Source organism: Pseudomonas sp. BIGb0381, from assembly GCF_024809815.1.
GTDB lineage: Bacteria > Pseudomonadota > Gammaproteobacteria > Pseudomonadales > Pseudomonadaceae > Aquipseudomonas.
The window spans coordinates 1-55,355 of record NZ_JANUEN010000012.1; the positions used below are offsets into that span (position 1 = coordinate 1).

The 55,355-nt window shown below is 60.8% G+C and carries 58 protein-coding genes (1 of these 58 running past the window's edge); 33 read left to right on the forward strand and 25 right to left on the reverse strand.

The genetic code is table 11. The annotated features are described in order from the left end of the window. Nucleotides 1-1,298 (reverse strand): DUF6531 domain-containing protein (locus tag M2397_RS25560; protein ID WP_259244707.1); only part of this gene is annotated, 1,298 nt, incomplete at its 3' end. Nucleotides 1,299-1,549: 251 nt separating this feature from the next. Then, nucleotides 1,550-2,182 carry an isochorismate family cysteine hydrolase YcaC gene (gene ycaC / locus M2397_RS25565; protein WP_027605204.1) on the reverse strand — a complete coding sequence of 211 codons (633 nt, stop codon included), beginning with the start codon at nt 2,180-2,182 and terminating at the stop codon, nt 1,550-1,552. A gap of 369 nt (nt 2,183-2,551) precedes the next feature. Between ycaC and M2397_RS25570 the strand changes: the two genes are divergently transcribed. The 10 genes from M2397_RS25570 to M2397_RS25615 all read left to right on the forward strand — a co-directional run bounded on the left by M2397_RS25570 (nt 2,552) and on the right by M2397_RS25615 (nt 10,486). Beyond that, the gene (locus M2397_RS25570) at nt 2,552-3,133 is read left to right on the forward strand and encodes a YjfI family protein (protein ID WP_131700307.1); all 582 of its coding nucleotides are present in this window, start codon (nt 2,552-2,554) and stop codon (nt 3,131-3,133) included. Between the two features lie 17 nt (nt 3,134-3,150). Continuing rightward, the gene (locus tag M2397_RS25575; protein ID WP_131700306.1) at nt 3,151-3,849 is read left to right on the forward strand and encodes a PspA/IM30 family protein; all 699 of its coding nucleotides are present in this window, start codon (nt 3,151-3,153) and stop codon (nt 3,847-3,849) included. Between the two features lie 57 nt (nt 3,850-3,906). Beyond that, the gene (locus M2397_RS25580) at nt 3,907-4,467 is read left to right on the forward strand and encodes a rhomboid family intramembrane serine protease (RefSeq protein WP_145336769.1); all 561 of its coding nucleotides are present in this window, start codon (nt 3,907-3,909) and stop codon (nt 4,465-4,467) included. A 72-nt stretch (nt 4,468-4,539) separates the two neighbouring features. Next, the gene (locus tag M2397_RS25585; protein WP_259244708.1) at nt 4,540-5,574 is read left to right on the forward strand and encodes an ion channel; all 1,035 of its coding nucleotides are present in this window, start codon (nt 4,540-4,542) and stop codon (nt 5,572-5,574) included. Further along, the gene (locus M2397_RS25590) at nt 5,561-6,235 is read left to right on the forward strand and encodes a YjfK family protein (RefSeq protein ID WP_259244709.1); all 675 of its coding nucleotides are present in this window, start codon (nt 5,561-5,563) and stop codon (nt 6,233-6,235) included. The genes M2397_RS25585 and M2397_RS25590 overlap by 14 nt, the downstream gene beginning before the upstream one ends. A gap of 15 nt (nt 6,236-6,250) precedes the next feature. Further along, nucleotides 6,251-6,679, forward strand: a complete 429-nt coding sequence (locus M2397_RS25595; RefSeq protein WP_024077626.1) for a DUF350 domain-containing protein — start codon at nt 6,251-6,253, stop codon at nt 6,677-6,679. 18 nt (nt 6,680-6,697) lie between these two features. Next, nucleotides 6,698-7,408, forward strand: coding sequence for a DUF1190 domain-containing protein (locus M2397_RS25600; RefSeq protein ID WP_131700302.1), 711 nt, complete (start codon nt 6,698-6,700; stop codon nt 7,406-7,408). Nucleotides 7,409-7,420: 12 nt separating this feature from the next. Beyond that, a complete protein-coding gene (locus M2397_RS25605) occupies nt 7,421-8,578 on the forward strand; it encodes a glutathionylspermidine synthase family protein (protein ID WP_145336765.1) in 1,158 nt (385 codons plus the stop codon). Nucleotides 8,579-8,910: 332 nt separating this feature from the next. Continuing rightward, on the forward strand, nt 8,911-9,147 hold the full coding sequence (locus M2397_RS25610) for a hypothetical protein (protein WP_259244710.1): 237 nt from the start codon (nt 8,911-8,913) through the stop codon (nt 9,145-9,147). Nucleotides 9,148-9,382: 235 nt separating this feature from the next. Continuing rightward, nucleotides 9,383-10,486, forward strand: a complete 1,104-nt coding sequence (locus M2397_RS25615) for a nuclease (protein WP_259244711.1) — start codon at nt 9,383-9,385, stop codon at nt 10,484-10,486. A gap of 242 nt (nt 10,487-10,728) precedes the next feature. On the opposite strand, the gene M2397_RS25620 is transcribed toward M2397_RS25615, so the two are convergent. The 9 genes from M2397_RS25620 to M2397_RS25660 form a co-directional block, all read right to left on the reverse strand. Then, nucleotides 10,729-11,502 carry a helix-turn-helix transcriptional regulator gene (locus M2397_RS25620; protein ID WP_131700077.1) on the reverse strand — a complete coding sequence of 258 codons (774 nt, stop codon included), beginning with the start codon at nt 11,500-11,502 and terminating at the stop codon, nt 10,729-10,731. Nucleotides 11,503-11,715: 213 nt separating this feature from the next. Then, nucleotides 11,716-12,243: an inorganic diphosphatase gene (gene ppa, locus M2397_RS25625; RefSeq protein WP_003176323.1), complete on the reverse strand. Its 528-nt coding sequence runs from the start codon at nt 12,241-12,243 to the stop codon at nt 11,716-11,718. A gap of 108 nt (nt 12,244-12,351) precedes the next feature. Beyond that, a complete protein-coding gene (locus M2397_RS25630) occupies nt 12,352-13,167 on the reverse strand; it encodes a zinc-dependent peptidase (protein ID WP_131700078.1) in 816 nt (271 codons plus the stop codon). A gap of 6 nt (nt 13,168-13,173) precedes the next feature. Further along, on the reverse strand, nt 13,174-13,830 hold the full coding sequence (locus tag M2397_RS25635; RefSeq protein WP_167656540.1) for a DedA family protein: 657 nt from the start codon (nt 13,828-13,830) through the stop codon (nt 13,174-13,176). 299 nt (nt 13,831-14,129) lie between these two features. Then, the gene (locus M2397_RS25640; protein ID WP_131700080.1) at nt 14,130-14,588 is read right to left on the reverse strand and encodes an N-acetyltransferase; all 459 of its coding nucleotides are present in this window, start codon (nt 14,586-14,588) and stop codon (nt 14,130-14,132) included. Between the two features lie 92 nt (nt 14,589-14,680). Then, a complete protein-coding gene (gene eutC, locus M2397_RS25645) occupies nt 14,681-15,514 on the reverse strand; it encodes an ethanolamine ammonia-lyase subunit EutC (protein ID WP_053138150.1) in 834 nt (277 codons plus the stop codon). Next, nucleotides 15,511-16,905, reverse strand: coding sequence for an ethanolamine ammonia-lyase subunit EutB (locus M2397_RS25650; protein ID WP_131700081.1), 1,395 nt, complete (start codon nt 16,903-16,905; stop codon nt 15,511-15,513). The genes eutC and M2397_RS25650 overlap by 4 nt, the downstream gene beginning before the upstream one ends. Before the next feature lie 57 nt (nt 16,906-16,962). Next, a complete protein-coding gene (eat, locus tag M2397_RS25655; protein WP_259244712.1) occupies nt 16,963-18,396 on the reverse strand; it encodes an ethanolamine permease in 1,434 nt (477 codons plus the stop codon). A gap of 147 nt (nt 18,397-18,543) precedes the next feature. After that, nucleotides 18,544-20,064, reverse strand: a complete 1,521-nt coding sequence (locus tag M2397_RS25660; protein WP_131700082.1) for an aldehyde dehydrogenase family protein — start codon at nt 20,062-20,064, stop codon at nt 18,544-18,546. Between the two features lie 272 nt (nt 20,065-20,336). On the opposite strand from M2397_RS25660, the gene M2397_RS25665 reads away from it, so the two are divergent. The 4 genes from M2397_RS25665 to M2397_RS25680 all read left to right on the forward strand — a co-directional run bounded on the left by M2397_RS25665 (nt 20,337) and on the right by M2397_RS25680 (nt 24,558). Then, nucleotides 20,337-22,232, forward strand: coding sequence for a sigma-54-dependent Fis family transcriptional regulator (locus tag M2397_RS25665; protein WP_131700083.1), 1,896 nt, complete (start codon nt 20,337-20,339; stop codon nt 22,230-22,232). A gap of 73 nt (nt 22,233-22,305) precedes the next feature. Continuing rightward, on the forward strand, nt 22,306-23,655 hold the full coding sequence (gene mpl / locus M2397_RS25670; RefSeq protein WP_184746289.1) for a UDP-N-acetylmuramate:L-alanyl-gamma-D-glutamyl-meso-diaminopimelate ligase: 1,350 nt from the start codon (nt 22,306-22,308) through the stop codon (nt 23,653-23,655). Next, nucleotides 23,652-24,281 (forward strand): flavin prenyltransferase UbiX, encoded by a 630-nt coding sequence (ubiX, locus tag M2397_RS25675; RefSeq protein WP_131700085.1) that lies wholly within the window; start codon nt 23,652-23,654, stop codon nt 24,279-24,281. The genes mpl and ubiX overlap by 4 nt, the downstream gene beginning before the upstream one ends. Then, nucleotides 24,274-24,558, forward strand: coding sequence for a YceK/YidQ family lipoprotein (locus tag M2397_RS25680; RefSeq protein ID WP_131700086.1), 285 nt, complete (start codon nt 24,274-24,276; stop codon nt 24,556-24,558). The genes ubiX and M2397_RS25680 overlap by 8 nt, the downstream gene beginning before the upstream one ends. Before the next feature lie 76 nt (nt 24,559-24,634). Here M2397_RS25680 and M2397_RS25685 read toward each other — a convergent pair whose 3' ends face one another. From M2397_RS25685 to M2397_RS25695, 3 genes are all read right to left on the reverse strand, one after another. Continuing rightward, entirely contained in the window at nt 24,635-25,276 is a 642-nt protein-coding gene (locus tag M2397_RS25685) for an oxidoreductase (RefSeq protein WP_027605224.1), read from the reverse strand. A 29-nt stretch (nt 25,277-25,305) separates the two neighbouring features. After that, nucleotides 25,306-27,024 (reverse strand): C13 family peptidase, encoded by a 1,719-nt coding sequence (locus M2397_RS25690; RefSeq protein WP_131700087.1) that lies wholly within the window; start codon nt 27,022-27,024, stop codon nt 25,306-25,308. Nucleotides 27,025-27,129: 105 nt separating this feature from the next. Next, a complete protein-coding gene (locus tag M2397_RS25695; RefSeq protein ID WP_027605226.1) occupies nt 27,130-27,585 on the reverse strand; it encodes a MaoC family dehydratase in 456 nt (151 codons plus the stop codon). A gap of 164 nt (nt 27,586-27,749) precedes the next feature. Here M2397_RS25695 and M2397_RS25700 point away from each other — a divergent pair, with 164 nt between their 5' ends. The 4 genes from M2397_RS25700 (at nt 27,750) to M2397_RS25715 (ending at nt 29,744) form a co-directional block, all read left to right on the forward strand. Next, complete coding sequence (locus M2397_RS25700; protein WP_131700088.1) at nt 27,750-28,103, forward strand: CidA/LrgA family protein; 354 nt, start codon at nt 27,750-27,752, stop codon at nt 28,101-28,103. Continuing rightward, the gene (locus tag M2397_RS25705) at nt 28,100-28,816 is read left to right on the forward strand and encodes an LrgB family protein (protein WP_184746293.1); all 717 of its coding nucleotides are present in this window, start codon (nt 28,100-28,102) and stop codon (nt 28,814-28,816) included. Before M2397_RS25700 ends, M2397_RS25705 begins: the two co-directional genes overlap by 4 nt. Nucleotides 28,817-28,837: 21 nt before the next feature. Beyond that, entirely contained in the window at nt 28,838-29,428 is a 591-nt protein-coding gene (locus M2397_RS25710) for an LON peptidase substrate-binding domain-containing protein (protein WP_259244713.1), read from the forward strand. Nucleotides 29,429-29,528: 100 nt separating this feature from the next. Beyond that, entirely contained in the window at nt 29,529-29,744 is a 216-nt protein-coding gene (locus M2397_RS25715; protein WP_131700091.1) for a hypothetical protein, read from the forward strand. On the opposite strand, the gene M2397_RS25720 is transcribed toward M2397_RS25715, so the two are convergent. Both M2397_RS25720 and M2397_RS25725 read right to left on the reverse strand, forming a co-directional pair. Further along, nucleotides 29,738-31,054, reverse strand: a complete 1,317-nt coding sequence (locus tag M2397_RS25720) for a bifunctional DedA family/phosphatase PAP2 family protein (protein WP_131700092.1) — start codon at nt 31,052-31,054, stop codon at nt 29,738-29,740. The genes M2397_RS25715 and M2397_RS25720 overlap by 7 nt on opposite strands. A gap of 25 nt (nt 31,055-31,079) precedes the next feature. Next, nucleotides 31,080-31,763 carry a DNA-3-methyladenine glycosylase gene (locus M2397_RS25725; RefSeq protein WP_131700093.1) on the reverse strand — a complete coding sequence of 228 codons (684 nt, stop codon included), beginning with the start codon at nt 31,761-31,763 and terminating at the stop codon, nt 31,080-31,082. 175 nt (nt 31,764-31,938) lie between these two features. On the opposite strand from M2397_RS25725, the gene M2397_RS25730 reads away from it, so the two are divergent. The 13 genes from M2397_RS25730 to M2397_RS25790 all read left to right on the forward strand — a co-directional run bounded on the left by M2397_RS25730 (nt 31,939) and on the right by M2397_RS25790 (nt 44,397). Then, a complete protein-coding gene (locus M2397_RS25730) occupies nt 31,939-33,204 on the forward strand; it encodes a glutamate-5-semialdehyde dehydrogenase (protein WP_131700094.1) in 1,266 nt (421 codons plus the stop codon). Next, nucleotides 33,204-33,848 carry a nicotinate-nucleotide adenylyltransferase gene (gene nadD / locus M2397_RS25735; RefSeq protein WP_065910068.1) on the forward strand — a complete coding sequence of 215 codons (645 nt, stop codon included), beginning with the start codon at nt 33,204-33,206 and terminating at the stop codon, nt 33,846-33,848. The genes M2397_RS25730 and nadD overlap by 1 nt, the downstream gene beginning before the upstream one ends. Nucleotides 33,849-33,917: 69 nt before the next feature. After that, nucleotides 33,918-34,412, forward strand: a complete 495-nt coding sequence (gene rsfS, locus M2397_RS25740) for a ribosome silencing factor (protein WP_003176298.1) — start codon at nt 33,918-33,920, stop codon at nt 34,410-34,412. Between the two features lie 9 nt (nt 34,413-34,421). Beyond that, on the forward strand, nt 34,422-34,889 hold the full coding sequence (gene rlmH, locus M2397_RS25745; RefSeq protein ID WP_003176297.1) for a 23S rRNA (pseudouridine(1915)-N(3))-methyltransferase RlmH: 468 nt from the start codon (nt 34,422-34,424) through the stop codon (nt 34,887-34,889). Nucleotides 34,890-34,904: 15 nt separating this feature from the next. Continuing rightward, nucleotides 34,905-36,803: a penicillin-binding protein 2 gene (gene mrdA, locus M2397_RS25750; RefSeq protein ID WP_145336738.1), complete on the forward strand. Its 1,899-nt coding sequence runs from the start codon at nt 34,905-34,907 to the stop codon at nt 36,801-36,803. A 31-nt stretch (nt 36,804-36,834) separates the two neighbouring features. Beyond that, nucleotides 36,835-37,938, forward strand: a complete 1,104-nt coding sequence (rodA, locus tag M2397_RS25755; RefSeq protein ID WP_050442794.1) for a rod shape-determining protein RodA — start codon at nt 36,835-36,837, stop codon at nt 37,936-37,938. Nucleotides 37,939-37,955: 17 nt separating this feature from the next. After that, nucleotides 37,956-38,966 carry a lytic murein transglycosylase B gene (mltB, locus tag M2397_RS25760; RefSeq protein ID WP_131700096.1) on the forward strand — a complete coding sequence of 337 codons (1,011 nt, stop codon included), beginning with the start codon at nt 37,956-37,958 and terminating at the stop codon, nt 38,964-38,966. Next, on the forward strand, nt 38,966-39,964 hold the full coding sequence (locus M2397_RS25765; protein WP_092488466.1) for a septal ring lytic transglycosylase RlpA family protein: 999 nt from the start codon (nt 38,966-38,968) through the stop codon (nt 39,962-39,964). Before mltB ends, M2397_RS25765 begins: the two co-directional genes overlap by 1 nt. Before the next feature lie 180 nt (nt 39,965-40,144). After that, complete coding sequence (locus M2397_RS25770) at nt 40,145-41,302, forward strand: D-alanyl-D-alanine carboxypeptidase family protein (RefSeq protein WP_131700097.1); 1,158 nt, start codon at nt 40,145-40,147, stop codon at nt 41,300-41,302. A gap of 84 nt (nt 41,303-41,386) precedes the next feature. Then, complete coding sequence (locus M2397_RS25775) at nt 41,387-41,662, forward strand: DUF493 domain-containing protein (RefSeq protein WP_017848340.1); 276 nt, start codon at nt 41,387-41,389, stop codon at nt 41,660-41,662. After that, nucleotides 41,662-42,309: a lipoyl(octanoyl) transferase LipB gene (lipB, locus tag M2397_RS25780; protein WP_027605241.1), complete on the forward strand. Its 648-nt coding sequence runs from the start codon at nt 41,662-41,664 to the stop codon at nt 42,307-42,309. Before M2397_RS25775 ends, lipB begins: the two co-directional genes overlap by 1 nt. Before the next feature lie 26 nt (nt 42,310-42,335). Beyond that, nucleotides 42,336-43,337, forward strand: coding sequence for a lipoyl synthase (gene lipA / locus M2397_RS25785; RefSeq protein ID WP_057444888.1), 1,002 nt, complete (start codon nt 42,336-42,338; stop codon nt 43,335-43,337). Nucleotides 43,338-43,476: 139 nt separating this feature from the next. Then, nucleotides 43,477-44,397, forward strand: coding sequence for an LD-carboxypeptidase (locus M2397_RS25790; RefSeq protein WP_259244714.1), 921 nt, complete (start codon nt 43,477-43,479; stop codon nt 44,395-44,397). Nucleotides 44,398-44,465: 68 nt separating this feature from the next. Here M2397_RS25790 and M2397_RS25795 read toward each other — a convergent pair whose 3' ends face one another. The 5 genes from M2397_RS25795 to leuS form a co-directional block, all read right to left on the reverse strand. After that, the gene (locus tag M2397_RS25795) at nt 44,466-45,791 is read right to left on the reverse strand and encodes a lytic murein transglycosylase (protein WP_167656550.1); all 1,326 of its coding nucleotides are present in this window, start codon (nt 45,789-45,791) and stop codon (nt 44,466-44,468) included. Between the two features lie 61 nt (nt 45,792-45,852). Continuing rightward, complete coding sequence (gene arfA, locus M2397_RS25800) at nt 45,853-46,017, reverse strand: alternative ribosome rescue factor ArfA (protein WP_145336732.1); 165 nt, start codon at nt 46,015-46,017, stop codon at nt 45,853-45,855. Between the two features lie 209 nt (nt 46,018-46,226). Further along, a complete protein-coding gene (gene holA / locus M2397_RS25805) occupies nt 46,227-47,264 on the reverse strand; it encodes a DNA polymerase III subunit delta (RefSeq protein WP_131700100.1) in 1,038 nt (345 codons plus the stop codon). 39 nt (nt 47,265-47,303) lie between these two features. Continuing rightward, nucleotides 47,304-47,909 carry an LPS assembly lipoprotein LptE gene (gene lptE / locus M2397_RS25810; protein ID WP_259244715.1) on the reverse strand — a complete coding sequence of 202 codons (606 nt, stop codon included), beginning with the start codon at nt 47,907-47,909 and terminating at the stop codon, nt 47,304-47,306. Nucleotides 47,910-47,997: 88 nt separating this feature from the next. Continuing rightward, nucleotides 47,998-50,604, reverse strand: coding sequence for a leucine--tRNA ligase (gene leuS / locus M2397_RS25815; protein WP_259244716.1), 2,607 nt, complete (start codon nt 50,602-50,604; stop codon nt 47,998-48,000). A gap of 261 nt (nt 50,605-50,865) precedes the next feature. On the opposite strand from leuS, the gene M2397_RS25820 reads away from it, so the two are divergent. Beyond that, nucleotides 50,866-51,183 (forward strand): hypothetical protein, encoded by a 318-nt coding sequence (locus M2397_RS25820; protein WP_131700103.1) that lies wholly within the window; start codon nt 50,866-50,868, stop codon nt 51,181-51,183. A 97-nt stretch (nt 51,184-51,280) separates the two neighbouring features. Further along, entirely contained in the window at nt 51,281-52,042 is a 762-nt protein-coding gene (locus tag M2397_RS25825) for a YdcF family protein (RefSeq protein WP_167656552.1), read from the forward strand. Between the two features lie 35 nt (nt 52,043-52,077). On the opposite strand, the gene lnt is transcribed toward M2397_RS25825, so the two are convergent. The 4 genes in view from lnt to M2397_RS25845 are tightly spaced (at most 42 nt apart) and all read right to left on the reverse strand, a layout consistent with a single transcriptional unit that may run on beyond the window. Continuing rightward, nucleotides 52,078-53,601 carry an apolipoprotein N-acyltransferase gene (gene lnt / locus M2397_RS25830; RefSeq protein ID WP_131700105.1) on the reverse strand — a complete coding sequence of 508 codons (1,524 nt, stop codon included), beginning with the start codon at nt 53,599-53,601 and terminating at the stop codon, nt 52,078-52,080. A gap of 8 nt (nt 53,602-53,609) precedes the next feature. Further along, entirely contained in the window at nt 53,610-54,449 is an 840-nt protein-coding gene (locus tag M2397_RS25835) for an HlyC/CorC family transporter (protein ID WP_005791724.1), read from the reverse strand. Between the two features lie 42 nt (nt 54,450-54,491). Continuing rightward, a complete protein-coding gene (gene ybeY, locus M2397_RS25840; protein WP_053138075.1) occupies nt 54,492-54,950 on the reverse strand; it encodes an rRNA maturation RNase YbeY in 459 nt (152 codons plus the stop codon). Next, nucleotides 54,943-55,355, reverse strand: the final stretch of a protein-coding gene (locus M2397_RS25845) for a PhoH family protein (RefSeq protein ID WP_131700106.1). The gene runs 592 nt beyond the window's last position; 413 of the gene's 1,005 nt are visible here — the last part of the coding sequence; the start codon falls outside the window, past its right edge; it ends in the stop codon at nt 54,943-54,945. Before M2397_RS25845 ends, ybeY begins: the two co-directional genes overlap by 8 nt.

Genomic DNA, 55,355 nt, shown 5'->3' on the forward strand with positions numbered 1-55,355 from the left:
CTGGTGCGATACAACCGTGTCCACTCAAACGGCAAAATCCCGTCCAACGTGCCATCGGTCAGGGTCAGCAGTTCCTCCCCGGTAACCATCGACACGGGGCAGCCGTTGGTGACCGTCTTATCCGAAGAGGCCGCCGCATCGCCCTTCGGATTCGTCGATACAACAGGCACATCATCCACAGGCTCTTTTTGCTTCAGCACCGTGTTCTGCCGCGCCCGCCAGCGCATCTGAAGCGTGCCTTGCTTCACCCCGCCGACCACACCGCGAACCGCCACCGCCTTGTAGCGATCCACCGCCTGCATGAACTTCGTCAGAATCGCCAGCACGCTCTGAACAAAACCAACAGCCGCCTTAACAATCTGCGCGCCATACCTGGCCAGCCGCAGGCTCAAATACGCCACAGCCGCCGCCGGCAGTGCGATGGTCAGCACCGCGCCAATCACCAGGTCAATCAGCAGCGACACCACCAACCCAGCGGCCACTTGCGCAATCTCACTGGGCGGCAATGCGTCCAACCAGATCATCGCCGTGCGCACCAGCAGGAACAGCGCCGCTTCATCACTGGCGAGCAACATCGCCTGTTCCATGACCTTGGGCGCATCGGTGGCGATTTGTGCCAGCTTGGTCGCTTCGGCTCCCAGCTGTTCGACGTACTTCAACGGGTTTTCAAGAATCGCCTGCACCAGCTTGATGCTGTCCCACACGTCCCGGATCGCGGCCCAACTGCCCGCCAGCACGCCGCTGCCAATCGCACTGGCCGTGGACTGCTGCCAATGCGGTTTGAAGCCTTGCCACTGTTCGCGAAGCCACCACTCCAGGTCCGCCATCAGCCCGGCATAGGAGGTGAACAATGCGTCAACCTGCTCCTGGGAAACACCGCCCTGTACCCGCACCTGATAGCGCCCGCCAGCGGCGCAGTGGTGTGAGCCCTTGCCGTGTTCATCCAGCATGACCCGCGTGGAACTGCCGTCATCCAGCCCGATCACCTCGACCGGAATGCCGCCGATCGGCACGTCATACACCGAGTCGAATTTGCTCTCTATCTTCAGCTCGCCGCCCAACTGGCACACGGCGACACTGCCGATAAAGTTCGGGTCGCTCATGCTCACGGTTGTCTGCGAGTCACCGACGCGCAACACCCGATCCATCCCCAGCAACGACGGCATATCCGCCGTATGGCTCACCGAATCCAACGCCCGCGAATACCAGGCGTCCATCTGCTGGCGATAAATCACCAGGCTCTGATGAAAGCCATCCAGCTCATGTTCGATAGAGGCAATGTGGGAAGCGTTGGTCATCCGTGACGTCTCGGCAGAGGGCAAGGCGTCGGAGTCTGCCGCAGTAAAAAGCGGCTGGATGAACGGCGGGGAAAATCAGAAAGGGCTTACGAAGGTCGCGTAATAGTCAGCCCCAAATCACAGTTGGGGGCTACTTTAAATGGCGATCATGCTGATCGAAGAGCAGTGCGCTGTGGTTCTTTAAGTTGGAAGCTCGGTTGAATAACGAAAGCCTGCTTTTCAAAGCAGGCTTATCGCGAATCTCGGCTGACTTACTTCTGGTGAGCCGTCAGCGCCGCATACCCATTCATCAAGTTGCGATAGTTAGGAATGCGCTGGGACAACAGATTGCCCAGTCCTTCGATATCGTTGCGCCAGTCGCGGTGCAGCTCACACGCCACCGAGAACCAGTTCATCAACTGCGCACCGGCCTGGGTCATCCGGCTCCACGCCGCCTGCTGCACGGTGGTGTTGAACGTGCCAGAGGCATCGGTCACCACAAACACCTCAAACCCTTCCGCCAGCGCCGACAGGGTCGGGAACGCTACGCACACATCCGTGACCACGCCGGCAATGATGATCTGCTTGCGGCCTGTGGCCTTGATCGCCTTGACGAAGTCTTCGTTGTCCCAGGCATTGATCTGGCCTGGGCGGGCGATGTAGGGCGCGTCCGGGAACATCTCTTTCAACTCAGGTACCAGCGGGCCGTTGGGGCCTTGTTCGAAGCTGGTGGTGAGGATGGTCGGCAGGTTGAAGAACTTCGCCAGGTCGGCCAGGGCCAGCACGTTGTTCTTGAACTCGTTGGGCGAGAAGTCCTGGACCAGGGAGATGAGGCCGGTCTGGTGGTCGACCAGCAGAACTACGGCGTCGTCTTTGTTCAAGCGGTTGTAGGTTGGAGTGCTCATGGTTGAATCCTTTTTTGTTTAGGTTGGTTGGGCGTTGCGTTCAACATGGGCGCAGATTAATGGGTGGGTGCTGGGGGATAAATCGGCTGGAATGGGTAATACCGTCAACTCAAAGGCGACAATTCATGAATTGTCAGTAGGACTGATCTTTTTAGCGGTCGGGAAAGCCAGTCAAAAAATCTCACGCGTGAGCTATTGAGTGTGGCAAAAAATGCCTGTAGATTTTCTCACGCGTGAGTTTTTCACCGCGAGGTCAGTACCATGGAAAGCAGCTCTCCATCGAGTCCGCCTAAAGGGCCCGATACCGATTCAGCAAGCCTCAAGGGAGAGCGCTTGAAGCCGTCCGCCAAAAAGCCATCGAGCTTTTACATGAAGCAGATGCGTGCAGGCCTGGCGGCCGCCGGCTACGTGAAACACGAGACTTGGGTGCTTCCCGAAAACCGAAGCCTGCTCAAGCAGATGGAGAAACAGCTTCGCCAGCCGATTCTGGCTGGCTCATTCATGTCGGAGAATTTCATGAGCGCAGGTACCAACTGGAATATCGATCGCCTCTTCACCGCTCTTCAGGCCCTGGACGACGTGGTGTCCCAGGACATTACGCTTTCTCTCGTTCAAGGCTCCGAGTCCAGCATCAAGCTGGAAATGAACGACTTCGGTGGCTTGCCGATTTACATCGCGGTGGTGGGCGAGCAGATCATCGTTGACACCGTCCTGGTCGATGTCGAGTCCATCAACGATGTCGCTAAATTCAATGACGCGGTGTTGCGCAGCCGGGAAATGTTCCCGCTGTCCTCCATCGGTATCGAGTCCATGCCTAACGGGCAAGTTGTCTACAACATGTTCGGTGCGTTGAGCTCCGACTCCAGCCTGACCAATATCGTCACCGAGGTGAAAACCCTGGTCGACAACGTGCAGCGCGCCAGCGAAGCCTTCGAACGTTTCTTCAATTAATTATTCGGGAGTATCCAATGACTCAGTCCATCTGGAGCAAATTGTTCACCGCGCTGCGTGGCGGTGCCAACGAAGTCGGCGAATCGATCGTCGACCAACAGGCCCTGCGCATCCTCGATCAGGAAATTCGCGATGCCGACACCGCGCTGGCCAACGCCAAGCGTGAGCTGGTCAGCATCATGGCCAAGCACAAATTGGCGACTGATCGCGTCAATGAGTACGACGCCAAGATCAAGGACCTGGAGTCCAAGGCGGTGGCTGCCCTGCAGGCCAATCGTGAAGACCTCGCCCTGGAAGTGGCCGAAGCCATTTCGAGCCTGACCAACGAGCGGGATGTCGAGCATAAGCAAGCCACCGAGTTCGGTGGCTATGCGGAAAGCATGCGCAAGGACATCACCAAGGCCGAAAGCCGTATCAAAAGCCTGCGCCAGCAAGTGGATATGGCCAAGGCGCGCGACAGCGTACAGAAGGCCCAGGTCAGCGCCTCCATTGCCAGCGGTGGTGCCAACGGCAAGCTGGAAACCGCCGTCGGTACGCTGAATCGTTTGCAGGCCAAGCAGCAGCAACGCGCTGCTGAACTGCAAGCCCAGGATGAGCTGGTTGAGGCGTCCACGGGGACCGACCTGGAACGCAAGCTGCGCGACGCCGGCATCACGCCGAACGAAGGCAGCGCCAATGCGATTCTGGAGCGTCTGAAGCAAAAGTCGGCCGAGTAAGCAACGTCGCCGCAGGAAGGGCAGTGTCTGCCCTTCTTTTTTTACGTCGAGGTCAGGATGGATGCCCTGAAGGGTTTCAAGACAATCGCAGGCTTGGCCTTCTTCATGGTCGTGCTGCAACTGCTCAATGTGGCGACCGGTTACAGCCTCATGGCGTTCGGCCTGATCCCGAGAACGCTGCAGGGGCTGCCGGGCATCCTCACCTCACCGTTTTTGCACGGCTCGTTCGCCCACCTGAGCGCGAACCTGGTTGCCTTTTTGATCCTGGGCACCCTGGTGATTATCGAAGGGCTCAATCGCTTCGTTACCGTCAGTGCGATCATTATCCTGCTGGGCGGTTCGCTGGTCTGGCTGTTCGGTTTTGCGGGCATACACGTGGGGGCCAGCGGCTGGGTATTCGGGTTATGGGCCTATTTGTTGTCTCGCGCCTGGTTCCACAGGAGCTGGAGCAACCTGATAACGGCCGCTGTCGTAGCGGTACTGTATGGCGGCCTGATCCTTGGCTTCCTGCCTCGTCAGGGTGTTTCCTTCGAGGGGCATCTGTTTGGTGCATTCGCCGGATTTATTGCAGCCAAGGTACTTCTCTCCAAGCCACGCAGCAGGTTTAATGCCGGCTGAACGCACTTGAGCATCCACACGTCGAGGCGATGGCGTCATCGGGAATCAAGTACCCAGGGAGTCAGGGACGGAATGTCGATTTTTCTTTTGCTGCGCATGTACGCCTCCTCCCTCTTTCACCGTTTCGGCTGGGCAGGCCTGGTCGTTGCCTTGGGTGTACACCTGAGCACGGCTTATCTGGGCCTGGTGGTTCTGGGCGAACAACACCTCACCGCGCCCGCCACGTTCGTTTACTTCTATCTCACCACTACGCTGACCGTCGGCTATGGCGACCTTGCGCCACAGACCTCGGCGGGGCGCGTGTTCGTGGCAACCTGGGTCATGCTCGGGGGCATTGCGCTGCTCACGGCAGCCATCGGCAAAACCACCAGCACTGTCATCGATGCATGGAGAAAAGGCATGAAGGGCAAAGGCGATTTCACCGGCAAGGTCGGTCATACCGTGCTCATTGGCTGGGAGGGCGCGTCCAGTGAGCGGGTCATCGAGTTGTTGCTTCAAGACGAAACCTCGAACGACAACCTGATCGTCATCTGCGATTGCACCCTCGAAGAAAACCCGATGCCGGGCAAAGCGGCGTTCATCCGTGGTGAAAGCCTGTCTTCCACAGCGTTATTGCTGCGTGCCGGTGTGCCCGGCGCCGAGCGTGTACTGGTGCGAACCCCCTCCGACGATCTGACGCTGGCCACCGTGCTGGCGGTGAATCAATTGAGTCCGGTCGGGCATGTCGTCGCCCACTTCAATGAAAGTGAAATTGCCGCACTGGCCAGCTCCTACGCGCCCAGCCTGGAGTGCACGTCAAGCATGGCCATCGAGATGTTGGTGCGTGCCTCTCAGGATCCGGGCTCGTCGGTGGTCATTAATGAGCTGCTGTGCGTGGGGCAGGGTGCCACCCAATACCTGATGAAATTGCCCGAGGCCTTTGAGGCATCGTTCGGCGATCTGTACACCCAAATGAAAGAGCGCCACAACGCCACCCTCATCGGCTATCGCGCCAAGGGTGCGTCGCAACCGTCGATCAACCCGCCCAGCGCCACGCGCGTTGAAGGCGGCGAACTCTTCTACATCGCCTCCACCCGCCTCAAGGAAATCTCCAATGGGATGGTTTAAACAGTTGATGGGGCTTGAGGCCCCGCAAGCGAATACACACTCGAAAGGCGCCGCCGCCGAACCCCTGCCGACCACCGGGCCGCTGGGCCTGGCACCGGGCAAAGGCGTGATATTCGACGCGACCCTGAAGTTGTTGCTCGACGGGAAAACCACGGTGGTTATCCCCGGCTCCCAGGAAGTCTGGAGTAACGGCACCGTTGACCTCGGGCAGTCGACCTGGCTGTCGCGCTATTACATGAACGACGAAGATTACTGGTTGCAGGTGCACACCACGGGCGACATCGCCGGGCAGGTCGAGTCTGTGATCCTGTTCAACTACCTCAGTTACGTCACCCTCAGCAGCGAAGCTGAACTGCGTCGGCTGGCGGGGCCGCAGAGTCCGATCGGGTTGCCGACTTATACCCACAATGGCGTTGAATACGCGCGCGTGTGGGGCAGCGAGGAAGGCCAGACAGAATTGGTGGCCATGAGCGAGCACGTGATAAACCCCGAGGATTTCTACAACGTCGAGCACCGTTCGATGCTATATGCCCGTGACACAGGCCTGACCGATCGACGCGAGTTTCTGCTGTTCTCTGTAGAAGAAGACGCTGAAGGCACCGTCAGCCTGAGCACGTCGCTGGGCATTTCGCTGTACACAACCGACTTGAATGCGCTCTAAAAAAGGAAGAAGTCCATGCTAGAAGCTCTCTCCATCTCCCTGAACAAAGCCGCCGTAGTCGGGTTTGTCACCTACATTCTGGGGGCGGCGGTGCTGTTCGCGCTGTTCCAGTTCATCTACACCCGCGTCACCCCGCACAAGGAGTTCGAACTGATCCGGGCGGGCAACGTTTCCGCGGCAGTCGCCCTGGGCGGCGCCATCGTCGGTTTCGCCATTCCGGCCAGCAACGTGATTGCCTACTCGATCAGCATCCTCGACTTCGTCGTCTGGGCGGTGATCGCAGCCGTCGTCCAACTGTTGGCGTTCCTGCTGACCAGCCTCGTGCTCAAAGGCACTTCCGAGCGCATCAAGAGAGGCGAGCTCGCAGCGGGCATCTACGTGGCCGCCGTGGCCATCAGCGTCGGCATGTTGAATGCCGCCTGCATGACGCCTACCCAGAACTGATTGCGCACGGAGCTCCCGATGAAACGAAGCAAGTACGTCCAGCTTTCGCTGGCAGCGTCGGTCGCCATGGCGATATCCGGCTGTGGGCCGACGGAAAAAACCTACGATTTGCAGAAGAAGTACAACTTCCAGTCGGTGCAGCAATGTGCCGATGAAAAGCTTCCGGTGGACGTCTGTTCGGACGCCTACATGACCGCCATGGCCGAGCATCGCCGCATCGCCCCGGTATACGCCAGCCAGGCCGATTGCGATGCCGACTTTGTCGCCGGCTGGTGCCAGCTGGACTCCAATGGCCAGTTCATTCCCAAGCTGGGCGGTTTCGAACTGACCGCCGAAGGCCAGGTGACGCAATCCCAGGTCGACGCTGCCAACGCTCAGGCGGGTAATGCTCAGGCAAGCGGCGGCTCCGGCTTCTCCACCAGCAGCCTGCTGACCGGTCTGCTGATCGGCAACATGCTGAGCAGCAATCGCAACAGCTACCGCTCTGAGCCCGTATACCGCTACCGCGATGATCGCGGCAACTACGGCAACTCGACGCTCAATCAGCGTGTCTCCAATGGCGCGACGTTTGGCCGCTCGAATCAGGCCCGTTACGGCAGCAGCAATTACACCAACACGCTGCGCTCCTCCAGCCAGTCGAGCTCCGTGGCGTCGGCCACCTCCCGTGGCGGCTTCGGCAGCAAGGCCAGCGCACGCAGCGGCTGGGGCGGCGGCGGGTCGAGCAGTTAAGGAAACCGGGCCATGAAGAAAATCCATTGCGCAGAGCGTGATGACTGGAAACAGACGGCTGAAAACCTTGGCTTTCTGTTCCATACCATCGACAACGAACCCTACTGGGACGAGAGCGCGTATTACCAGTTCACGCTCAAGCAAATCGAGCACGACCTCGAAGACCCGACCACCGAGATCCACGACATGTGCATGGACCTCGTCGCCCGCGTGGTCCAGAGCGAAGAGCTGCTCGAACGCCTGAGCATTCCCGCGCCCTTCTTCGACATGATCAAGACCTCTTGGCTCGAAGGCCACCCGCACCTGTACGGGCGCATGGACTTCTCCTACAACGGCACCGGCCCCGCCAAACTGCTGGAACTCAACTACGACACACCGACCAGCCTCTACGAGGCGGCGGCGTTTCAGTGGGGCTGGCTGGAGCAATGCATCGAACGCGGCTTGCTGCCCAAGCATGCCGACCAGTTCAATAGCATCGACACCAAACTGCACCAGGCTTTCGCTCAACTGCAGGTCAACCAGCCGTTCTACTTCGCCTCGATGAAAGACTCGGTCGAAGACAAAGGCACCACCGACTACCTGCGCCTCGTCGCAGAAAAAGTCGGCATCGAATCACGCCACATCGACATCGAAGACATCGGCCTGACCGGCGAAGGCCGCTTCGTCGACCTCCAGGACCGCTGGATTCCCCACCTGTTCAAACTGCACGCCTGGGAATTCATCTTCCACGAACCCTTCGGCGCCGCGATTGCCGAGAGCGACACACAGTTTTTCGAGCCGGCGTGGAAATCCATCATTTCCAATAAAGGCATCCTGCCGTTGCTGTGGGAATTCAACAAAGGCCACCCGAATTTGCTCGCGGCCCACCTGGATACCGAACCGGGTAAAGCTGTGCCGAAGGGCTGGGTGCGCAAGCCGTTTTTCTCGCGGGAAGGGGCGAACATCGAGCTGCAAACGGCTGATGGGCTGATAGTGAAGGAGGACGGTCCCTACACGGATGCGCCGTTTATTCTTCAGGAGTTTGCGCCGTTGCCGCGGTTTGGGGACAGCTATACGTTGATTGGGTCTTGGGTGATTGGGGACCAGGCGGCGGGGATTGGGGTGCGGGAGGACAATAGTTTGATTACCAAGGATTCGAGCCGGTTTTTGCCGCATTTGATATTGGATTGAGGCTGGAGCTTAAAGGGCCAGCAGGGCTGATCCCTTTCATTTGCAGGACGTTTCCTAGAGAATCCCAACCGCATTGCGCCAGCGGGAATGCGTGACTAGGCTGCGGATCGTCACTGCCTATTCAGTGATCGGGTTTAGTCGCCCGGATTCGATTGGCGCATAAGCAACTCATGAGTCAGGCCCCCTTCGCCTGCATCTTATGGTGGCTGTGCGCAGGGCACCTCCGGGTGCGCCGGGTTTCCAATCGACCGGTCGACTAACCTGCGTACAGCTGCCACCTTTCGTTTAGTCGCGGTTAGTGGCAGCTCCAAATTATCGATTGGAGGTTTGCTATGGATAACGTTGTTTCGGATTCGCCGTCATCGCCTGCGACCAACCCATTTACTGTCAATGAAGAGCTGAGCTTTGAAGATGCTTGGGTGCGCGTGGCTGAGTTGCTGCAGTGTGCGGTGGCTACATCGCAAGTGCTTGGTGAACCGGTGGCTGCGCCGCAAAGGGCGGTGATGCATTTGGTTGAGATGGCCAGGATGGTGGCGGATCGGGCTGTGGAGTGTATGCAGCCGAGGTGATGTGATAATTGCATTTGGTCAGCAAGGTGCTGACCAAGTGCTGTCCGTTTACGTATCGTGCCATGTCTTTATTTGCCGTTTTTTGCGACACGTCTTTCTTTCATGTCGCTATTAGCGACATATCAATCATCTCGTCCGATTTGTGCAGCAGCCTGTTGCCCAATTGTGCTTGTCGCCAGAATGGCGTGCGACGGTGTTAGAGTCGCGAAATTCCACCTCATCAAGGATGTACCACTTGCCCATAAAAACGGATGTTTGGACCGTCGGTGTTGCGCCGAGCAAGCTCCCTCTGAGCCGACTGGTCAGTGAGCAGTTGCTTGAAGATATGATCCTCAACTCGCCAGGCATCCTCTCAGACGAGTGGATGCTGATAGGCAAGCAAGAAAAAACTAACTCAGGTGGACGCATTGACCTCCTGGCGATAGCTCCCGATGGAAACCTTGTGCTGGTTGAGCTCAAACGCGACCGCACACCTCGGGACGTTGTTGCCCAGACACTCGATTACGCTGCGTGGGTTCAAGGTTTACAGCCTAATGAGATCGGCGCGATTTACGAGCGATTCAGGCCGGGAAATACCCTCTACGCTGACTTTTTAGCTCGTTTTGGACGTGTCCTAGACGATGACGAGCTAAACCAAAGCCATCAACTGGTCATTGTTGCTACGGAGTTAGACGCGAGCAGTGAGCGAATTGTTGAATACCTCAGTAAACGAGATATACCCATCAACGTGCTGTGTTTTCAGATTTTCAAAATGGGTGAGCAGCAACTGTTGAGTCGGTCCTGGCTACTCGATCCCGTTCAGACACAAGTGAACGCGGTATCGGCGAGCGAGGGGCATAACGAGCCTTGGAACGGTGAGTTCTATTGCTCGTTCGGAGATTCGACTTCGCGCTCATGGGAGGACGCCAGAGAGTTTGGCTTTATTTCAGGTGGCGGCGGCGCTTGGTATAGCAGAACTTTGCAGCTGCTTTCGCCAGGGGATCGTGTATGGGTGAATATTCCGCAGCAGGGTTATGTTGGCGTTGGAAGGGTGCGCGGAAAGTCGACACCTGCGAACGAATTCACAGTAACTGTGAACGGTGAGGAGCGTCCGGTGCTTGAGGTTGCCAAGCGTGCAAATTATCACGCTGAGTTTGTGGACGATCCGGAGCGGTGTGATTACTTTGTGTCGGTTGAGTGGTTGGATACCGTGCCAGTGAGCCAGGCTGTGCGGGAGACGGGGATGTTTGGAAATCAGAATACGATTTGTAGGCCCAGGACAACAAAGTGGCGGTGGACGATTGAGCGGTTGAAGGAAAGGTTTGCTGATTTTGATGAGGTGGTTGCGAGTATGTTGTAGCGATGCTTGTAGAGCCGAAAATACGGTAGGGGACGCATTAAAAAGCCGGCTTGTGGCCGGCTTCTCTGTGACCGCCTCAGCTTGTTTTTGACAAACCTCAGCAGCCTTCAAATCGCTCAGCCCACATTGCGTCGGGCTGAATAGTAGGGGCATCCGCGGGAAATCCTCCGCATCGCCGAGCAGGGTGGATAGCGCAACGCAACCCCCTGCCAAATGTGCGGCGCATGATACCCACATTCACCTCAGTTGCCCACCTCCGGTTCCGATTTAGAGCCTTCCCAGCCCAAAAGATGCTCATCCAGCGGCACGGGTGGGCGGCGGTTGTTGAGGGTGGACCACCAGAACACCCAGCCCACGATCTGGAAGTTCTGCTCAAACCGTTGCTCGTGTGTCAGGTATTCATCCGGGTGTTCGCCGGCGTTGTGGCTGCGCATGCGCAAACCACCCCCTGGGCGGTTGTAGAGGTATTTGATGCGTAGCATTCCATCGTGTTCGACGGCGTAGATTTCGCCGTCGATGATTTGGGTGCGGCCTTTGTCGATGGCGAGGGTGGCGCCTTGTTGGATGATGTCGATCATGCTGTTGTCGACCATGTACGCGCCCAGCGCGCGGTCGGGGTTGACGTTGAGGGTTTCGAGGGTGTGCAGGGAGACGCGGATGCGTTCGGTTGAGGTGAAGGTGGGGTGGAGGGGGATCTCCACGTCGATTTTTTCCGGGCTGCAGGCGGGGCCTGTGAGGTATTTGCCACTTTCTTCGCGGGTGGGGAGTCCTTTCCTGATGCTCGGGCCTTCCAGCAGGAAGTTGGCCGGTGGGTGTTTGGGGCCTTCGCCGGTGCGTAACCAACGGCTGGAGATACACAGCAGTTCTGCGATCTCGTTGAGTCGGCCCATGGGTACACCGCGTTTGAACCAGTTGTTCACGTGTTGAGGCGTGACACCACGGTTTTTGGCGAAGTCGGAGGCGGAAAGATGAACTTCCCTTAATAGCGCTTTTAAGCGATCACCTGATGTATTCATAAACGCAGAGTTTACTGGCCGAGAAAACACATCAAATAAACCATGCGTTGAGTTAGGCCTGTAGGTTTTTGCTTAGTTGTAGCTTGTTACTTCGGATTTGAGCGGTGGTTAAACTAAGCTTATAAAGCATTGAACTTGTCGTTTAATTTTTCCCACAAAAAAGCCCCGAATAATCGGGGCTTTTTCAATTGCCGGGGCAATGAGTAGCGGGTATCAGCCTTTGTAGGCTGCGACCGACTTCATGATCTCGGCGCGGGCGGCGTCTGCGTTGCCCCAACCGTCGATCTTCACCCATTTGCCTTTTTCGAGGTCTTTGTAGTTCTCGAAGAAGTGCTTGATCTGTTCCAGCAGCAGTGGCGGCAGGTCGGTGTATTCCTTCACGTCCACGTACAGCTGGGACAGCTTGTCGTGTGGCACTGCGATCACTTTAGCATCGCCGCCGCCGTCGTCGGTCATGTTCAGGATGCCGACTGGGCGAGCGCGGATGACCGAGCCTGGGGTAACCGGGTAAGGGGTTACGACCAGCACGTCGAGGGGGTCACCGTCGTCGGCCAGGGTGTTAGGGATAAAACCGTAGTTGGCCGGGTAGAACATCGGGGTGGCCATGAAACGGTCAACGAACAGGCAGTCGCTGTCTTTGTCGATTTCGTATTTGATCGGCGCGTGGTTGGCCGGAATCTCGATGGCGACGTAGATGTCGTTCGGCAGGTCTTTGCCAGCCGGAATCTTGCTGTAGCTCATTGGGCGTTGCCCCCGTAGTTGGCCATATGACATGGCCGGATTGGCCTAAAAGTGGCGGCGATTATAGGCATATTCTGACGGCGATGCCATGCGCCAGACGTCGTACGGTCATTCGCCTTGTGGCTGATAACGCGGGTCGTGCGCTTGCAGTTGGGTCAGGCGGGCCAAGGGATCCTGGCGGTAAAAGCGGCTGAGTTGGGCGTACACCTGTGGATAACGGTTGACGAGTAAATCCGGGGCGCTGAAAAAATATTCGCTGGTGACCGCAAAGAACTCCGCCGGGTTTTCCGCCGCGTAGGGGTCTATCTCCGTCTCGGCGTCGGGGTTGGCGTCCAGTTGGCGATTGAGATCGTCATAAGCGCTCTGCATCACGCTGGCCCATTCCTGCACGCGCATGTCGTGGTGCAGCGGCGGCAGGCCGTTGGCGTCGCCGTTGAGCATGTCGAGCTTGTGGGCCAGTTCGTGGATCACCAGGTTGTAGCCTTCCCACTGACCGCTGGCCAGTACGCCCGGCCAGGCGAGGATCACCGGGCCTTGCTGCCAGGCTTCGCCGCTGTGTTCGCCGTCCCACTCGTGTTCGATGCCGCTGCTGTCGCGATGGCGCTGGGGGCTGAGGAAGTCGTCGGGGTACAGCACGATTTCATGGAAACCCTGGTACCAGTCGAGGTCACCCAGGTTCATCAGCGGCAATTGCGCCTGGGCGGCGAGCAGCAGGCGTTGTTCCTGGTGCAGCTCGACGCCGGGCAGGGCGGTGAGGTGTTTTTCGGCGAGGAACACCACGCAGGCTTCGCGCAGCCACTGGTCCTGCTCGGCGCTGATGCCGTCGAGGAAGGTCAGGTGGTGGCGCACCCGCTGCCAGGTGTCATCGGCAATCGGGTGCTTGGCCAGCAGGCGCCGGCGACGCCAGGCGCTGAGGGACCACATGCCGGGTTACTGCGACTTGGCTTCTGAAGACGGGCGGCCAAAGCGGCTGCGGAACACGCCGATGATCATCGGCACCAGCGACAGCAGGATGATGAACACCACCAGCAGCGAGAGGTTTTTCTTGATAAATGGCACGTTGCCGAAGAAGTAGCCCAGGGTCACCAGGCCGCCGACCCAGAGGATGGTGCCCAGCACGCTGAAGCCGAAGAAACGTGGGTAAGGCATTTTTGCGATACCGGCAACGAACGGCGCAAAGGTCCGCAGGATCGGCAGGAAGCGCGCCAGGGTCACGGTTTTGCCGCCGTGCTTGTCGTAGAAATCGTGGGTCTTTTGCAGGTAGTCGCGGCGGAAGATTTTCGAGTTCGGGTTGCTGAACAGGCGTTCTCCCGCCGTTCGCCCGATCACATAATTGGTACTGTCGCCGAGAATCGCCGCCAACATCAACAGCCCGCCCAACAAGACCGGGTCCATGCCGCCGCCCGCAGCGACGGCGCCGGCGATAAACAGCAGCGAATCACCTGGCAGGAACGGCATGACCACCAGGCCGGTTTCGCAAAAGATGACCAGGAACAGAATGGCGTATATCCACGGACCATAGTTGGTTACCAGCATGTCGAGGTACACGTCGAGATGCAGGATAAGGTCGAGCGGGTTGAAATCCATGGATGGCACCTGTGTGAACGGCCCGACTCGGCAGGCCTGTGCGGAAGCTCGGGTAATAAGGCTACACGTGTATGTAGTGTTTCTTACAACCCTGAAAGGTCCGCATTATACGGATTGAGAGGTGAAAAGCGTGTTGGTTTTGTAGCGGGGGATGTCGCAGTACACGGTGCGCTGGGCGCCACATAACCCGCTGTACGAGGGGCTTGCTACCGATGAGGCCGTGTCAGTTATAAATAGTCTGACTGAAAAGCCGCTATCGGTGGCAGACCCCTCCCACAGGGTGTCTACGTGTAAGGGAATCAGTCTTCGCTGATCGGCAACGTGTAGTTCTTGAACTCGGTGTCTTCACGAAACCCGATTGACTCGTACGTCTTTTGCGCCACTTGGTTATTACTGCTGGTCGACACCCGCAGCCGGACCGCATGGGTCTCCTTGGCCATCTTCTTTGCTGTGCGTATCAAATTGTCCGCCACCAGTTGTCGGCGCGCGTCTTCGGCCACATAGATGTCGTTGAGGATCCACACACGTTTAAGCGACAGCGAGGAAAAGCTCGGGTAAAGCTGGCAAAACCCGAGCACGCGTTTGTCATCGTCATCGGCCAGGGCCAGGTAGATCACCGACTCCTTGCGGCGCAGGCGCTTTTCCAGGAAGGCCCGTGACGAATCCGGAAAGGGCAGGGCCCCATAGAACTCGCGGTACTTGACGAACAACGGGGTCAACAGGTCCAGGTGTTCCAGGGTCGCTTGAGTAATCCGCATGCCAGGCCTCAACTTCCAAATGGGGTATGACCACGCGAGCGGCCGTGACTTGATGCTGCCTAAAGACGCGAAAAAGCGCAATCGTGCCGGGATCAGTCGGTGGGTGGGCTGAGCAGGAAATTGCCCTTCATCAGGTCCGGGTCGTCGGATTCGATCGTCTGAAGCTGGGCCTCGTCCTTCAGGTTGACCCCCGACAGCTGCCGGCGACACGCCTCTCGCATCAAGTACAGCAGGCGATGGGCCGCCATGCCATAGCTCAAGCCTTCCAGGCGTACATTGGAGATGCAGTTGCGATAGGCATCGGTGAGGCCGACCTTGGGGTTGTAGGTGAAATACAGCCCCAAACTGTCCGGCGAACTGAGCCCCGGCCGTTCACCGATGAGGATCACCACCATCTTGGCGCCGAGCAGTTGCCCGATTTCGTCGGCCACCGCCACGCGGCCCTGTTCCACCAGGATCACCGGCGACAAGGACCAACCTTCGGCGTGGGTCTGTTCTTCCATGCGCGTAAGAAACGGCAACGTATGTTTATGCACCGCCAGCGCCGACAAACCATCAGCCACCACGACCGCCAGGTCCATGCCGCCCGGATGCGCAGCCGCGTAATCCCGCAGGCTCTGGGCCGATTCATCACTCAAGCGCCGCCCCAAATCCGGACGTTGCAGGTAGCTATGCCGGTCGGTTGCGGCACTGTGCAGCAACAGACTGTCACGCCCACGTTCGGCTAACTGACTGCTCAGGCCGGCATGGTCAAAGGGCAGGTGCACCGCGTCCCGCGCCTGGGCGTGGGCGAACTGAAAATCAAGCTGTGCGTTGGTGGGAATGCTGGTGCCGGTGCGGCCCAGCGCAATCCGCGCCGGGGTCAGGCGGCGCAGTTCCAGCCACGGGTTTTCAGGCAGGTCGAGTTGCACAGGCGGCTCCTTCATCCCAATTGCGCCAAGGCGTGGCGAAACGCCGGTGGCAGGCTGTTGCCGAAGCGCACCTTGCCGTCGGCTTGCGTAAAGATGCCCATTTTGGCCAGCCACTGTTCAAACTCCGGCGCTGGCTTTAAACCCAATGTTTGGCGAGCGTACAGGGCGTCGTGGAACGAGGTGGTCTGGTAGTTGAGCATGATGTCGTCGGAGCCGGGGATACCCATGATGAAGTTAATCCCGGCGACGCCCAGCAGGGTCAGCAGGGTGTCCATGTCGTCCTGGTCGGCTTCGGCATGGTTGGTGTAGCAGATGTCGCACCCCATGGGCACGCCGAGCAGCTTGCCGCAGAAGTGGTCTTCAAGGCCCGCGCGAATGATCTGCTTGCCGTTGTACAGGTACTCGGGGCCGATAAAACCGACCACGGTATTCACCAGGAACGGCTTGAAATGCCGGGCCACCGCATAGGCGCGGGTTTCGCAGGTTTGCTGGTCGACGCCAAAATGCGCGTTGGCCGACAAGGCACTGCCCTGGCCGGTTTCGAAATACATCAGGTTCTGGCCCAAGGTGCCCCGGTTCAGGCTCAAGCCCGCCTCGTAACCTTCCTGCAGCACGCTCAGGCTGATGCCGAAACTGGCATTGGCCGCTTCGGTGCCGGCAATCGACTGGAACACCAGGTCCAGCGGCACGCCGCGGTTGATGGCTTCGATGGAGGTGGTGACGTGGGTCAGCACGCAGGCCTGGGTGGGGATTTCGTAGCGTTGGATGATGGCGTCGAGCATCTCCAGCATGGCGCAGATCGAGGCGATGCTGTCGGTGGCCGGGTTGATGCCGATCATGGCGTCGCCGTTACCGTAGAGCAGGCCGTCGAGAATGCTCGCAGCGATGCCCGCCGGCTCGTCGGTCGGGTGGTTAGGTTGCAGGCGGGTCGACAGGCGCCCCCGCAGGCCCATGGTGCCGCGAAACTGAGTGACCACCCGGATCTTCTGCGCTACCAGCACCAGGTCCTGCACGCGCATGATCTTCGACACAGCCGCTGCCATTTCCGGTGTCAGCCCCGGCGCCAATGCGCGTAGGGATTGTTCATCGGCGGCGTCGCTCAGCAGCCAGTCGCGCAGACCGCCGACGGTCAGGTGGCTGACCACGGCGAAAGCCTGCTTGTCGTGGGTGTCGATGATCAGCCGGGTGACTTCATCGCTTTCATAGGGGATCAGCGCTTCTTCGAGGAAGTGTTTCAGCGGGATATTGGCCAGCGCCATTTGCGCCGCCACCCGCTCACCATCGTTCTGCGCGGCGACGCCGGCGAGAAAGTCCCCGGAACGCGCGGGGCTGGCCTTGGCCATCACGTCTTTGAGGCTGTCGAAGCGGTAGGTCTGTGCACCCACCGCGTGGGAAAAGCTTGCCATACAGTGTCTCCTTGACGACGCGGGCAGGAGAGGAACCCGCGTCGAGGTTTACGGCAGTTAGTGCAAGGCGGCCTCTGCGGCCTGGATCGCGGCGAATTCTTCTTCGGGCGTGCCTGCTACCAAGTGATGCCGGCTGTAGAAAGCAAAGTAAGCAATTAATACTCCATAGATGATTGCGGCGCCAATCACCACCCGTGGATCCACCAAAAAGCCCGCAACGACGGCCACGCAGGCCAGTACCAGGGCTACACCGGACGTGAAGATGCCGCCCGGCGTGCGATAAGGACGGTCCATTTTGGGGCGACGGATGCGTAGGGTGATGTGCGCGGCCATCATCAGCACGTAGGAAATGGTCGCGCCAAACACCGCCACCAGAATCAGCAAATCCCCCTGGCCGGTCAGCGACAGGCCGAAACCGATAATGCCGGGGATCACCAGGGCCAGTACCGGTGCCTTGTTCTTGTTGGTCTGGGACAGTTTGCGCGGCAGGTAGCCGGCACGGGACAAGGCAAAGATCTGCCGTGAATAGGCGTAGATAATCGAGAAAAAGCTGGCGATCAAGCCGGCCAGACCGACCAGGTTGACGAAGCTGCCCATCCAGGTCGAACCGCCATAGGACAGCGCCAGCGCTTCCACCAGCGGGTTACCGGATTTGATCAGCGCGTAGGTGCCCGCGCCGCCCGGTGCGATCACCAGGATCAACAGGGCAAAACTGGTCAGCACCACAATGGCGCCGATCAAGCCCCGGGGCAGGTCGCGCTTGGGGTTCTTGGTTTCTTCGGCGGCGAGCGGCACGCCTTCTACGGCAAGGAAAAACCAGATCGCATAGGGGATCGCCGCCCACACGCCGACATAGCCGAATGGCAGGAAGGTGCTGGCGCCCTTGGCTTCGCTTACCGGGATATCCAGCAAGTTGGCGACATTGAAGTGCGGCACCATCGACACCAGGAACACGCCCAGTGCAATCGCGGCGATGGCGGTGATCACGAACATCAGCTTCAAGGCTTCACCGACGCCGAAGATATGGATGCCGATAAAGATGATGTAGAACGCCAGGTAGATCATCCAGCCGCCGATACCGAACAGCGACTCGCAATAGGCACCGATAAACACCGCGATGGCGGCGGGGGCGATGGCGTATTCGATCAGGATGGCGGTGCCCGTCAGGAACCCGCCCCAAGGCCCGAAGGCACTGCGGGCAAAGCCGTAGCCACCGCCGGCGGTGGGGATCATGGAAGACAGTTCGGCCAGGGAAAAGCACATGCACAGGTACATGGTGGCCATCAGCAATGTGGCGAGGAACATACCGCCCCAGCCACCCTGGGCCAGGCCGAAGTTCCAGCCGGCGTAGTCGCCGGAGATGACGTAGGCAACGCCAAGGCCGACCAGCAGCACCCAGCCGGCGGCTCCTTTTTTAAGTTCGCGTTGTTGGAAGTATTGGGAGTCGACTTTTTCGAAGTCGACAGAAGATCCAGTCGGTTCGCTAGGCATGAAGAAGTACCTTTCATTGTTATTGTTTTTAACTCGGCCTCTGTGTGCCGAATGCAATTCGCAAGTACTTGTGGAGAGCTAAGTGTGGGAGAGGGCAAACCCCTCCCACATTTGAGTACATTTCAACTGTGGGAGGGGAGGGGTTAGTTAGAAGAAGCCCAGCGGATTAATGTCGTAGCTCACCAGCAAGTTCTTGGTCTGCTGGTAGTGATCCAACATCATCTTGTGCGTCTCACGGCCCACGCCGGACTTCTTGTAACCGCCAAACGCGGCGTGCGCCGGGTACAGGTGGTAGCAGTTGGTCCACACGCGGCCAGCTTTAATCGCACGGCCCATGCGGTAGGCGCGGTTGATGTCGCGGGTCCACACGCCGGCGCCCAGGCCGAACTCGGTGTCGTTGGCAATCGCCAGGGCTTCGGCTTCGTCCTTGAAGGTGGTGATGCTCACCACCGGGCCGAAGATTTCCTCCTGGAACACGCGCATTTCATTGGTGCCCTTGAGCAGGGTCGGCTGGATGTAATAGCCGCCGGCCATGTCGCCAGTGAGCTGCTCGACCTTGCCGCCGGTCAGCAGTTGCGCGCCTTCGCCCTTGGCAATTTCCAGGTAGGACAGGATCTTGTCGAACTGCTGCTCGGACGCCTGGGCGCCGACCATGGTGTCGGTGTCCAGCGGGTCGCCGCGTTTGATCTGCTCGACTTTCTTCATCACTACTTTCATGAACTCGTCGTAGATCGACTCTTCCACCAGCGCACGGGATGGGCAGGTGCACACTTCGCCCTGGTTAAAGAACGCCAGCACCAAGCCTTCAGCGGCTTTCTCGATAAACGACGGTTCGGCTTTCATGATGTCGGCGAAGAAGATGTTCGGCGACTTGCCGCCCAGCTCAACAGTGGACGGGATAATGTTCTCGGCCGCCGCGTGCATGATGTGCGAGCCCACCGGCGTGGAGCCCGTGAAGGCGATCTTGGCGATACGCTTGCTGGTGGCCAGGGCTTCGCCGGCTTCGCGGCCGAAACCGTGCACCACGTTCAGCACGCCCGGTGGCAGCAGGTCGCCGATCACTTCCATTAGCACGTTGATGCCCAGCGGCGTTTGCTCGGCGGGCTTGAGTACCACGCAGTTGCCGGCGGCCAGGGCCGGAGCGAGTTTCCAGGCGGCCATCAGCAGCGGGAAGTTCCACGGGATGATCTGGCCGACCACGCCCAGCGGCTCGTGGAAGTGGTAGGACGCGGTGTGTTCGTTGATCTCGGCGCTGGTGCCTTCCTGGGCGCGGATGCAGCCTGCGAAGTAGCGGAAGTGGTCCGCCGCCAGCGGGATGTCGGCGTTGAGGGTTTCACGCACGGCCTTGCCGTTGTCCCAGGTTTCGGTGATGGCCAGCAGTTCGAGGTTCTGTTCGATGCGGTCGGCGATTTTCAGCAGCACCAGCGAGCGGTCCTGGGCCGAGGTCTTGCCCCATGCGTCAGCGGCAGCGTGGGCGGCGTCCAGCGCCTTGTCGATGTCTTTGGCAGTGGAGCGCGGGAATTCGGCGATAGGCTTGCCGTTGACCGGCGAGGTGTTGGTGAAATAGTTGCCATCGACCGGGGCAACGAATTCGCCACCAATGTAGTTGCCGTACTTGGCCTTGAACGAAACGATCGCGCCTTCAGTGCCGGGGTGTGCGTAACGCATGGTGGGTATCTCCTGGCTTTTATGTTTATTGGAGTGCAGCGCGCAAGCGCTTGATAAAGCGTAGAGCAAAGGTTGGGCCACTGCTTCGCAGGCCAGGGAAATCAAGGGGTTGGGGTTTGTTGCAAAGCGTTGCTGTGACACGGGTGGTACAGGCGCTGTGACAGTTTGTGCCATAAACGGTACACGCTGTGACCGGCGGGTCGGTCCGGGATTGCATTGGCTGGGTGCCTGGGGGATGCTGGTTGCTCTCACGCAGGGAGAATAATAAGAACATGCATAACGATCATTTCAGTCGCCATGCCCAGCAAGTCCTCACCGTGGCGCGCGGGCGCGATCCGTCCAGCGACCCGTCCATCGCCCGTTCCTGGCTGCGCTGCCTGGAGGACTACCACCTCGACCCTGCGCAAACCATTGCCCCCACTGTGCTTGAGCATGGCCGCCTGCTGGAAAGCCGTGAGCGCCTGCAACAGGTGCTGCATATCGCTGGCAGCGAGATGAACAGCCTGCACCAGCAGCTGTCGGGCGCTGGCCATGCGGTGCTGCTGACCGATGCGCGTGGGGTGATCCTCAACTGTGTCACGGCGCCGTCCGAGCGCAAGATTTTCGAACGCGCCGGGTTGTGGCTCGGTGCGGATTGGAGCGAAGCGTGCGAGGGCACCAACGGCATCGGCACCTGCCTGGTGGAACGCCAGTCGTTGACCATTCATCGCGACGAACATTTTCGTGGGCGCCACACTGGACTGACCTGTTCGGCGAGCCCGGTATTCGACCCCCATGGCGACCTGCTGGCGGTGCTGGACGTGTCGTCGGCCCGTGAGGAGGTGTCGCGCCAGAGCCAATTCCACACCATGGCGCTGGTCAACCTGTCGGCGAAGATGATCGAGAGTTGCTACTTCCTGCGTCACTTCGAAAACCATTGGCTGCTGCGCTTTCATCTGCAGGCCGAGTCGGTGGGCCTGTTCAGTGAAGGGCTGCTGGCGTTTGACGGCGAGGGCCGGATTTGTGCCGTCAACCAGAGCGCACTCAACCTGCTGGGGCAGGTTCGGGGTGGTTTGATGGGGCAACCGGTGGAGGCGTTTTTCGAGTGTTCCCTGGACCAACTGCTCGGTCGCGCCAGTGCCAATGCCACCGCCAGTTGGCCATTGCGCACGCGGGATGGCCGGCACTTGTTCGCGGCTTTGCGCGGTCAATCGCGCAGTGTGCCTGCGCCCATCGTCAAGCCTGAGCCCGTGCGCCTGGCCGGTATCTGCCTGGGCGACCCGACACTGCAGAGTGACTTCCGGAAAGCGCTGCGGGTATTCGAGCGTGATGTGCCCTTGCTGATCAACGGCGAAACCGGCTCCGGCAAAGAGGCCTTCGCCAAGGCGGTGCATCACGCCAGCCCGCGCGCCGACAAGGCTTTCGTTGCCCTCAACTGTGCCGCCATCCCGGAAAGTCTGATCGAAAGCGAACTGTTCGGCTATCGCGGCGGCAGCTTTACCGGCGCGCGCAAGGACGGCATGCAGGGCAAGTTGCAACAGGCCGACGGCGGCACGCTGTTCCTCGATGAAATCGGCGATATGCCGTTGGCGCTGCAGACGCGCCTGTTAAGGGTGCTGGAGGACCGCATGGTGGTGCCCATCGGCGGTGAGCCCCAGGCGGTTGATGTCAGAATTATCAGCGCGACTCACCGGAATTTGCTGGAGCGCGTGCAGGACGGAAGTTTTCGGGAAGACTTGTACTACCGGCTCAACGGCCTGGAAGTCGGTTTGCCAGCGTTGCGTGAACGCAGCGATAAGCCTCAGTTGCTGGATTTCCTGCTGGCGCAGGAGGCGGGTGGGCAGAGCGTACAACTCGACCCGGCAGCGCGCTCGGCGCTGCTGACCTACCCCTGGCCGGGCAACGTCCGGCAACTGCGCACGGTGTTGCGTACGCTGGCAGCGCTGTGTGACGACGGGCGGGTCGGTCTTGAGGATTTGCCAGCGTTGATCCGCCAGGCTCGGCCACAGCCGGTCGCCGAGGCCAGGCTTGCAGAGTCGCCCCTGGGGGACGCCGAACGACTCGCCCTGCTCACGGCCTTGGAGCAACAACGCTGGCACATGACCCACACGGCGGAGCAGTTGGGTGTCAGCCGTAACACGCTGTATAGAAAGCTGCGCCGGCACGGCATTGCACGGGCTGCTCCATAGATCGGTCCTACAGCTAAAGAGTGCGATTTTCGCCCCCCTGCGCTAACCTGCCTCGATGTTTACGAGGTCGACTATGCACATTCATATTCTTGGTATCTGCGGCACTTTCATGGGTTCGATGGCGGTTCTGGCCAAAGAGCTGGGCCATCATGTAACGGGCTCCGATGCCAATGTTTACCCGCCCATGAGCACGCAACTGGAGGCTCAGGGTATTGAGTTGACCCAGGGTTACGACCCGGCGCAATTCGACCCGGTGCCGGACCTGGTGGTGATCGGCAATGCCATGTCCCGTGGCAATCCGGCCGTCGAGTACGTACTCAACAAAGGTTTGCCTTACGTGTCCGGCCCGCAATGGCTGGCCGACCATGTGCTGCAAGGTCGCTGGGTCTTGGCCGTTGCCGGCACCCATGGCAAGACCACCACCAGCAGCATGCTGGCCTGGGTGCTGGAGCACGCGGGCATGAGCCCGGGCTTCCTGATCGGCGGCGTGCCACAGAACTTCTCGGTCTCCGCGCGTCTGGGCGATACGCCTTTCTTCGTGATTGAAGCCGACGAATACGACAGCGCCTTTTTCGACAAGCGCTCCAAGTTCGTCCACTACCGTCCGCGCACGGCGATCCTCAACAACCTCGAGTTCGATCACGCCGATATCTTTCCAGATTTGGCGGCCATCGAGCGACAGTTCCACCATTTGGTGCGCACCATTCCCAGCGAAGGCCTGGTCATCCACCCGACCACCGAGCCAGCTTTGCAGCGTGTGATCGAGATGGGTTGCTGGACCCCGGTGCAAACCACCGGGGCGGGTGGGCAATGGCAGGTCAAGTTGCTCAGTGAAGACGGTTCCAGGTTTGAAGTGCTGTTTGAAGGCGAGGCCCAAGGCATTGTCGATTGGGACATGACCGGCCAGCACAACGTTGCCAACGCCCTGGTCACCCTGGCCGCCGCGCGCCATGTGGGCGTGGTGCCGTCCATGGGCATCGCGGCGCTGAGTGCATTCAAGAGTGTGAAGCGACGCATGGAGAAAGTCGCCGAGGTGAATGGGATTACCATCTACGACGACTTTGCCCACCACCCGACTGCGATTGCTACCACGCTGGACGGCCTGCGCAAGCGTGTCGGTGATGCCCAGGTAATCGCGATCGTCGAGCCGCGCTCCAACTCCATGAAGCTCGGCGCCCACCGCGACGGCCTGCCGGAAAGCGTTAACGATGCCGACCAGGCGGTGTGGTACGCACCGGCCAATCTTGGCTGGGACCTGCCGGCGATTGCGGCGCAGTGCACGGTGCCGTCGAAAGTCTGTGATTCCATCGAGGGCATCATTGAGTTCGTCAAGCACCAGGCCAAGCCTGGCGCCCATGTGGTGGTCATGAGCAACGGCGGCTTCGGCGGCTTGCACGGCAAACTGGCCGAGGCGCTGAAATGAGTGGCCCGGAACGCGTCACCCTGGCGATGACCGGCGCATCCGGCGCGCCGTATGGCTTGCGCCTGCTGGATTGCCTGGTGCGTGAGGATCGTGAGGTGCACTTCCTGATCTCCAAGGCCGCGCAGTTGGTGATGGCCACCGAGACTGATGTCGCGCTGCCCCCCAAGGTGCAGATGATGCAAGCCTTTCTCACCGAGTACACCGGTGCGGCGGCGGGGCAGATCAAGGTCTATGGCAAGGAAGACTGGATGTCGCCGGTGGCATCGGGTTCTGGCGCGCCGGCGGCAATGGTGGTGGTGCCGTGCTCCACGGGGACGTTGTCGGCGATTGCCACGGGCGCTTGCAACAACCTGATTGAACGCGCCGCCGACGTGACGCTGAAGGAGCGCCGCCAGTTGATCCTGGTGCCGCGTGAGGCGCCGTACTCGAGCATTCATCTGGAACACATGCTCAAGCTGTCGAACCTGGGGGTGACTATCCTGCCAGCGTCGCCCGGCTTCTATCACCAGCCGCAGACCATCGATGACCTGGTGGATTTCGTGGTGGCGCGCATTCTCAACCTGTTGAATATCCCTCAGGACATGCTGCCGCGTTGGGGCGAACATCATTTGAGCAGCGATGAATAAGGCACTGTTGGTGATACTGGCGCTGCAACTGGCCGGCTGCGCCACCGTACGTACCCTGGACGCCGCGCAGCCCGGCGCGCCGGTGGTGTATGCCGGCACGCGGTTGGATTTGTATGCAATGAACGGAGGTTGCTGCGCCAAGGACCGGTTCGGTGCCGAGGCGCCCAGCTATCCCGGCGTCGACCTGCCAGCCAGCGCGTTGCTCGACACGCTGTTATTGCCGCTGTCAGTGTTGACGGTGCTGGGGGTAGGGTTTAATGCGACTGGCGGGCTCTAGCCCGGATTTTAAACGCATCACAAAACCAATGTGGGAGGGGCTTGCCCCCTCCCACATTTTTGCTTTGTGTTCGGCCTTATTTACCGAGCTTGCGCAGTTCGTCCGACTCCACCACCCGCACCCCGTCCTGCTCTTCCAGCGCCAGGCGCCACATGGCCCGTGCCAGTTCGCAGACTTCAATGCCGTGGTATTTGCCTGGGATCAGGCGTGACAGCGGCCCGGCCAATTGCTCGGCCAAGCGCGGCTCCAGCCGTTCCCCCAACAGCAACGAAGGCCGCACGATGGTCAGCTGCGGCCAGTCCTGGGCCTTGAGCGCCTGTTCCATTTCGCCTTTGACCCGGTTGTAGAACACCGAGGATTTCGGGTCGGCGCCAATTGCACTGATTACGATCAGGTGCCGCGCGCCCATCTCCCGCGCTCGCTTGGCAAAGGCTACGACCATATCCAGGTCGACGGCACGAAAAGCCTCTTCGGAACCGGCTTTCTTGATGGTGGTGCCCAGGCAGCAGAAGGCAATATCCACCTGGCCGCTCAGTTGCGGCAGGAACACCGCTGGGTCGCCCACCGGGTTTTCCAGGTGCGGGTGCTCGGCCAGCGGTTTGCGGCTGGGTGCAAGTACACGGGTCACGGTGGGTTCGTTGAGCAGGCGATCGAGCAGGTGTTCGCCGGTGAGGCCAGAGGCGCCGGCGAGCAGGATATGCTGAGGTGTCAGGTACATGGTGTTTCCCCCTTGTTACACGTTACAGCTTAGTTGCCTTTGGCTTCCTTGCTATTCATTGAGACGCTTTCCAGCGCCTTTCGTGCCTGCTGCTTGCGTAATAATTGCCAATGGGCGATCACGCCTTTGGGGGCCCAGATCTGCGGTTCGGACGCTTCGAAGTTGTCTGCCTGTTCGCGTTCGCTCACATGCAACTGCGCCAGCTTGAAGGCTTGCTGCAAATCGTCGGTCTGGTTGAAGGCTTGGGCGAAGAGGGCGTCGCCGAAGTAGGTGAAGTCGGCTTCTTCGGAGCAACCGAAGGACACGCGGTCGGCGCGCGAGGCGGTCATGATCAGGGTGCGTTCGTCTTTGAGCACGGGGATGAAGCCGCCGGAGTAGCAAGCTGAAATCACGACGATCTTGTCGCGGTTTTTCAGCGGCGCGAGCACGGCGGCCAGCTCATCGGCGGGCAGATCGGCCAGTTCCATGCGTGGTTGGTCCAGCACCAGCTCGTGTTCGTGGGTGCCGTGGCTGGTCAGGTAGATAAACACCAGGTCTTCCGGGCCGGTGCGCTCGGCCAGGGTTTGCACGGCACGGCGCAGGCTTTCGCGGGTGGCCAGTGGCCGGTCGGCGATATGGTCGCGGTGGTTGACCAGGCGGATCTGCCCACGTGCGCCGAAGCGGGTGGCGAGCATATTGCTGACGTAATCGGCTTCGCGCAGGAACACGCTCTGTTTGCCGTCGCCGGCCACGGCCAGGGTGTACAGCTCCACTGCTGGGGTGGATGCAGGCACGGCGGCGAGGGCGGCGTCGAGCAAACGGCCCTGGGCCAGTACGCCGATTTCCAGCGGATCGGGCAACAGCTTGCCGTCGGCATCACGCACGCGCATGCCGTTGACCCACGTGCCGGCCTGTACGGTGCCGTCGGTGAGTACCAGGGTGCCGCGGCCTTGATAGTTGTCGCTGTCGAAGCCACCAATGTAGAAGCTGCCGTCGGTCAGGTTCAGGCGGCCTTCGCCGGTAAAGCGCCAATCGCTGAACTGGCCGACGTAATGGCTGCCGTCGACGCCGATCAACTCGCCCTTGCCGCTGAGTGCGCCTTCCTTGAACTGGCCGATCCACACGTCGCCATCGGCGTTTTCATAACGGCCCTTGCCGTTGAGTTGGTTCTGTTTGAACTGGCCGACATAGATGTCGCCGTCCGCGCTGTTGAAGGTACCGTTGCCCTCCAACTGGCCGTCGACGAAGTGGCCACTGAACTGGTTGCCGCTGTCGTCATTGCGCTGGCCTTCGCCGTTCGGCTTGCCGTGGGCGAACTGGCCCTGATACTGGCTGCCGTCGGCCAGTTCCAGGCGGCCGAGGCCGGAATACTGGTCGTCCTTGAATTCGCCGCGATAGGTCATCTGCCCTTCTTTGAGGGTGCCTTCGCCGTTGCGCCGACCGTTCTTGAACCCGCCCACATAGTGGCTGCCGGCTGTGGTCAGGCTGCCCTGGCCGTCGAACAGGCCTTGCTGGAACTGGCCTTTATAGATTTCGCCGTTGCTGCCATGCCATTCGCCCTGGCCGTGCCACTGGCCTTTGTCGAACTGCCCGGCGTACCAGCTGCCGTTGGGGTAATCCACGCGCCCCTGGCCTTGCAGCAAACCATTGACCACATCGCCCCGGTAACGGCCGCCATCGGGCAGGCGCGCATCGGGCGGCAACAGCGATTCGCCGTCTCCGCAAGCGGTGAGCAACAGGGCAAGGGCAAGGGGGGCGAGTGGGCGCATAGCGGGATCCGGATATTTGAGCGCCGAGTATGCCGCAGCTGCGAGTTTCATACATAAATTTACATACCCTGTGGCGAGTTTCAGTGGCTCGCCACAGGGATGGGCTTACACGAAGTAGAGCGACAACGACTCGGCAACGTAAGCGGGTTTTTCCTGGCCATCGATTTCCAGGGTAGCGGTGGCCTTGAGCAACCACTGGCCGGGCTTTTTCTCGGTGACATCGGTGAGGGTCACGTTCAGGCGCACCTTGGAATTGACCTTCACCGGCTGGATGAAACGCACGCTGTCCAGGCCGTAGTTGACCGCCATCTTCAGGCCTTCGGGCACGATCAGGATGTCTTCCATCAGCTTGGGCATCAGTGACAGCGACAGGAAACCGTGGGCGATGGTGCTGCCGAACGGGGTTTGCGCGGCCTTGACCGGGTCGACGTGGATGAACTGATGATCGCCGGTGGCTTCGGCGAACAGGTTGATGCGCGCCTGGTCGATGGTGAGCCATTCGGAACGTCCCAGTTCCTTGCCGACATAGTCTTTGAGCTGCGCTACGGGTACATAGGGCATTGCGTCTCTCCTTGGTTCATCGGTTCTGTTTTTTGGGGTTACAGAGAACCAATGTAGATCATCATGGGCATCCAGCCCGGTCAACCCACCATGCTTTTGGCGAATGCCGGGGCATAGGGCGGGCATGCTTATAATGCGGGTGGGTCTTGAGGGGGAGAGAACGGATGCTGTTACGCGGTCTGACATGGCTGGTGCTGTTTCAATTGATCGGCACGGCGATCAATCATTTGCTGGTGCCGGTACTGCCGGGGCCGATCATCGGCCTGTTGTTGATGCTCGGTTTCCTGATCTGGCGTGGCGAAGTCGGCGAGCCCCTGAGCCTGGCGGCCAGTAGCTTGTTGCGCTACTTGCCGTTGCTGCTGGTACCGCCGGCGGTGGGGGTGATGGTGTATGCCAAGGATATTGCCGCTGATTTCTGGGCCATCGTCGGTGCACTGGTGTTGTCGCTGGTGATCGCCATGGGCTTTGTCGGGTTGTTGATGGAACGCATGGTCAAGCGCAAGGAGAAGGATCAATGATTTTCGACTGGCACGGCGCGTGGACGGCTGTGATTCATCACCCGCTGTTCGGTATCGGTATCACCCTGGGTGCCTATCAGCTGGTGCTGGCGGGTTTTGAGAAAACCCGCTGGATTTTCCTGCAACCGGTGCTGGTCTCCATGCTGCTGGTGATCGGCGTGTTGCTCACGTGCGGCCTGAGCTACGCCGAGTACCGCAAGAGCACGGAGATCATGGGGATTTTGCTGGGCCCGGCCACCGTCGCGCTGGCCGTGCCGCTTTATCTCAATCTGCGCCGCATTCGCCAATTGTTCTGGCCGATTTTTACTACGCTGGTGATAGGCGGCGTGCTGGCCACCGGCCTGTGCGTACTGCTGGGTTGGTGGTTTGGCGCCGAACACAGGATGTTGATGACCATGGCACCGAAGTCGGTGACATCGCCGATTGCCATGCTGGTGGCCGAGCAGATCGGCGGTGTGGCAGCCTTGGCGGCAGTGTTTGTGCTGATCACCGGGGTGGTGGGCGCGATGGTTGGCCCGGCGTTACTCTCGCGTCTTGGGGTGTACAGTCCCGAGGCGCGCGGCATGGCGCTGGGCATGACTGCCCACGCCGTCGGCACCTCGGTGGCCCTGCAGGAAAGCGAAGAGTGTGGCGCCTTTGCGGCGCTGGCCATGAGTCTGATGGGCGTAGCCACAGCGGTATTCCTGCCGCTGGCCGTGTCAGTGATTGTTTAAACCGGGTTTAAGGAAGCCTTTATGAGTCTGGCGCTGTTCCCCCTCAATACCGTGCTGTTCCCTGGCTGCACCCTCGACCTGCAACTGTTCGAGGCGCGCTACCTGGACATGATCAGCCGCTGCATGAAAATGGGCGAAAGCTTCGGCGTGGTGTGCATCCTCGATGGCAAGGAGGTGGGCATGGCCCCGGATGGCTATGCGCTGATCGGCTGCGAAGCGTTGATTCGCGACTTCAGGCAGCAGGACAACGGCCTGCTGGGGATTCGCGTCGAAGGCGGGCGGCGCTTCCGCGTGCGTGACGCCGGTGTGCAGAAGGACCAGTTGCTGATAGCCGAGGTGCAATGGCTGGAAGAACTGCCGGACCAGGCGCTGGAAGAAGAGGATGCCGACCTGCTGGCTTTGCTCCAGGCCCTGGCCGAACATCCGATGGTCGCGTCGCTGGACATGGGCACCCATGCCGATGGCCAGCAAGCCTTGGGCAATCAACTGGCTTATCTGTTGCCGTTCACCGAGGCCGACAAGATCGACCTGCTGCAACTCGACGACCCGCAGCAGCGGCTGGATGCGATCCAGATGCTGCTCGATGAACTTCAGGGTGAGTTGTTCACCTGAGTTTCGGATCAGTCCTGCACCACTTTCAGATGTTTCTTCGTTGCTCCCGGTGCGTGGGCTGAAATAGTCGCCGATCACTCAACAATGATCGGGGATGAACATGATTCGGCTAGTGCAATCGGAGCAGGCAGCCTGGGACGCTTTTTTTGGCAGTATTGCCGCGCAATTGCTGCGGTTGGACGCCAAGCGCGGTCCGGAATACATCGCTGAACGCGCCGCGGAAATAGCTGATGAGATGTTGCTGGAGCGACGCGAGCGGTGTATTGAACGCCGCGCCGCGCCAGTTGATTGGCTCGGCCCGGCCCAGGATCAGTAGGCGTACCTGAGCAGCGCGTGGGGGGTGCCGGTAAAGGCAATGAAACCGAGCACCGCCACCACGGCGGGTAATACCAGCCACCAGGCCTTCTGCGGCATCGGCGGCAATGGGCTGCGGTACTGGCAGACGGTGAGGCTGAATGCACAGACGGTCATTGCCAGCAGCGTGCCAGCCAGGATGTCGGTGGGCCAATGGGCGCCGAGGTAGACCCGTGACAGCGCGATGAAGGCCGCAGGAATACAGCCCAGCAGCATCCAGGTCAGGCGCAGGCGCGTGGGTTGTCCGCGACCGGCCAGCACCGCCAACGCCAGAAAAAACGCAAACGCACCAGAGGCGTGGCCGCTGGGCATGCTGAAGCTGGTCAATGGGTCGGTGAGGATTTCCGGGCGGCCGCGGGCGAAAAACAGTTTGGTCCCGGTATTGATCACCGCCGCCCCGGCCAGAGTTGCACCGACAAACACGGCATGACGCCATTGCCGCGCCAGTAGCAGCAGACCCGTGAATACGGCGCTGGCGAAGAACATTTTCTTGAACTCGCCCAACTGGGTCACCATCACCATGGTCTGGTCCAGCCAGGGGCTGCGATGCTCCTGCACCAGCGCACTCAGGCCGTGGTCGAAGTCGTCCAGGTGGGTATAGCCGATAAACAGGGCGATCAACAACGTCAGGCTGGCGCAACCTATCCACAAGGTCGCGCGACGATGGCCGCGCACGCTGGTGTTCAGACTCAGCCCCAGCATGACCGCCAGGCAGGCTGTAACAACCCCCGCCTCAGGCCAGAACCCTTCCGGCAATGGCAAGCGGAACGCAGCGCCGGTCGCCCAGCCCGGCAGCAGGTAGGCGACCGACCAACCCGCTGCTGCCAGCAGGCTGACCAGGGCGAAACGCGGGAACGGCATGTCGCACATCCCGGCGACCATCGGCAGCATCGGCCGCAATGGCCCGATGAAGCGGCCCACCAGCAGGCTGGCGATGCCGTATTTGTGGAAGTAGGTTTCCGCGCCGTTCATCCATTCCGGGTGGTGGCGCAGGCCGGGCAGGCGGCGGATGTTCTGATGGAAGTGTCGCCCCAGGAAGTAGGAAACCCCGTCGCCCAACAAGCCTCCCAGGAACCCCATCAGCAGGGTTTCACTCAGGGACAAGGCGCCGCTGCCAGCCAGTGCCGCAATGGCAAACAGCAACACCGTGCCCGGCACGATCAGTCCGGCAATGGCCAGGCATTCCACGCACGCGACGATAAACACCGCCGCCGCCAGCCATTGCGGGTTGAGGGTCAGCCAGCCGGTAATGCTATCGAGCCACTGGCCCATAAATCTTCACTCCAACGCCACAGATTCAAATCAAAAAGTAGTCGCGGCCTTCGACCTGGCCCCGGCGCAGTGGGTTCCGCGTGCAATAGGGCGCATAGCCGGCATCGACGAAGCGGTACATCAAGTGCTCGTCACGGCCGCTGGGGATGCCCAATCGGGTGGTCTGGATGATGTGCGTCGGTGTCTGGCCGACGTCTTCCACATAGAGCAATTCTTGATCAAAGCGCTTGGCATCCCACATCGGCACCTTCAGGCCCAGCGCCTTGCACAGCAACGTCTGGCCGGCACACAGCTTTTGCGACGCGCGCGGGCTGCCATCGGCATTCGGGTTGTTCAGCAGCATCTGCGCCAGGCTGGCGGGCCCGGAGGTTTCATCGACCCATGGATAGGCCGATTTGATCAGCACGGCATTGCCCGGCCCCTGAGCGCTGAAGTTCAGCGAATCCCCGCCACGGGCGTAGTACATATAGATATGCCCACCATCCAGAAACAAAGCCTTACGCTTTTCTGTGTAGCCAAGTGAGGCGTGGCTGCCTTTTTCGGCCACGTAATAGGCTTCGGTTTCAATAATTCGCGCCGAAAGCCAGATATCGCCGACACGATGGCGTATGACTTTTCCGAGCAAATCTCGCGCGAGTATTTGCGCATCACGGTCGAAGAAGCTGTCGGGCAGGGCGCTGGCGGGGAGTTGGGGCGAAGAACTGGGCATGGTGGTCTGGGGTTAATACGGCTAAATGTGACGGAATAATAACAACTCCCACCTTAATTACGGCTGAACCCCAGGTTTTTACAGTTCATTTCGACCTTCCGCCCCTCACCGCTGTCAGTCGGGCGGCGTCACAGCTATAATCTGCCGCTTTCCTCTTTGCCAAGACTCCCTGACCATGACTGAGTCCGTTCTTGACTACATGACCCGCCTGGGTCGCGCTGCCCGTCAGGCCTCGCGGTTGATCGCCCGTGCGAGCACCGCGCAGAAGAACCGTGCCCTGCTGGCCGCCGCCGATGCTCTGGACGCTTCGCGCTCCGAGCTGACTGCCGCCAACGAACTGGACCTGGCCAACGGCCGCGCCAATGGCCTCGAGCCCGCCCTGCTGGACCGCCTGGCGCTGACCCCGGCACGCATCGACGACATGATCGAAGGTTTGCGTCAGGTGGCCAAGCTGCCTGACCCCATCGGTGAAATCCGCGATATGCGTTACCTGCCGTCCGGTATCCAGGTCGGCAAGATGCGCGTGCCCCTGGGCGTGATCGGCATCATCTATGAGTCGCGCCCGAACGTGACCATCGACGCCGCGAGCCTGTGCCTCAAGTCGGGTAACGCCACCATCCTGCGTGGCGGTTCCGAGGCGATCAATTCCAACCGCGCCATTGCCGCCTGCATCCAGCAGGGCCTGGCCGTGGCCGAGTTGCCGGCCGACGTGGTGCAAGTGGTCGAAACCACCGACCGTGCCGCTGTCGGCGCGCTGATCACCCTGCCGGAATTCGTCGACGTGATCGTACCGCGCGGTGGCAAGAGCCTGATCGAGCGCGTCAGCCGCGATGCCAAGGTGCCCGTAATCAAGCACCTGGACGGCGTCTGCCACGTGTACATCGACATCGCCGCCGACATCGACAAGGCAATCCGCATTGCCGACAACGCCAAGACCCACCGCTACGCGCCGTGCAACACCATGGAAACCCTGCTGGTGCACGTCGGCATTGCCGAGCGCGTGCTGCCGCCGTTGGCTGCCATCTACCGTGACAAGGGTGTGGAACTGCGCGGTTGCGAACGCACCCGTGCCCTGTTGGGCGCGGACGTGATCGAAGCCACCGAAGAGGATTGGTACACCGAGTACACGGCGCCGATCCTGTCGATCCGCATCGTCGACGACCTGGACCAGGCCATCGAACACATCAACAAGTACGGCTCCAAGCACACCGACGCCATTGTTTCCGAGCATTTCAGCGACGCCCGGCGTTTCCTCACAGAAGTGGATTCCGCTTCGGTGATGATCAACGCCTCGACGCGCTTTGCCGACGGCTTCGAGTATGGCCTGGGGGCGGAGATCGGCATCTCCACCGACAAGCTCCACGCACGCGGCCCGGTTGGCCTGGAAGGCCTGACCAGCGAGAAGTACGTGGTGTTCGGCGACGGTCATGTGCGCACTTGATGGCTAAACGCATCGGGCTGCTCGGCGGTACCTTCGACCCCGTGCACATCGGCCATTTGCGCAGCGCCCTGGAAGTCGCGGATGCCTTGGCGTTGGATGAGCTGCGCCTGATCCCTAATTTCCGGCCGCCCCATCGCGATACCCCGCAGGTGTCGCCGCAGCAGCGCCTGGAAATGGTACGCCTGGCCGTAGAGGGCATACCGCCGCTGGTGGTGGACGATCGTGAGCTCAAGCGCGATAAACCGTCCTACACTGTCGACACCCTGGAGCTGATGCGCGCCGAGTTGGCCGCGGATGACCAGTTGTTTCTGCTTTTGGGCTGGGACGCATTTTGCGGCCTGCCCTCTTGGCATCGCTGGGAGGAACTCCTCCAGCACTGCCACATCCTGGTTTTGCAACGCCCGGATGCCGACAGCGAACCGCCGGATGCCTTGCGCAACCTGCTGGCCGCGCGGTCGGTAAGTGACCCCTTGGCCCTGACCGGGCCAAACGGGAATATTGCATTCGTCTGGCAAACCCCGCTTGCGGTGTCTGCCACCCAGATCCGTCAACTGCTGGCCAGCGGGAAGTCGGTACGTTTCCTGGTGCCTGACGCGGTCCTGGCCTACATCGATGCGCACGGGCTTTACCGTGCGTCGAACTGAAAAGGCGCGCTTGAACGCACGAACAGTCGTGCAGCGAGCGCCCGAACATACGAGCAAAACGAGTTTTTTATGACGAACAAAGACGTAAGCAAAGTAAAACGCAAAGGCACGTTCAAAAGCGCCCCGCTGCCGGTTGAAGCCCACGTTGGCCCTGAACTGGCTGGCGAAGAGCTGGTAAAAGTCGCCGTTGCCGCCCTGGAAGACGTGAAGGCCCAGGACATCCAGGTCCTGGACGTGCGCGACAAGCAGAGCATCACCGACTTCATGATCATCGCCACCGGTACCTCCAACCGCCAGATCGGCGCGATGCTGGACAAGGTTCGCGAAGCCGTCAAAGCCCAAGGCGTGAAGCCGCTGGGTGAAGAAGGCAAGGGCGACAGCGACTGGGTGCTGCTGGACATGGACGACGTAATCGTTCACATGATGACTTCCAACGCCCGTCAGTTCTACGACCTGGAGCGTCTGTGGAAAGGCGCCGAGCAGAGCCGTGCCGCCGATGGCAAGCACCACAGCCCGGAAGTGGGCCACGCGCACTTCGACAAGCTCAACAAAGACCAGGAATAAGGAACGGCTGTGCGCCTGCGTCTGATTGCTGTCGGTTCACGCATGCCCAAGTGGGTGGAAGAAGGCTGGCACGAGTATGCCAAGCGTCTGCCCGCCGAGCTGTCGCTGGAACTGGTAGAGATACCGCTCAACACCCGGGGCAAGAATGCCGACGTGGCGCGCTTTATCCGTCAGGAAGGCGAAGCCATGCTGGCCAAGGTCGGTCCCAACGAGCGCATCGTCACCCTCGAAGTGCACGGCAAGCCCTGGAGCACCGAGCAGCTGGCGGTGGAACTGGATCGCTGGCGCCTGGACTCGCGCACCGTCAACTTCATGGTCGGCGGCCCCGAAGGGCTGGCGCCGGAAGTCTGCGCGCGGGCGGACCAGCGCTGGTCGCTGTCGGCGCTGACGCTGCCGCACCCGTTGGTAAGGATCCTGATCGGTGAACAGCTGTATCGCGCCTGGACAGTTCTGTCCGGGCACCCTTACCACAAATAATCTGCGCCCCTCCCGATGACCCAGCCGATCCGCATCAAGGACCACGAGAAAGACGCACGTCTAGTACGCGCGCGCGTGGTGTTTGGCGCTTTTATGGTGGTGGGTTTGATCGGGGTGCTGATTGCGCGCCTGTATTTCCTGCAGGTGATCCAGTACGACTATCACTCCACGCTGTCGGAGAACAACCGGGTGCATGTGCAGCCGATTCCGCCGACCCGTGGGCTGATCTTCGACCGCAATGGCGTGGTGGTGGCGGATAACCGGCCCAGCTTCAGCCTGAGCATGACCCGCGAACGTTCCGGTGATTGGCAGCAGGTCCTCGATGTGATCGTCGAGGTGTTGCAACTGACCCCGGAAGACCGGGTGATCTTCGAGAAACGCATGAAGCAGGGGCGTCGGCCATTCGAGCCGGTGCCGATCCTGTTCGAGCTGACCGAAGAGCAGATCGCGCGGATCGCGGTGAACCAGTTCCGCCTGCCGGGAGTGGAAGTAGTGGCACAGTTGGTGCGCCACTATCCCCAAGGGCCGCACTTTGCCCACTCCGTCGGCTACATGGGACGGATCAACGAGAAAGAGCTGAAAAGCCTCGATCCCGTCAATTACAGCGGCACCCACCATATCGGCAAGACCGGCATCGAGCGTTTCTACGAGCCCGAGCTGCACGGCCAGGTGGGTTACGAAGAAGTCGAGACCAATGCTCGCGGCCGCGTGCTGCGGGTGCTCAAGCGTACCGACCCGGTGCCGGGCAAGGACATTGTGCTGAGCCTGGACATCAAGCTGCAGGAAGCGGCCGAGATGGCACTGGGTGGCCGGCGTGGCGCGGTGGTGGCGCTGGACCCGAAGACCGGCGAAGTGCTGGCGATGGTCAGTCAGCCGAGTTTCGATCCCAACCTGTTCGTCACCGGGATCAGCTTCAAGGCCTACGCCGAGCTGCGTGATTCCATCGACCGGCCGCTGTTCAACCGCGTACTGCGCGGCCTGTACCCGCCGGGTTCGACCATCAAGCCAGCGGTGGCGATTGCCGGCCTGGACGCCGGAGTGGTGACTGCATCGAGCCGGGTCTACGACCCTGGTTACTACATGCTGCCCAACTACGATCACAAATACCGTAACTGGAACCGCACCGGTGACGGCTATGTCGACCTGGATACGGCGATCATGCGTTCCAACGACACCTATTTTTACGACCTGGCCCACAAGCTGGGGATCGACCGCTTGTCCGCCTACATGGGCAAGTTCGGCCTCGGTCAGAAAGTCTCCCTGGATATGTTCGAAGAATCCCCTGGCCTGATGCCATCGCGGGAGTGGAAGCGTGCGACTCGCCGCCAGGCGTGGTTCCCGGGCGAAACCCTGATCCTCGGCATCGGCCAGGGCTATATGCAGGCCACGCCTTTGCAACTGGCCCAGGCCACGGCGCTGGTGGCCAACAAAGGCATCTGGAACCGCCCGCACCTGGCCCGTACCATCGAAGGCGAAAAGCCTTTGGATGAAAACCCCATCCCCGACATCGTGCTGCGCGACCCGTCCGATTGGACCAAGGTCAACCACGGCATGCAGCAGGTTATGCATGGCGCACGCGGTACCGCGCGCAAGGCGGCGATCGGTGCGCAATACCGTATCGCCGGCAAAAGTGGTACCGCCCAGGTGGTCGCGATCAAGCAGGGCGAGAAATACGACCGCTCCAAGGTCCAGGAACGCCACCGCGACCACGCCTTGTTTGTGGGTTTTGCCCCGGCCGACGACCCGAAAATCGTGGTGGCGGTGATGGTCGAGAACGGCGAGTCCGGCTCCGGTGTGGCGGCGCCTGTGGTGCGCCAGGTGATGGACGCCTGGTTGCTGGCCGACGACGGCAGGCTCAAGCCCGAATATGGCGGCCCCCCTTCAACCCCAGAGGTTACGGCCAGTGAAGAGTAATTTTGACCGCATCCTCTCCAGCGAGGATGTGATGCGTCGTCGCGCCACGCTGCTGCAGCGCATGCACATTGATGGTCCGTTGCTGATCCTGCTGCTGACCCTGGCGGCCGGCAGCCTGTTCGTGCTGTATTCGGCCAGCGGCAAGAACTGGGACTTGCTGATCAAGCAGGCGTCGTCGTTCGGCCTGGGCCTGTTATCCATGGTCGTGATCGCCCAGCTGGAGCCGCGTTTCATGGCGCGCTGGGTGCCGCTCGGCTATGTCGCCGGCGTATTGCTGCTGGTGGTGGTGGACGTCATGGGCCACAACGCCATGGGCGCGACCCGCTGGATCAACATTCCGGGGGTGATTCGCTTCCAGCCGTCGGAATTCATGAAGATCCTGATGCCGGCGACTATCGCCTGGTACCTGTCCAAGCGCACCTTACCGCCGCAGCTCAAGCATGTGGGGATCAGCCTGATCCTGATCGGGGTGCCGTTCATTCTGATCGTGCGCCAGCCTGACCTCGGCACCTCGCTGCTGATCCTGGCCGGCGGTGCGTTCGTGCTGTTCATGGGCGGCTTGCGCTGGCGCTGGATCCTCAGCGTGCTGGCGGCGGCAGTACCGGTGGCCGTGGCCATGTGGTTCTTCTTTATGCACGACTACCAGAAGCAGCGAATCCTGACTTTCCTCGATCCCGAAAGCGACCCGCTTGGCACCGGTTGGAACATTATCCAGTCGAAGGCCGCCATCGGTTCCGGCGGTGTATTTGGCAAGGGCTGGCTGCTGGGCACCCAGTCGCATTTGGACTTTTTGCCCGAGAGCCACACCGACTTCATTATTGCGGTGATGGGCGAAGAGTTCGGCCTGGTAGGCATTTGCGCGTTGTTGCTGATCTATTTGTTATTGATTGGTCGTGGCCTGGTGATTACCGCGCAGGCGCAGACGCTGTTCGGCAAATTGCTCGCCGGCAGCCTGACCATGACTTTTTTTGTTTACGTTTTCGTCAACATCGGTATGGTCAGTGGCCTGCTGCCGGTGGTTGGGGTGCCGTTGCCGTTCATTAGCTACGGCGGAACTTCGCTGGTGACATTGCTGTCAGCGTTTGGGGTTTTGATGTCGATTCATACGCATCGCAAGTGGATCGCACAGGTTTGAATAAGGTGAAGATGTCAATGCAAGTAATGCGCGGCTGGGCGACTCGGCATGCGTCCTGGATGGGCCTGATTGGGCTGCTGGGCGCAACGCAGGAGGCGCAGGCCGGTGACTACGATGGCTCACCCCAGGTCGCCGAGTTCGTTGGTGAAATGACCCGCGACTACGGTTTCGCCGGTGAACAGCTGATGGGCGTGTTTCGCGAAGCGCAGCGCAAGCAGGCGATCCTCGATGCTATCTCTCGCCCCGCTGAGCGCGTGAAACAGTGGAGTGAATATCGCCCTATGTTCCTCACCGACGCCCGCGTGGCCCGGGGTGTGGACTTCTGGCGCCAGCACGAGGCCGTATTGGCCCGTGCCGAGCAGGAATACGGCGTGCCGGCCCAGGTCATCGTTGCGATCATTGGCATTGAAACCTTCTACGGGCGCAATACCGGCAGTTACCGGGTGATCGACGCCCTGTCGACCCTGGGCTTCGATTACCCGCCGCGCGCCGACTTTTTCCGCAAGGAACTGCGTGAATTCCTGCTGTTGGCCCGTGAAGAGCAGGTCGACCCGCTGACCCTCAAAGGCTCCTACGCCGGTGCGATGGGCTTGCCGCAGTTCATGCCGAGCAGCTTTCGCGCCTACGCGGTGGATTTCGACGGCGACGGGCACATCAATATCTGGAGCAACCCGGACGATGCCATCGGCAGTGTGGCCAGCTACTTCAAGCGCCATGGCTGGGTCGGTGGCGAGCCGGTGGTGATCCGCGCCGATGTCACCGGGGAGCACGCCGATGAAGGCCTGACCCAGGGCATCGAGCCGGCCAAGACGGTTGGGGAGTTGCGGGCGCTGGGCTGGTCGAGTCAGAATGCGCCACGCGACGATATGCCGGTGACGGCGTTCCGCCTCGAAGGTGAAAACGGCCCTGAATACTGGATGGGCCTGAAGAATTTCTACGCAATCACGCGTTATAACCGCAGTGTGATGTACGCCATGGCCGTGCATCAGCTGTCAGACATGCTGGTCCAAGCACGGGGCAACAAGTAATGCGGGCATCGCCGTTCAATCAACCGCTCAAGCTGGTGGCGTTCGCCGCGTTGTCCCTGCTCGTCGTCAGTTGTTCCACCAGCCGTGGCCCGGTACAGAAGTCCGGCGGCACGGCTGTGCGTTCCCAGCCAGGACTGGACATCAACCGCGCGCACAAAGACGGCGCGCCGTGGTGGGATGTCGACGTGTCGAAGATCCCGGATGCCACGCCGACCCTGCACACCGGTCCATACAAGGCCAACCCCTATACGGTGCTGGGCAAGTCCTACTTCCCGTTGCAGGACTCCAAGACCTACGTGCAATCGGGCACGGCGTCCTGGTATGGCACCAAGTTCCACGGTCAGAACACCGCTAACGGCGAGGTCTACGACCTGTACGGCATGAGCGCGGCCCACAAGACCCTGCCGCTGCCCAGCTATGTCCGCGTGACCAACCTGGACAACAACCGCACGGTAATCCTGCGGGTCAACGACCGTGGACCGTTCTATTCGGATCGCATCATCGACTTGTCCTACGCCGCCGCCAAAAAACTCGGCTATGCCGAAATCGGTACCGCGCGGGTCAAGGTCGAAGGCATCGATCCGGCGCAGTACTGGGCCCAGCGTGGCAAACCAGCGCCGTTGATGCTCAACGAGCCCCAGAGTGCGCAGCCGCAAGTGACGGCATCAACCGGCAAGATCGAACAGTGGACACCGCCACCGCAGCAGCACGCACCGGATACCGTGGTCGTGCCCCATGCGGCGCCAGGCGCCGCGGTCGCGGGCGGGCAATACCTGCAAGTGGGCGCTTTCGCCAACCCGGATGCGGCAGAACTGTTAAGGTCCAAGCTCAGCAGCATGGTCAGCGCGCCAGTGTTTATCAGCTCCATCGTGCGTAACCAGCAAACGTTGCACCGTGTGCGTATGGGCCCGATCGGTTCGCCGAGCGAGGTTGCACAAGTGCAGAACAGCGTGCGTCTGGCCAACCTGGGGCAACCCAGCGTGGTCACCGCTGAATAAAAAAGGATTGATGGCTCAGGTCCGTGCGCGGGTATGAGCCGTGGTTGTTGGCTCGTTGAACAATAAAAACCCAGGGGCAAGGGGTGAGCGTGCAACCGAACACGTGACAGTCTGGTAGCGGGCTGTCTGAATAAGTTTTGCCCGCGAGGGCAAGTTTCCATAAGCAATTTCGAGAGACGGATGAACATCACCACCTTAGCCAAACGCACGTGCCTGCTTATCTCGCTGATCATCACCCCGGCCGCCTGGGCGGTTGAAATGGTGCCGGCTTCACCGCAACTGGCTGCCAAGTCCTGGGTCCTCATGGATGCCGCCAGTGGCAACGTGCTGGTCGAGAGCAACGGTGACCAGCGCCTGCCACCGGCCAGCCTGACCAAGCTGATGACCGCCTACATCGCGACCCTGGAAATCCGTCGCGGCCAGATCGGCGAAAACGACCCGGTGACCGTCAGCGAAAACGCCTGGCGTACCGGCGGTTCGCGGATGTTCATCAAGGTGGGCTCGCAAGTCACCGTCAGCGACCTGCTGCACGGCATCATCATCCAGTCCGGTAACGACGCCAGCGTCGCCCTGGCCGAGCACATCGCCGGCAGCGAAGACGCATTCGCCGACATGATGAACAAAACCGTGGCCGACCTGGGCATGACCAACAGCCACTTCATGAACCCCACCGGCCTGCCAAACCCTGAGCACTATTCGTCGGCTCACGACATGGCGATCCTGGCGCGCGCGATCATTCGTATCGACCCGGTTCACTATGCGATCTACTCCCAGAAGGAGTTCTTCTGGAACAACATCAAGCAGCCTAACCGCAACCTGTTGCTGTGGCGCGACAAGACCGTCGACGGCCTGAAAACCGGCCACACCGAAGAAGCCGGCTACTGCATGGTGTCGTCTGCGGTACGTGATGGCCAGCGCCTGATCGCCGTAGTCTTCGGCACCAACAGCGAGCAGGCCCGTGCGGCCGAGACGCAAAAACTGCTGACCTACGGTTTCCGCTTCTTCGAAACCCAGACCTTCTACCAGAAGGGTGCTGAACTGGCGACCGCGCCGGTGTGGAAAGGCGCGACCTCGCAAGTCAAGGCCGGCCTGGCTGAAGACCTGACCCTGACCATGCCTAAAGGCCAGCTGAAAAAGCTCGCTGCCAGCATGACCATGAACCCGCAATTGGTTGCACCCATCGCCAAGGGCGACGTGATCGGTAAAGTCGAAGTGAAGCTGGACGACAAGGTGGTACACAGCGCCGACCTGATCGCGCTGGACGCCGTCGACGAAGGTGGTATCTTCCGCCGCGTGTGGGATAGCATCCGTCTATTCTTCTACGGCTTGTTCAACTGATTGTGTGCACCTGCAAAGCCCCGCGTTGATCCGACGCGGGGCTTTGCCGTCGCCACGGCTTACCGCTTACGAGGCCGTTCTGCCATGACCGATAAAGAAGTAAAGGCGCCAAAGATCGAATTCCCAGTGACGGATTATCCCGTCAAGGTGATCAGCGATACCGGTGTAGGCAACAAAGACAAGATTCTCGATATCGTGCGTAAACACGCGACGATCAATGACAACCGGGTGGACGAGCGTTCGAGCACCAACGGTAAGTACACCACGATCCAGTTGCACATCGTTGCGACCGGTCAAGACCAGCTCTACGACATCAATAGCGAACTGCGGGCCACCGGCTTCGTGCACATGGTGCTGTGATGTCACAGGTCCTGGGCTTTCGCGAGCTCGGCCGGATGGACTACGAGCCCGTCTGGCATGCCATGCAGCGGTTCACGAATGAACGCGGCACTTCGGCACCCGATGAAATCTGGCTGGTGGAGCACCCGCCGGTGTTCACCCAGGGCCAGGCCGGCAAAGCCGAACATCTGCTGCTGCCGGGGGATATTCCGGTGGTGCAGGTCGACCGAGGTGGCCAAGTGACTTACCATGGGCCCGGTCAACTGGTGGCGTACCTGCTGCTGGACGTGCGCAAGCTGGGTTTTGGCGTGCGCGACCTTGTGAGCCGTATGGAGGCTTGCCTGATCGAGCTGTTGGCCAGTTACGGCGTGAGTGCCGCGGCCAAGCCCGATGCACCCGGTGTGTATGTGGATGGCGCGAAAATCGCGTCCCTCGGTTTGCGCATTCGCCACGGTTGTTCCTTTCATGGCCTGGCCCTGAACGTGGACATGGACCTGGCACCGTTCCGGCGGATTAACCCGTGCGGTTATGCCGGGCTGGCGATGACCCAACTGAGCGACCACGCCACACCGATTAAATTTGCCGAGGTAAGTGCCCGGCTGCGTGCGCAGCTCGTCAAACACCTCGACTATGCTGAGCAGACGACCCTCACGGGCGGAATCGACTGATTATGACTACTGATGCAGTGCAAACCATGATCCCGACGCTGGACATCACCGAGCGTCCGGCCCCGGCCCCGCGTGCCAAGGTGGAAGCCGGCGTCAAGCTGCGCGGCGCCGAGAAGGTTGCACGCATCCCGGTCAAGATCATCCCGACCACCGAGTTGCCGAAAAAGCCCGACTGGATCCGCGTGCGCATCCCGGTTTCGCCGGAAGTCGACCGTATCAAGGCCTTGCTGCGCAAACACAAGCTGCACAGCGTGTGCGAAGAGGCGTCCTGCCCGAACTTGGGCGAATGCTTCTCCGGCGGCACCGCCACCTTCATGATCATGGGTGACATCTGCACCCGTCGTTGCCCGTTCTGCGACGTCGGCCATGGCCGGCCGAAGCCACTGGACGTCAACGAACCGGAAAGCCTGGCCATCGCCATCGCCGACCTGAAACTCAAATACGTGGTGATCACCTCGGTTGACCGTGACGACCTGCGCGACGGCGGTGCCCAGCACTTTGCCGACTGCATCCGCGAAATCCGCAAATTGTCGCCGAACGTGATGCTCGAGACCCTGGTGCCGGACTACCGTGGCCGTATGGACGTCGCGCTGGAAATCACCGCTGCCGAGCCGCCGGATGTGTTCAACCATAACCTGGAAACCGTGCCACGCCTGTACAAGGCCGCGCGTCCAGGTTCGGACTACCAGTGGTCGCTGACCCTGCTGCAGAAATTCAAGCAGATGATGCCGCACATCCCGACCAAATCCGGCTTGATGCTGGGCCTGGGCGAGACCGATGAAGAAGTGATCGAAGTCATGAAGCGCATGCGCGAACACGACATCGACATGCTGACCCTGGGCCAGTACCTGCAACCGTCGCGCAGCCACTTGCCGGTGCAGCGTTTTGTGCACCCGGACACCTTCGCCTGGTTCGCCGAAGAAGGTTACAAGATGGGCTTCAAGAACGTCGCCTCGGGCCCTTTGGTACGCTCTTCGTACCACGCCGACGAGCAGGCCAAGCTGGTCAAGGCTAGCCTGGTTTCCTGATAGGGGTTTAGATCCAGTGTGGGAGGGGGCTTGCCCCCGATTGCGGTATGTCAGTCGCTACATGTGCTGGCTGATCCACCGCTATCGGGGGCAAGCCCCCTCCCACATTTCGTTCTGCGTTAGTTAGGGAGAGTTGTGTATGACTGCAGCCGTTCCAGCCCTTCGTTCTGAAGGCACCATCGCCCTGATCGCCCCCGCCGGCCCCGCCGTGCTGGACGTTGAAAAGGCCGGCCAATGGATGCGTACGCGCGGCTACGATCTGCGAATTTTCCCCGGAGTCTATGAACGCGACGGCTACCTCGCCGGCAGCGATGCAGTGCGCCTGCGTGACCTGCACGCGGCTTTTGCCGATCCGCACATCGACGCTATCTTCTGTCTGCGCGGTGGTTACGGCACACCACGGCTGCTCGACGCGCTGGACTTCGACCTGCTGCGGGCCAATCCCAAGCCGTTGGTGGGTTACAGCGACATCACCGCGTTGCATCTGGCGATCAACCGCTACGCCGGTTTCGTGACCTTCCACGGGCCGATGCTCAATGCCGACCTGCTCGGCGGCAAGCAACAACCTACCGAGTCATCATTGTTCGGCCTTCTGCGCGGCCAGCTGGGCGCCGGCAGTGTGCTGGCGCACCCGGTGGCGTACCCGCTGACCACGATTGAGCCTGGCATTGCCCGTGGGCGCTTGCTGGGGGGTAACCTGTCGATGATTGCGGCGGTCATGGGGACGCCTTACGAAATCGACGCTGAAGGCATCATCCTGTTTATCGAAGACGTCAATGAGCCGATCTACCGCATTGACCGTCTGCTGACCCACCTGCGTCTGGCGGGCAAGTTGGCGCAGGTCGCGGGTGTGCTGGCAGGGGATGTGGCGGGTGTGGATAACGTTGCGCTGGAGCGCCTGCTGAAGCAGACGTTCGAGCCGTTGCGCATACCGGTACTGGCCGGCTGGCGCAGCGGGCATTGCGATCCGAACCTGACGCTGCCGATGGGCGCATTGGTACGGTTGGATGCGGGGGAGCAGCGGGTGGTGTTGGAGCAGGATGTGGTGCTCAGGTCCTGAGTCTGTTGGCGTTTGAGACACCGCAATCGGGGGCAAGCACCCGATTGCGGTAGTCGCCATACGCGGATCTATCGGTTTTGCAGCGACTCCAGCAATTTCACCGTCGGATACCCATCCGCCGGCCAGCCCAGCGTCTGCTGCGCCGCCCGAATCGCCTTGCGCGTGTTTGCGCCAATAATCCCATCCGGGTTGCCGGCGTCGTAGCCATTGGCGCTCAGCGCCGTCTGCAGGTCAATGCGCTGGGAACGGCTCAGTGGCAGTTCATCCTTTGGCCAATCGCCACGAATCACACCACCGCCGCCAAAGCGCTCCGACAACAGACCCACTGCCAGTGCATAGGACGACGAGTTGTTGTACTTGAGGATCGCGCGGAAGTTATCCAGCACCAGGAACGCCGGGCCACGGTAGCCTGCCGGTAGCAGCAGGGCGGCGGACAGTTGGTCGACGTTCGGCGGCATACTCGCGCCCGGTGGCAGCTGAATGCCCAGTTTCATCCAATCGGCAATGCTCTTGCGCACGCCGCCGTCAGCCAGGGTGTAGTCGAAGTTCGCCGGCAATTGCTTGACTTCAAAGCCCCACGGCTGGCCTTTCTGCCAACCGGAGCTTTGCAGGTAGTGCGCGGTGGACGCGAGGGCGTCGGCCGGGCTGTTCCAGATGTCGCGGCGACCGTCGCCATCGAAGTCCACCGCGTGGGTGTTGTAAGTGGTCGGAATGAATTGGGTCTGGCCCATGGCCCCGGCCCAGGAGCCCTTCATCTGGTCGGCGGCGATGTCGCCGTGCTGGATGATCTGCAACGCCGCGAGCAATTGCGCCTGGGCAAAGGCCGGGCGGCGGCCTTCATAGGCCAGGGTCGCCAGGGAGCGGATCACCGAGTTGTTGCCCTGGAACTGGCCGAAGTTACTCTCCATGCCCCACACCGAGACCAGCGCCTGGCGGTCGACACCATAACGCTGCTCGATGCTTTGCAGGATGTCGGCGTACTTGACCAGCAACGCCTGGCCATTACGTACGCGCAGCGGCGACAGGGCGCCGTCGAGGTATTCCCACACCGGTCGGGAAAACTCCGGCTGGCTGCGGTCGGCGCGGATCACCGCCATATCGGGGGTGACATTGGCGAATGCAGTGTCGAAAACGTCGGCCGTGATGCCGGCCTGCAGGGCTTGCGCGCGAAAGCCAGCCTGCCATTCAGCAAAGGTCTGGGTCGGTTGGATGTCGAGATTGTCCACGGCCAGGGGGGCCACGACGGCAGGTGCTACCACGGGTGCGGTCTGGAGCTTCGGCAAGGGTTGGGCATCGGCGGCGGTGGGTTTTTCCGCGCAGGCGACAAGCAGAATGAGGCTGGAGGCAGCGATCAATTGGCGAAGGTGCCAACGACGGGAAAGACAAGAGGGCATGCACAGGTCCAGGAATTACAAATCAGGCACAGACCTTATCATGCCAGAGGGGCGCTTGCCTTCAGGCAGCCAGAAAGTAAGAAGCCTCCCAGCTATTAGACTGGAAGGCTTCGCGGCGGTAGCTGCCTTTGCCCTTGCCGGCGCGTTCCTGACGGCTGCGGAACAGTGGCTGGGCGATGGTGGATTTGGCCTTGTTGGGGCCATGCTTGGATGGCTTTTTGCTCATGGTCGATGCTCTTGATGGGGGGGATGCGGCGCAAATAATCTGCCGAAGTCAGGCCGCTGTAAAGCCCATGAATTGTAAACGCAATCAAAAGTGTGGAAGGGGGCTTGCCCCCGATGATGGTGTTTCAGTCAATACATGTGTCGACTTCAGCGCCGCCATCGGGAGCAAGCCCCCTCCCACATTGGTTCTGTGGTGTGTGGAAACTAGGGTTATTCCGCTGGTAATGTCAGGCGCTGACCGGCCATCAACAGCGACAAACGGCTGAGGCTCATCCACGGTGAACCCGCCGCCTGGCCCTTGATCTGTGCATCAATGCGCTGCGCCTCCAGCAACAGCTGCGCCCAGCGTTGCGCCGAGTGCCGTTGCAGGGCTTTGCTCATAAGGGGTTTGCGCTTGTCCCACACCGGTGGCCGAGCCTGGCTGAAGCACTTGTCCAGCGGCGTGCCCTGGCTGTATTGCAGGGCAATATTGGCCAATACCCGTAGCTCCCGGGCCAGGGCCCAGAGAATCACCGGTGGCTCCACCCCTTCGCCGCGCAGGCCTTCGAGCATGCGCAGGGCATGGGCGGGCTCGCCGTTGAGGATCGCATCCACCAGCCCGAACACGTCAAAACGTGCACTGTCTGCTACTGCGCCTTGGACGGTCTCGACGGTAATCTGCCCGTCTTCGGCCATCAGCTTGAGCTTTTCGATCTCCTGGGCGGCGGCAAGCAAGTTGCCTTCGACCCGCGCGGCGATCAGCTCCACTGCATCCTGTGTCGCGGACAGCCCCGCCTGGGACAGGCGCTGGCGAATCCATTGCGGCAACTGATTGCTGTCCACTGGCCAGATCTGGATGAACTGGGTCTGCGCCCCCTCCACCAGGGCCTTGCCCCACTTGGTCTTCTGCGCGCTGCCGTCGAGCTTGGGCAAGCTGATCAGCAACACCGTGTCTTCGGCGGGCCGCGAGCAGTATTCCATCAGTGCCGCCGCGCCCTTATCGCCGGGCTTGCCCGAAGGCAGGCGCAGCTCCAGCAGGCGTTTTTCGGCGAACAGCGACATGCTTGCACCGGCTTGCAGCAGCGTGCCCCAGTCGAAACTGGCGTCGGCGCTGAATACCTGGCGTTCATCGAAGCCCTGCTGGCGTGCGGCGGTACGGATGGCGTCGGCGGCTTCCTGGCACAGCAGCGGGTCATCACCGCTGACGATGTAGACAGGCGCGAGGCCACCTTGCAGGTGTTTGGCGAGTTGGGCGGGGGCGAGTTTCATAGGCAGGGTGAACGGGGCGCCTGGGGCGCCCCGTCTGGCTTACTCGACAGGTACTTCAACAGGCGATTGTTTCGGCGTGTTGTCTTCGTACTCTTTCGCTGCTTTCAGCGCGTCGGCATCGGCCTTGGCCTTGTCGTCAGCGCGTTGCTGCAAGGTTTCGAGTTGTTGCGGAGTCAGCAGCGACAGGCGCAGGACCATGCGTTGCACCAGCTCGCGACGCATCTCCTTGCGCACCTGGATGATTTCGGAGTCCGAACCCACCAGATTGTTACCATCGTGGCTGACAATCTTCTGCACCTGAATGTCGTCATTCATCAAGGGCAGGCGATCGCGGCCCTGGATTTCAAAACTGAGCACGGTGCTCAGTTCGATATCGGACGCGCGCCCGGCGCTGGCGTAGCTCAGGTTGCGCTGGGTTTCTTTCTCGTTAGCCAGGAACAGCTTGTAGGTCGCGCCGGTGTAGACGTGCACGCCGCTGTTTTCCAGGACCTGGCGCAGCTGGGTCACTGTTTCGCTGTAGGCGTCGCGAGCGCTGACGTCCAGTTCCTTGATCGTCAGGTCATTGGTGCCGGTGCCGCGCAGCTGGAAGCCGCAAGCGCTCAGCAGTACGGCAAGGCCCATAACCAGCAGATTGCGTTTGATCATTTTGTTGCTCCCCTTGAAACCATGTGGGCCTTATCGAGGCCCTGAAGGCTTTGTTCGGCGCAGGGCTTGAGCCCCACGCCCGATCCGATTAGCTAGCGACGATATTGACCAGTTTGCCAGGCACCACGATCACTTTGCGGATCGTCAGGCCTTCGGTAAAACGCAGCACGTTCTCGTTGACCCGTGCGGCCGCTTCGACTTCTTCACGGCTGGCACTTGCCGGCATGTCGATCTGGCCGCGCAGTTTACCGTTGACCTGGATGACCAGTTGCAGCGTGTCCTGTACCAGGGCGCTGTCATCCTGTACCGGCCAGCGTGCATCGATGACCGCGTTGCTATGGCCCAGGCGGCTCCACAGTTCGTGGCTGATGTGCGGCGTGATCGGCGCCAGCAGCAGGGTGACCGTTTCCAAGCCTTCCTGCACCAGTGCGCGATCCTGTTCGGTCGCTTGCGGGGCTTTTTCCAGCACGTTCATCAGCGTCATCACCTGGGCGATGGCGGTGTTGAACTTGTGGTTCTGGCCCACGTCCTGGCTGGCTTGCTTGATGGCCAGGTGAGTGCTGCGGCGAATGAGTTTCTGCTCGTCGGTCAACGACGCCACGTCCAGCTTGGCCGGCAGGCCCTGGCTGACATGGGCGTGCGCCAGGCGCCAGACGCGCTTGAGGAAACGGTGCGAACCTTCGACGCCGGAGTCGGACCATTCGGCGCTCATGTCAGGCGGCGAGGCGAACATCATGAACAGGCGGCAGGTATCGGCGCCGAACTGATCGATCATTGACTGAGGGTCGACGCCGTTGTTCTTCGACTTGGCCATCTTCTCGGTGCCGCCGATTTCCACCGGCAGGCCGTCAGCGATCAGTTTGGCGCTGATGACCTTGGCTTTGCTGTCGCGCTCAAGCTCGACGTCCGCTGGGTTGAACCAGGTGTAGGCGCCATTGGCTTCGCGACGATAGTAGGTCTCGGCGATCACCATGCCCTGGGTCAGCAGGTTCTTGAACGGTTCGTTGGAGCTCACCAGGCCTTCGTCGCGCATCAGCTTGTGGAAGAAGCGCGCGTACAGCAGGTGAAGAATGGCGTGTTCGATACCACCGATGTACTGGTCTACCGGCAACCAGTGGTCGGCTGCGGATTTTTCCACCAGGCCGCCTTCGTAATGAGGCGACGCGTAGCGAGCGTAGTACCACGAGGACTCGACGAAGGTGTCCATGGTGTCGGTTTCACGCTTGGCCGGCTGGCCGCATTTCGGGCAGTTGCACTCGTAGAACTCAGGCATGCGTGCCAATGGCGAACCGGCGCCGTCCGGCACCACGTCTTCCGGCAGGACGACCGGCAGTTGGTCTTCCGGCACCGGCACGTCACCGCAGGTTTCGCAGTGGATGATCGGGATCGGGCAGCCCCAGTAGCGCTGGCGGCTGATGCCCCAGTCGCGCAGGCGGAACTGGGTGCGCGAGGCACCGAGGTTCTTCTTGATCAGTGCAACTTCGATGGCGTCGAAGGCACCGGCGAAGTCCAGGCCGTCGAACTCACCGGAGTTGATCAGCGTACCGTGCTCGCCGTAGGCGTCTTGCCACGGCGCCGGGTTGGTGTCGCCCGAACTGGTGCGCACCACCGACTTGATCGGCAGGCTGTACTTGGTGGCGAATTCGAAATCGCGCTCGTCGTGGGCCGGCACAGCCATTACTGCGCCATCACCGTAGTGCATCAACACGTAGTTGGCGACCCATACCGGCAACTTCTCGCCGGTCAGCGGGTGCTCGACGAACAGGCCGGTCGGCAGGCCTTTTTTCTCCTGGGTGGCGACGTCGGCTTCAGCCACGCTGCCGCCTTTGCATTCGGCGATGAACGCCTGCAGCTCGGGGTTGTTCTGTGCGGCCTGGGTGGCCAGCGGGTGCTCGGCGGCCACGGCGACGTAGGTCGCGCCCATCAGGGTGTCGGGACGGGTGGTGAAGACTTTGAGTGCGCCCGCTTCGCCGATGGAGTCGACGTTGTACGGGAACTGCACTTCCATGCCCTTGGACTTGCCGATCCAGTTGCGCTGCATGGTCTTGACCTGTTCAGGCCAGCCCGGCAAATCGTCGAGGCTCGACAAGAGTTCATCCGCGTAGGCGGTGATCTTGAAGTAGTACATCGGGATTTCGCGCTTTTCGATCAGCGCGCCGGAGCGCCAGCCGCGACCGTCGATCACCTGTTCGTTGGCCAGGACGGTCTGGTCGACAGGGTCCCAGTTCACGGTGCCGCTTTTTTTGTAGATCACGCCTTTTTCGAACAGGCGGGTGAACAGCCATTGTTCCCAGCGGTAGTAGTCCGGCTTGCAGGTGGTGACTTCGCGGGACCAGTCCACCGCCAGGCCCAGGCTGCGCAGCTGGGTCTTCATGTAGGCGATGTTTTCGTAGGTCCACTTGGCGGGGGCCACGTTGTTTTTCATCGCGGCGTTTTCCGCCGGCATGCCGAAGGCGTCCCAACCCATGGGCTGCAGGACGTTCTTGCCTTGCATGCGCTGGTAGCGGGAGATCACGTCGCCGATGGTGTAGTTACGCACATGCCCCATGTGTAGCTTGCCGCTGGGGTAAGGGAACATCGATAGGCAATAGAAAGTCTCCTTGCCTGGCTGTTCACTGACTTCAAAGGACTTTTGCTCGTCCCAGAAGGTTTGGACGGCATTTTCTATTTCACGGGGCTGATATTGTTCGTGCATGGCTACTTTTGAACTGAATAGGGGTGGCCTAATCCTCTTCGGTGCAACGTTCAGGTTGTTCGACACCAAAAAGCGGCGCGTCCGTGCCCAAACCCTGCGGGAAGTGGAGTTACAGGAAGCGCCGTAGCATACATGACCCCACTCTATCGAGGGAAACCCTGATTGCGCGGCGAGGGCCGTCTGTCGCGGCGCCGGGCAGGCGCAGCCACGGGGACTACGCTGTTTATTGGGGAGCAAGTCTTTCTTCAATGAGGTGAGGGGATGGTCGAATCGCAGCGAATCGCAACGAAACCGGAAATCTACGAAGGACTGATCGACCGATTGGGTCGTGCATTGGATGCAGCGAGGACCGCGGGCCGATTGCGTGATGAACGGCCCGTCGAGTTGGAACTGCGCGGTTTGAGCCGTGCGGAGCTGGAACTGATCAAAGCTTACCTGGAACGTAACAAGTGCAGTGCGCCTCCTTGGGTGGCAACCCCGCCAGCCAAAGAGCCTACGCACTCAGCCAAGGTGGTGTGGCTCAAGGACTTGTCGGCCGGTCGTGGCCCGGAAAGGCTCCGGTCCGCCCGCTTCAAGTAGTTCACTCGCCTGAATCACGTCATCGTGCCATGTCACTGTAAAGATTGTCGCTGAACCCCGTTACACCTTAGGCTTCGGGCATCTTTGGAGATGCCCGATGCCTATTCGTTATTTCATCAAACAACTGCTCCTGCCACCCGGCATCCTCTTGCTGCTGCTGGCCCTTGCCTGGTGGTTTCGTCGCAGTCGCCCACGTTTGGCCGGCTGTTGCTTTGCCCTGGGGTTTGGCGGCATGTGGTTGATCAGCCTGCCGGTGACGGTGGAGTGGGGCGCGCGTGCCCTGGAGGCCGAACCGCCGTTGGCCCGTGAAGACTGGTCGACCCTGGCCCAGCGCGCCGACGCCATTGTGGTGTTGGGCTCGGGACGCGAGCGCGGCGACCCGGCATGGGGTTCTGATCAGCCGACCGGTATCGGCCTGGAGCGCCAACGGTATGCCGCGCGATTGGCCAAGGCCTCCGGGCTGCCGGTGTTGACGACCGGCGGCCTGCATTACGGCACGCCGCCCAGCGAGGCGCAATTGATGGCGGTGTCGATGCAGGATGACTTCGGCGTTGCTGTGCGCTGGAGGGAAGAGCGCAGCCGCACCACCTGGGAAAACGCGCAGATGAGTGCCGAGATTCTATTGCCTGAGGGCATCAAGCGTGTGGTGGTCGTGACCCAGGCCTGGCACATGCCGCGTTCGGTGTGGAGTTTTGAACAGGCCGGCTTCACCGTGGTGCCGGCGCCGGTGGGGTTCCTGGGCGTGGACAACGCCCGGCCGCTGGGCGGCTGGCTGCCGGAGTTCAAGTCGGTGTGGCAGAGCGGGCAATTGATCAACGAGGCGGTGGGGCAGGTGGGGTATCGGTTGTTCTATCGATAACACCGCCCCCTCCCACATTGGTTGTGCATTGTCTGTTAGACGGTTTTTGACATCCGGCCTGCCAGCAACGCCCAACCAAACAACCCCAGGCACACGATGATCAGCGGCCACGAGCGCCATTGCAGGTACGGCGTCAGGTTGTGCATTGGCACCACTTCGCCGTAGAGAATGCCGCGTTCGAACTGCGGGATCTGCACGGTGATCTGCCCAAACGGGTTGATCAACCCGGTCACGCCATTATTGGTGGCGCGGATCATCCAACGGCCAGCCTCCAGTGCACGCATCTGCGCCATTTGCAGGTGCTGCAAGGGGCCGATGGAGCGGCCGAACCAGGTGTCATTGCTGATGGTCAGCAGCAGGTCGCTCTGGGCTGAAAGGCCGGCTGCGAATTCCGGGTACACCACTTCGTAGCAAATGAACGGCGCAATCTGATAGCCCTTGGCTTGCAGCATCGGCTGGTCGGCAGGGCCGCGGGCGAAGTCCGACATGGGCAGGTCGAAGAAGGCAATCAGGCCGCGCAACATATCCTGCAGCGGCACGTACTCGCCAAACGGCACCAGCTTCTGCTTGAGGTAGGTGCCGTCACCTTCACCCACCACGGTGATGCCGTTGAAGTAGCGCTTCTGGTGATGCACTTCCTGGCGTATCGGCACGCCGGTGATCAACGCGGTGTGCCGGTCGGCCGCAAACTTGCCCATCATCCCCAGGTAGCCCTCGACGGACTCCTTGAGCACCGGCACCGCCGTTTCCGGCCACACCAACAGGTCGACCGGCTTGGAGCTGAAGCTCATGTCGCGGTACAGCGCGAGCTGCGCATTGAGCTGCTCAGGGTCCCACTTCATGCTTTGTTCGACGTTGCCCTGGATCGCAGCGACGGTCAGCGGCGCGCCGGAAGGCGTGGTCCAGGCATGATGCTTGAGCGCCAGGCCGATGGCCCAGGGCGCTACCAGCAACACCAGGCCAGCGCCGATAAATGCATTGCGCTTGGCCGCCAGCAGGCGCGGCAGGTTGCACAACAGGGCCGCCGTCAGTGCCAGGGCAAACGAAATCAGCCACATGCCGCCCACTGGCGCCAGGCCGGTGAGTGGGCCGTCGAGCTGGCTGTAACCGGAGTACAGCCACGGGAATCCGGTGAGGAACCAGCCGCGAAAGGCTTCCTGGCCGACCCACAATGCGGCAAACGTGAGCGCATCTGCCAACGGTGCTTCATTGCGACGCAACCAGCGCGCCCATAGCCAGGCGGGCAGGGCGAAGAACCAGGCAATGGCGGCGGTGAACAGCAGCATCAGGAACCCCGCCAGCAGCACCGAAGCGCCGCCGAAGTGGTGGATGCTGTAATAGATCCAGCTGGTACCGGCGCCAAACAGCCCGAAACCGAAGCACCAACCACGGCCCAAGGCCTGACGCGGCGTCAGTTCCCGCAGTCCGATATAGAACAATCCGACCGCGACCAGTGCAAATGGCCACAGGTCGAACGGCGCCAGCGCCAGGGTGGTGATGGCGCCGGCCACCACGGCCAGCAAATTACCGGGCCAGCCGGGGCGGGTCAGACGGCGCATATCAATCCTTAGCGGGCAATAGGTGTCAGGCGAATCAAGTGGATGCGGCGGCTGTCGGCATTCAGGATGCGGAAGCGATAGGCGCCGATCTCGGTGGTTTCGTTACGCTTGGGCAGATGCCCGAACGCACTCATCACCAGGCCACCGACGGTGTCGAACTCATCGTCGGAGAATTCGCTGTCGAAGAACTCGTTGAAGTTCTCGATCGGCGTCAGCGCCTTGACCAGGAAGTCACCACTGGGCAGCGGCTTGATGTAGCTGTCTTCTTCGACGTCGTGCTCATCTTCGATGTCGCCGACGATCTGTTCCAGCACGTCTTCGATGGTCACCAGGCCCGCCACGCCGCCGTATTCGTCGATCACAATGGCCATGTGATTGTGGTTGGCGCGAAATTCGCGCAGCAGCACATTCAGGCGCTTGGATTCGGGCACGAAGGTGGCCGGACGCAGCAGGTCCTTGATGTTGAAGCTGTCACCGTTCTCCTTGAGGATCAGCGGCAGCAGGTCCTTGGCCAGCAGGACACCCATGACGTCGTCATGGCTTTCACCGATCACCGGGTAGCGCGAGTGCGCCGAGTCGATCACGGCCGGGAGGAATTCCCGTGGGGTCTGGGTCGCCTTGATGCTGATCATCTGCGAACGCGGGACCATGATGTCCCGAACCTGCAGGTCAGCCACCTGGATGGCGCCTTCGACGATGGCCAGCGCTTCGCTGTCCAGCAACTTGTTCTGATGGGCCTCACGCAGCAGCTCCAGCAGCTCCTGGCGGTTTTTCGGCTCGTGGGCAAAAGCCTGGGTCAGTTTACCCAGCCATGACTTTTGCCCGTTGCTCGATCGGTCTTCGCTCATAGCGATTACTCTAAATCCTTTGATGTGACAGTTGAGTGTTGATCAGTTTTCGTCGTCTGCATACGGATCAGGGTGACCCAATTCTGCAAGCAACGTTCGTTCCAGCGCTTCCATTTCCTCGGCTTCTTCATCATCTATATGGTCGTAACCCAAGAGATGCAAGCAGCCGTGGATGACTAGATGGGCCCAGTGAGCCTCGAGTTCCTTGCCTTGTTCCTTCGCTTCACGCTCGACCACCTCGACGCAGATCACCAGGTCGCCCAGCAAGGGGATGTCCAGTAACTCATCGGGTACGTCAGCGGGAAACGACAGCACGTTGGTCGCGTAGTCCTTCTGGCGCCAGGTGTGATTCAGTTCGCGACCCTCGGGCTCGTCCACCAGGCGGATGGTCAGTTCCGAGTCGGCGGTGCGCTGGCGCAGGGCCAGGGCGCACCATTGCCGGAACTGTTCTTCACTGGGGGCGGGCGCTTCGGTGGCCAGCTGCAGGTCAAGCTCAAGCATCGCGGCGAACGTCCTTGGCCGGTGCGTCATCGCGGTGGTCGAAGCGCTCATAGGCTTCGACAATGCGCTGCACCAGTGGGTGGCGGACCACGTCCTTGGGCATGAAGTGCGTGAAGCTGATACCCGGCACATCCTTGAGCACCTCGATCACCTGGGCCAGGCCGGACTTGGTGCCTTTGGGCAGGTCGACCTGGGTGACGTCACCGGTGATCACGGCGGTGGAGCCGAAACCGATCCGGGTGAGGAACATCTTCATCTGCTCGACGGTGGTGTTCTGGCTTTCGTCGAGGATGATGAAGCTGTTGTTCAAGGTGCGGCCGCGCATGTAGGCCAGCGGAGCGATCTCGATCACCTGGCGCTCGATCAGCTTGGCCACGTATTCAAAGCCGAGCATCTCGTACAGCG

What these genes read in the sequence shown, in the direction of transcription:
- M2397_RS25705 (WP_184746293.1), top strand. Translation starts at nt 28,100, where the DNA reads ATGATTTTCGACTGGCACGGCGCGTGGACGGCTGTGATTCATCACCCG.
- M2397_RS25725 (WP_131700093.1), bottom strand. Translation starts at nt 31,763, where the DNA reads ATGCCCAGTTCTTCGCCCCAACTCCCCGCCAGCGCCCTGCCCGACAGC.
- M2397_RS25600 (WP_131700302.1), top strand. Translation starts at nt 6,698, where the DNA reads ATGAAACGAAGCAAGTACGTCCAGCTTTCGCTGGCAGCGTCGGTCGCC.
- M2397_RS25665 (WP_131700083.1), top strand. Translation starts at nt 20,337, where the DNA reads ATGCATAACGATCATTTCAGTCGCCATGCCCAGCAAGTCCTCACCGTG.
- lipA (WP_057444888.1), top strand. Translation starts at nt 42,336, where the DNA reads ATGATCCCGACGCTGGACATCACCGAGCGTCCGGCCCCGGCCCCGCGT.
- M2397_RS25575 (WP_131700306.1), top strand. Translation starts at nt 3,151, where the DNA reads ATGACTCAGTCCATCTGGAGCAAATTGTTCACCGCGCTGCGTGGCGGT.
- M2397_RS25640 (WP_131700080.1), bottom strand. Translation starts at nt 14,588, where the DNA reads ATGCGGATTACTCAAGCGACCCTGGAACACCTGGACCTGTTGACCCCG.
- M2397_RS25700 (WP_131700088.1), top strand. Translation starts at nt 27,750, where the DNA reads ATGCTGTTACGCGGTCTGACATGGCTGGTGCTGTTTCAATTGATCGGC.
- M2397_RS25770 (WP_131700097.1), top strand. Translation starts at nt 40,145, where the DNA reads ATGAACATCACCACCTTAGCCAAACGCACGTGCCTGCTTATCTCGCTG.
- M2397_RS25570 (WP_131700307.1), top strand. Translation starts at nt 2,552, where the DNA reads ATGAAGCAGATGCGTGCAGGCCTGGCGGCCGCCGGCTACGTGAAACAC.
- M2397_RS25820 (WP_131700103.1), top strand. Translation starts at nt 50,866, where the DNA reads ATGGTCGAATCGCAGCGAATCGCAACGAAACCGGAAATCTACGAAGGA.
- M2397_RS25730 (WP_131700094.1), top strand. Translation starts at nt 31,939, where the DNA reads ATGACTGAGTCCGTTCTTGACTACATGACCCGCCTGGGTCGCGCTGCC.
- mltB (WP_131700096.1), top strand. Translation starts at nt 37,956, where the DNA reads ATGCAAGTAATGCGCGGCTGGGCGACTCGGCATGCGTCCTGGATGGGC.
- M2397_RS25605 (WP_145336765.1), top strand. Translation starts at nt 7,421, where the DNA reads ATGAAGAAAATCCATTGCGCAGAGCGTGATGACTGGAAACAGACGGCT.
- M2397_RS25835 (WP_005791724.1), bottom strand. Translation starts at nt 54,449, where the DNA reads ATGAGCGAAGACCGATCGAGCAACGGGCAAAAGTCATGGCTGGGTAAA.
- M2397_RS25595 (WP_024077626.1), top strand. Translation starts at nt 6,251, where the DNA reads ATGCTAGAAGCTCTCTCCATCTCCCTGAACAAAGCCGCCGTAGTCGGG.
- ppa (WP_003176323.1), bottom strand. Translation starts at nt 12,243, where the DNA reads ATGAGCTACAGCAAGATTCCGGCTGGCAAAGACCTGCCGAACGACATC.
- lnt (WP_131700105.1), bottom strand. Translation starts at nt 53,601, where the DNA reads ATGCGCCGTCTGACCCGCCCCGGCTGGCCCGGTAATTTGCTGGCCGTG.
- M2397_RS25695 (WP_027605226.1), bottom strand. Translation starts at nt 27,585, where the DNA reads ATGCCCTATGTACCCGTAGCGCAGCTCAAAGACTATGTCGGCAAGGAA.
- M2397_RS25685 (WP_027605224.1), bottom strand. Translation starts at nt 25,276, where the DNA reads ATGTACCTGACACCTCAGCATATCCTGCTCGCCGGCGCCTCTGGCCTC.
- M2397_RS25680 (WP_131700086.1), top strand. Translation starts at nt 24,274, where the DNA reads ATGAATAAGGCACTGTTGGTGATACTGGCGCTGCAACTGGCCGGCTGC.
- M2397_RS25610 (WP_259244710.1), top strand. Translation starts at nt 8,911, where the DNA reads ATGGATAACGTTGTTTCGGATTCGCCGTCATCGCCTGCGACCAACCCA.
- M2397_RS25690 (WP_131700087.1), bottom strand. Translation starts at nt 27,024, where the DNA reads ATGCGCCCACTCGCCCCCCTTGCCCTTGCCCTGTTGCTCACCGCTTGC.
- M2397_RS25710 (WP_259244713.1), top strand. Translation starts at nt 28,838, where the DNA reads ATGAGTCTGGCGCTGTTCCCCCTCAATACCGTGCTGTTCCCTGGCTGC.
- M2397_RS25620 (WP_131700077.1), bottom strand. Translation starts at nt 11,502, where the DNA reads ATGAATACATCAGGTGATCGCTTAAAAGCGCTATTAAGGGAAGTTCAT.
- leuS (WP_259244716.1), bottom strand. Translation starts at nt 50,604, where the DNA reads ATGCACGAACAATATCAGCCCCGTGAAATAGAAAATGCCGTCCAAACC.
- M2397_RS25775 (WP_017848340.1), top strand. Translation starts at nt 41,387, where the DNA reads ATGACCGATAAAGAAGTAAAGGCGCCAAAGATCGAATTCCCAGTGACG.
- ubiX (WP_131700085.1), top strand. Translation starts at nt 23,652, where the DNA reads ATGAGTGGCCCGGAACGCGTCACCCTGGCGATGACCGGCGCATCCGGC.
- rodA (WP_050442794.1), top strand. Translation starts at nt 36,835, where the DNA reads ATGCGTCGTCGCGCCACGCTGCTGCAGCGCATGCACATTGATGGTCCG.
- M2397_RS25585 (WP_259244708.1), top strand. Translation starts at nt 4,540, where the DNA reads ATGTCGATTTTTCTTTTGCTGCGCATGTACGCCTCCTCCCTCTTTCAC.
- M2397_RS25660 (WP_131700082.1), bottom strand. Translation starts at nt 20,064, where the DNA reads ATGCGTTACGCACACCCCGGCACTGAAGGCGCGATCGTTTCGTTCAAG.
- ybeY (WP_053138075.1), bottom strand. Translation starts at nt 54,950, where the DNA reads ATGCTTGAGCTTGACCTGCAGCTGGCCACCGAAGCGCCCGCCCCCAGT.
- arfA (WP_145336732.1), bottom strand. Translation starts at nt 46,017, where the DNA reads ATGAGCAAAAAGCCATCCAAGCATGGCCCCAACAAGGCCAAATCCACC.
- holA (WP_131700100.1), bottom strand. Translation starts at nt 47,264, where the DNA reads ATGAAACTCGCCCCCGCCCAACTCGCCAAACACCTGCAAGGTGGCCTC.
- rsfS (WP_003176298.1), top strand. Translation starts at nt 33,918, where the DNA reads ATGACGAACAAAGACGTAAGCAAAGTAAAACGCAAAGGCACGTTCAAA.
- M2397_RS25825 (WP_167656552.1), top strand. Translation starts at nt 51,281, where the DNA reads ATGCCTATTCGTTATTTCATCAAACAACTGCTCCTGCCACCCGGCATC.
- M2397_RS25720 (WP_131700092.1), bottom strand. Translation starts at nt 31,054, where the DNA reads ATGGGCCAGTGGCTCGATAGCATTACCGGCTGGCTGACCCTCAACCCG.
- lipB (WP_027605241.1), top strand. Translation starts at nt 41,662, where the DNA reads ATGTCACAGGTCCTGGGCTTTCGCGAGCTCGGCCGGATGGACTACGAG.
- M2397_RS25650 (WP_131700081.1), bottom strand. Translation starts at nt 16,905, where the DNA reads ATGGCAAGCTTTTCCCACGCGGTGGGTGCACAGACCTACCGCTTCGAC.
- lptE (WP_259244715.1), bottom strand. Translation starts at nt 47,909, where the DNA reads ATGATCAAACGCAATCTGCTGGTTATGGGCCTTGCCGTACTGCTGAGC.
- M2397_RS25590 (WP_259244709.1), top strand. Translation starts at nt 5,561, where the DNA reads ATGGGATGGTTTAAACAGTTGATGGGGCTTGAGGCCCCGCAAGCGAAT.
- M2397_RS25630 (WP_131700078.1), bottom strand. Translation starts at nt 13,167, where the DNA reads ATGTGGTCCCTCAGCGCCTGGCGTCGCCGGCGCCTGCTGGCCAAGCAC.
- M2397_RS25795 (WP_167656550.1), bottom strand. Translation starts at nt 45,791, where the DNA reads ATGCCCTCTTGTCTTTCCCGTCGTTGGCACCTTCGCCAATTGATCGCT.
- ycaC (WP_027605204.1), bottom strand. Translation starts at nt 2,182, where the DNA reads ATGAGCACTCCAACCTACAACCGCTTGAACAAAGACGACGCCGTAGTT.
- M2397_RS25715 (WP_131700091.1), top strand. Translation starts at nt 29,529, where the DNA reads ATGATTCGGCTAGTGCAATCGGAGCAGGCAGCCTGGGACGCTTTTTTT.
- M2397_RS25580 (WP_145336769.1), top strand. Translation starts at nt 3,907, where the DNA reads ATGGATGCCCTGAAGGGTTTCAAGACAATCGCAGGCTTGGCCTTCTTC.
- M2397_RS25765 (WP_092488466.1), top strand. Translation starts at nt 38,966, where the DNA reads ATGCGGGCATCGCCGTTCAATCAACCGCTCAAGCTGGTGGCGTTCGCC.
- eutC (WP_053138150.1), bottom strand. Translation starts at nt 15,514, where the DNA reads ATGAAGGAGCCGCCTGTGCAACTCGACCTGCCTGAAAACCCGTGGCTG.
- eat (WP_259244712.1), bottom strand. Translation starts at nt 18,396, where the DNA reads ATGCCTAGCGAACCGACTGGATCTTCTGTCGACTTCGAAAAAGTCGAC.
- mrdA (WP_145336738.1), top strand. Translation starts at nt 34,905, where the DNA reads ATGACCCAGCCGATCCGCATCAAGGACCACGAGAAAGACGCACGTCTA.
- M2397_RS25635 (WP_167656540.1), bottom strand. Translation starts at nt 13,830, where the DNA reads ATGGATTTCAACCCGCTCGACCTTATCCTGCATCTCGACGTGTACCTC.
- M2397_RS25790 (WP_259244714.1), top strand. Translation starts at nt 43,477, where the DNA reads ATGACTGCAGCCGTTCCAGCCCTTCGTTCTGAAGGCACCATCGCCCTG.
- mpl (WP_184746289.1), top strand. Translation starts at nt 22,306, where the DNA reads ATGCACATTCATATTCTTGGTATCTGCGGCACTTTCATGGGTTCGATG.
- nadD (WP_065910068.1), top strand. Translation starts at nt 33,204, where the DNA reads ATGGCTAAACGCATCGGGCTGCTCGGCGGTACCTTCGACCCCGTGCAC.